Here is a 57408-nt window from a genome sequence, read left to right as displayed (position 1 = left end):
ACGCGGCTCCGTACTCCTCGCTCCGGCCGCTGCTCGGCACGGAGCTCTCGGCCGAACCCGCGGCCTACCTGTCGGCAGCCGGCGTCGAGCCGCCCGCCGGCGACGAGCTGCCGGACGGCGCGCTCGTCTGCGCCTGCAACAACGTCGCCGCGGGCACGATCCGCGGCGCGGTCGCCGGCGACGATCACGTGCCGGGCTGCACCGACCTCGGCGAGCTCAAGGCGTGCACCCGGGCCGGCACGCAGTGCGGCTCCTGCGTGCCGCTCGTGAAGAAGCTGCTCGAGTCGGAGCTCGTGAAGTCGGGCGTGACCCCGTCGCGCGCGCTGTGCGAGCACTTCGACCTGAGCCGGCAGGAGCTCTTCGAGTCGATCCGAGTGCTCGGGCTCACGTCGTTCGACGAGATCGTCGAGCGGCTCGGCACCGGCCGGGGGTGCGACGTCTGCAAACCGGTGATCGCGTCGATCCTCGCCACCCAGCACGGCTCGTACATCCTCGACGGCGGCCGCGGAGCACTGCAGGACACCAACGACCGGGCGATGGCGAACATGCAGAAGGACGGCACCTACTCGGTCGTCCCCCGCATCCCCGCCGGCGAGGTCACTCCTGAGAAGCTCGCGGTCATCGCCGAGGTGGCGATGGAGTTCGGCCTGTACACGAAGATCACCGGCGGCCAGCGCATCGACCTGTTCGGCGCACGGCTCGACCAGCTGCCCGACATCTGGCGCCGGCTCGTCGACGCCGGCTTCGAGTCGGGGCAGGCGTACGGCAAGGCACTGCGCAACGTGAAGAGCTGCGTCGGCTCGACCTGGTGCCGCTACGGCGTGCAGGATTCGGTGGCCATGGCGGTCCGCCTCGAACTGCGCTACCGCGGTCTCCGCTCCCCGCACAAGCTCAAGTTCGGCGTCTCGGGGTGCGCCCGCGAGTGCGCGGAGGCGCGCGGCAAGGACGTCGGCGTGATCGCGACCGACGCGGGCTGGAACCTCTACGTCGGCGGCAACGGCGGCTTCCAGCCGGCGCACGCGCAGCTGCTCGCGAGCGACCTCGACGACGAGACGCTCATCCGGTATATCGACCGGTACCTGATGTACTACATCCGCACCGCCGACCGCCTGCAGCGGACCGCCCGCTGGATGGAGGACCTCGAGGGCGGGATCGGCCACGTGCGCGAGGTCGTCGTCGACGACTCGCTCGGCCTCGCAGCAGAACTGGAAGCCGCGGTCGGCGCGCACGTCGAGCACTACGAGGACGAGTGGGCGGCGACCCTCGCCGACCCCGAGCGGCTCCGGCGCTTCCGCTCGTTCGTCAACGCCCCCGGCACCCCCGACCCGTCTATCGCCCGGGTACCGGAACGGGACCAGTTCCGCCCGGCGACCCCCGAGGAGCGCGCCGACGGGCGGGCGGTGCTCGTCTCGGGGGCGCGCATCCCCGTGCGGGAGGGCGCACGATGACCGGCCGGGTGACGCTCGTCGGCGGGGGCCCGGGCGCCGTCGACCTGCTGACGCTGCGCGCCGCGCGTGCGCTCGCCGACGCCGATGTCGTGCTCTACGACCGGCTGGCTCCGCACGACGAGCTCGCAGCTCTCGCGCCGGGGGCGCTGCTCGTCGATGTCGGGAAGCGCCCGGGCCACCACGCCGTGCCTCAGCACGAGATCGAGGCGATGCTCGTCGGCCACGCGGCATCCGGCGCCCACGTCGTCCGACTGAAGGGCGGCGATCCCTACGTGCTCGGCCGCGGCGGCGAGGAGGTGCTCGCCTGCCATGCCGCGGGCATCCCCGTCGACGTGGTGCCCGGCGTCACGAGTGCGATCTCGGTGCCGGCGGCCGCCGGCATCCCGCTCACGCACCGCGGGGTGAGCCACGCATTCACCGTCGTGTCGGGTCACGCCCCGCTCGCCGACGACGAGCTGCGCCACCTCGCAGGGCTCGGCGGCACGATCGTCGTCCTCATGGGCATCGGCACGCTGCCGTCGCTCGCGGCCGGCCTCGCGAGGCACGGACTCCCGGCACGGCATCCCGTCGCCGTCGTGGAACGCGGCTGCACCCCGGCGCAACGGACGACGCTCGGCACGCTCGGCGACATCGTGCAGGCGGCGGCACGGGCCCGGGTCGCCTCACCCGCCGTCGTGGTCGTCGGCGAGGTCGTGCGCCTCGCGCACGACGGCGACGCGAGCGCCGCCGAGCTCATGGAGCGCGCCGCCCGCTGGTCGGTGGTCGCATGACGGATGCCTCGGACTGCGCGCCGGGCTTCCGGCCCGACCAGCTCGCCGGATTCCGGATCGGCGTGACGAGCGACCGCCGCGCGGGCGACCTGATCGACGCCCTCGCACGACGGGGCGCCCAGGTGCTGCACGCACCGACGCTGCGCATGGCGAACGCGGTCTCCGACGATCCCGTGATCGCCGACACCAGGGCGATCATCGCCGCACGCCCCGACGTGCTGCTCGCCACGACCGCGTACGGGGTGCGGCGCTGGTTCGAGGTCGCCGATGCCGCTGGGCTCGGCGAGGACCTCGTCGAGGCGCTCTCCGCGACCGACATCCTCGTGCGCGGGCCGAAGGCGCGCGGCGGCATCCGCGCCGCGGGCCTCGGCGACGTGGGGATGAGCGCCGAGGAGACGACCGAGTCGCTCGTCGACGAGGTGCTCGAACGCTATCCGCCGGGTCTCACCGTCGCGGTGCAGCTGCACGGCTTCCTGCAGCCGTTCCAGCTCGAACGGCTGCACGAGGCGCACGCCCGCGTGCTCACGGTCGAGCCGTACCGCTGGGTGGAGACCGACGCCGACGACGACCGCGTCGACCGGCTCATCGACGCGGCCTGCTCGGGCGGGCTCGACTGCATCACCTTCACGAGCGCGCCGGCGGTGCACGCGCTCTTCGGCGCCGCTGAGGCGCGCGGGCGGTACGACGAGCTCGTCGACGCGATGTGCGGTCCCGTCGTCGCCGCGGCCGTCGGTCCCGTGACCGCCGCCCCGCTCGAGGATGCCGGCATCACCCCGATCACGCCGGAGCGCTACCGGATGGGCGCACTCATCCGCCTCGTGTGCGAGCACCTCGAGCAGTCGCGCGTCATCCGCCTCGACACCCGGCACGGGCCGCTCGAGCTCCGCGGCTCGATGCTCGACATCCACGATCGACGAGTGCCGCTCGCCCCCGTCGCGCTCGCGCTGCTGCGCGCGCTCGTCCTCGCCCACGGCGCGGTCGTCGCACGCGACCGCCTGGCATCCGGCCTGCCCGGCACGACCGACCCGCACGCGCTCGAGGTCGCGCTCAGCCGCCTGCGCCGCACCATCGGCGTTCCCGGACTCATCACGACCGTCGTCAAGCGCGGCTACCGGATCGACGTCTGATGACCGCCCTCACACGTCGCCGCCGCGCGGGTGAGCAGGTGGAGACGCAGCGTTCACGACCGCAGCGACCGGTCGAAACACCCGCTCACTAGCGTCGACGTCACGAACCCCGACCGCGACCGCAACGGAGGCCCCGATGACCGACACCGTGAGCACCGAACCGCACTCGACCCAGAGCCCGACCGCTGCGCAGCCCGCACCGGACCTCGTCACCCGGCCCGGCCGGTGGATCGACGGCTGGGACCCCGAGGATGCGGTGCAGTGGGCGTCGCAGGGGCGCAGCATCGCCCGCCGCAACCTGCGCTGGTCGATCTTCGCCGAGTTCCTCGGCTTCGTGGTGTGGCAGCTCTGGTCGATCGTCGCGGTCGCGCTGCCGGATGCGGGGTTCGTGCTCTCGACGAGCGAGGTGTTCTGGCTCATCTCGATTCCGAGCCTCGTCGGCGCGACCCTGCGCATCCCCTACTCGTTCCTCGTGCCGAGGTTCGGCGGACGCAACTGGACGATCGTCTCGGCCGGGCTGCTCCTCGTGCCGACGATCGCGCTCGCCGTCTGCGTCGTGAACCCGGCGACGCCGTTCCCCGTGCTCCTCGCCGCCGCGGCGCTCGCCGGGTTCGGCGGCGGCAACTTCGCGAGCTCCATGGCGAACATCACGTACTTCTACCCGCAGCGCGAGAAGGGCTGGGCGCTCGGCCTCAACGCCGCGGGCGGCAACCTCGGCGCCGCGGTCGCGCAGTTCGCCGTGCCCGTCATCATCACGATCGGCGCCGGCGCGACCCTGCAACTGCCGCTCGCCGGCTGGATCTGGGTGCCGCTCATCGTCGTGGCGATGATCGGCGCCTGGCGCCGCATGGACAACCTCTCGAACGCGAAGGCCGACCTCGCCGGCTCGGCGGCCGCCCTCAAGGAGCCGCACCTCTGGTTGCTCTCTTCGCTCTACATCGGCACGTTCGGTTCGTTCATCGGCTTCGCGAGCGTGTTCCCGAAGCTCATCGCGGACCAGTTCCCCGCGTTCTCGACCTTCGCGGTCGGCGGCGCGTCGGTCTCCCTCGCCTTCCTCGGGGCGCTCGTGGGGTCGCTCGCCCGTCCCTTCGGCGGCCGGCTCGCCGACCGGTTCGGCGGGGCCCGCATCACGATGTGCGCCTTCGCGGCCATGGGTGCCATCACCCTCGTCGTCGTCGTGGTCGTGCCCGCGGCCGGCTTCTGGCCGTTCCTCGGGCTGTTCCTCCTGCTGTTCGCCGCGGCCGGCATCGGCAACGGCTCGACGTATCGCATGGTGCCGGTCGTCTTCGCGCTCCGCGCCTCCGGCGACGACGCCGCCCGTCGCCGGAAGGCGGCGGCGGCGCTCGGCCTCATCTCGGCGATCGGCGCGTACGGCGGCTTCCTCATCCCGCAGGCCCTGAACCTCTCGTTCCAGACGACGGGCGGCTACTCGGCGGCGTTCCTCGGATTCGTCGCCGCCTACGCCGGGCTCCTCCTCCTGACCGCCCTCGTCTACGTGCGTCCGCTTCGTTCGCACCGGGTGTGAGGAACCCGCGATGCCGACAGCCGCCGCCGACACCCACTGCCCGTACTGCGCGCTGCAGTGCGCCATGACCCTCACCGCGGCGGATGCCTCGCGGTCGGCCGCGCCCCCGACGACCGAGCCGATCGCGCCGGTCATCGTCGCCGGCCGCGAATTCCCGACGAACCGCGGTGGCCTGTGCAAGAAGGGCTGGACCTCGCCCGAGCTGCTCCGCTCGCCCTCGCGACTGCTCGCCCCGCTCGTGCGCGGCGCCGACGGCGGGCTCCACGAGGCGAGCTGGGAGGAGGCACTCGATCTCGTCGCGACACGGCTCCGAGGCATCCGCGATCGGTACGGGGCCGACGCCGTGGGCGTCTTCGGCGGCGGCGGGCTGACGAACGAGAAGGCGTACCAGCTCGGCAAGTTCGCGAGGCTCGCGCTCGGCACGAGCCGCATCGACTACAACGGCCGGTACTGCATGTCGTCGGCCGCCGCAGCGGGCAACCGCGCATTCGGCGTCGACCGCGGCCTGCCGTTCCCGCTCGAGGACCTCGACGCGGCCGACACCGTGCTGCTGCTCGGCACGAACGTCGCCGCGACGATGCCGCCGTTCATCGGACACCTGGCGGGTGCGCAGGCCGCCGGCGGGCTCGTCGTGGTCGATCCCCGGCGCACCGCGACCGCGCGGCTGACCGATGACGGCCGCGGGGCGCACCTGCAGCCGGCTCCGGGCACCGACCTCGTGCTGCTGCTCGGACTCGCGCACATCGTGATCGCCGAGGGGCTCGCCGACACCCGCTACCTCGAGCGGCGGACCGCGGGCTACGACGCCGTGCGCCGCAGCGTCGCGAGCTGGTGGCCCGCGCGCGTGCAATCGGTCACGGGGGTTCCCGCCGCGATGCTGCGCGATCTCGCCCGCCGGCTCGCCGCGGGCGGTCGCACGTTCATCCTCACCGGGCGAGGCGTCGAACAGCACGTCGACGGCACCGACACCGCGACCGCCGCGATCAACCTCGCCCTGCTGCTCGGGCTGCCGGGACGACCGGGCAGCGGCTACGGCACGCTCACCGGGCAGGGCAACGGCCAGGGCGGCCGCGAGCACGGCCAGAAGTGCGACCAGCTGCCCGGCTATCGCAAGATCACCGACCCTGCGGCGCGCGAGCATGTCGCGCGGGTGTGGGGCGTCGAGCCCGACGAGATCCCGGGCCCGGGCGTGCCGGCGGTCGAGCTGCTGCAGTCGCTCGGGCGGGCCGGCGGCGTCCGGGCCCTGCTCGTGCACGGCTCGAACCCCGTCGTCTCTTCGCCGAACGCCGCAGCCGTGCGCGACGGGCTCGCGGCGCTCGACCTCCTCGTCGTGTGCGACTTCGTCCCGTCCGAGACGGCCGCGCTCGCCGACGTCGTGCTGCCCGTGCTGCAGTGGGCCGAGGAGGAGGGCACGATGACCTCGCTCGAGGGCAGGGTGCTCCGCCGGAGGCGCGCCCTCGACCCGCCCCCGGGCGTGCGCGACGAGCTCTGGGTGCTTGCGGAGCTCGCCCGCCTGCTGGGCCGCCGCACCGGCTTCGCCACGGAGCCCGAGACCGTCTTCGACGAACTGCGGCGCGCATCCGAGGGCGGCATCGCCGACTACTCGGGCATCGACTACGCGAGCCTCGACCGGGGCGAGCCGGCGTACTGGCCCTACCCGCGCGGCGGCACATCGACACCGCGCCTGTTCACCGAGCGCTTCGCGCACCCCGACGGCCTCGCCCGCCTCGTCGCGGTCGCCCCCCGCGCGGGCGCCCGGCCGGTGCCGGCACCCGACGAGCTCACGCTCGTCACGGGTCGGCTGCTCGAGCACTACCAGAGCGGTGCGCAGACGCGCCGGGTTCCCGAGCTGCTCACCGCGCAGCCCGTCCTCGTCGCGTCGCTGCACCCGGCCACCGCCCTGCGGCTCGGCGTCGCCGACGGCGAGATCGTCGCCATCGAGAACTCCCGCGGCCGCGTCCGATGCCGCGCCGCGATCACCACCGACGTCCGCGTCGAGTGCGTGTTCCTGCCGTTCCACTTCGGCGACGACCAGGCCGCGAACCTGCTCACCTCCGACGCCGTCGACCCGATCTCCGCGATGCCGGAGTTCAAGACCAATCACGTGCGGGTCACCCGCGTCGCACCGCGCGTCGGCGCGACGACCGCGCGGGACGATCGCCTCGAAGAGCACGGAGCCGTCGCATGAGCCCACCTCACCGCATCGTCCTCATCGGATACGGCCCGGTCGGCGCCCGCTTCGTCGACGAACTGCTCCCCGCCGTCGCCGAGGGCGTGCTCGAGCTCACGGTCATCGGCGGCGAAGACGTCGAGGCGTACAACCGGGTGCTGGTCGCCGAGTACGCCGTCGGCGCCACCGAGCTCGGTGCGATGACCATCGGCGACCGCGACGCCGCCGAAGCCGCCGGCGCCCGCGTGCTGCTCGGGGTCTCCGCACGCGCGATCCACCGCGATGCGAGGACGGTCGAGCTCTCGACGGGCGAGTTCGTGCCGTACGACCGGCTCGTGCTGGCGACGGGCGCCCGGGCCAACGTGCCGACGCTCGACGGCGTCGACCGGCCGCGACGCGACCTCACGTCGCTCGAGCGGCACGGCGCCGCGCTCGTCGGTCGTGACGGCGACCTGCCGGCCGGCGTCACGACGCTCCGCGACCTCGACGACGCCGAACGAGTGCTCGCCACGGTACGTGAGCGCAAGCGGATCATCGTGCTCGGCGCCGGCGTTCTCGGACTCGAGCTCGCGCTCGCGGCCGCGCACGCCGGAGCCGAGGTCTGCGTCGTGCACCACGGCCAGCACCCGATGCCGCGCAACCTCGATCGCGGAGGCGGACTCGTGCTCCGGGCAGCTCTCCGCCGAAGCGGGATCGCGGTCGTCGCGAACTCCCGCGCCGAGGCGATCGGATTCCGCGGAGCGGACGACGAGCGCCGATTCGACCGGCTGATCACCGCCGACGGCAAGGAGCTCCGCGGCGACCTCCTCGTGCTCTCGTGCGGTGTGAGCCCGCGCAACGAGCTCGCGACGCTCGCCGGCCTGCGCACCGCGGTCGGCATCGTCGTGCACCCGTCACTGCAGACGTGGACCGACCCGGCGATCCACGCGATCGGCGACTGCGCGCAGATCGCCGACTCGGCCGGGCACGGCTCCGACCGGATCGTCCCGGGCGCCCCCGCCGGCCTCATCGGCCCGGGATGGCGCCAGGCGGCCTGGCTCGCCGGTCGCTTCGTCGCGGCGGCGCGCTCGGCCCGATCGTCCGATCTGGCGCCGCTCGGGGCCGTCCCGGCCGCGCCGGGATCGCCGCCCATCGCCGCCGACGAGGCGCTCGCGCCGGAACGCGAACCCATCGTCATGCTGAAGGCCGAGCACCTCGACGTGGTCGCCGTGGGCGACGTGTCGGCCGACCCGTGGGACGACGACCGCGAACGCCCGCGTCGGCGGGTGGCCCAGTGGGCCGACCCGGAGCACGACCGATACGTCAAGATGGTCACCGAGGACGGCGTGCTCACGGCCTTCGCGAGCGTCGGGATGCCGCGCACCGCCGCCGAGCTCACGCTGCTGTTCGAACGACGGGCCGAACTGCCCGCCGACCGCTCGATGCTGCTGCGCCTCGACGGCCCCGACGACGACCCGAGCACCGGTTCGGCTGGGCTCGCCCCCGCCGCGACGGTGTGCTGGTGCAACGGGGTCACGGCCGGGCGCATCGCCGAGTCGGCCGCCTGCGGCAACGCCACCGTCGATGCGATCGGGCGCGACACCCGTGCCGGCACGGGCTGCGGTGGTTGTCGCGGCCGGATCGCGGAGCTGCTCGCCCGCGCGTTCGAGGCCGACGACGCACCGAGCCGGGCCGGCTGACGGCGGACCGAGCGGTCACCGGTGCGAGCGGCCCGGCCCACGCGCACCGTCGGCCCGAGCAGGTGCGGCGGAGCGCTGCCCGAGTCAGGCCCCGGGTAGGGTGTCGGGCCGGGTCTCGTCGAAGCGGGCGAGCACCAGGTCGACGAGCTCGGCCGGCGCCGACGCGTCGGGTGTGAGCAGCGCATCGGCGACGACGTCCGCGCCGGAGGTCAGGATCGCGTCGTAGAACTGCCCGGGCGCGAGCAGGTAGGGCCCGACGACCACGCGCCGGCCGCGGTGCAGCTCGCGGATCATCTCGATCGCGTCGCGCAGCCGCGGCAGCCCCGCGGCGATGAAACCGACCGTGACGGGCCGACCGAGTCGCAGCCCGAGCCGGCGGGCGGTCTCGAAGCACTCGCGCACCGCCCGCGGGTCGTTCGAGCCGGCGGCGGCGAGCACGACGACGTCGTCGTCGTCGAGCCCGGTCCGGTCGAGTCGCCTCGCGAGCACGTCGACGATGCGATCGTCGGGACCGAGCCCGGCGGCCAGCCCGGCGTGCGATCGCGAGTGGGCGATGCCGAGCTCGAGCCCCGTTCGCACGTGGAATCCGGCTGAGAGGACGAGCGGCACGATGACCGCGCCCTCATCGCGGTCGGCGACGAGCTCGATCGGCTCTCGAGCGCGGGCGTCGATGAAGGCGATCGACACGTCGAGTGCCGGGCGCGACGAGGCCACGGCGTCGACGAGCCGGATGATGGCCGCTCGGTTCGCCGACGTCGGCCGGCCGTGCGTCACCGCGACCAGTCGCAGGCTGCGGGTCGATGCCCGCATCGCGGGCGAACCCGCACTCGTGACGGCCATGTTCGAACCCCGCCTCCCGCGGGGATCAGGGCACCCGCGGCTTCGACGGTAGGAAGGCGGTGTTACGCGGACGCGTTCCGGGTGTTTCGAACGGGTGAAGAACGGCTCACGCGTCGCTGTCGGCGCCATCGCCTCCGGCGAGCAGCTCGGGTCGGACCCGGCGGGTGCGCTCGAGCTGCTGCTCGTGACGCCAGGCGGCGACCGCGCCGTGGTTGCCCGATCGCAGCACCGGCGGCACCTCGAGTCCTCGCCACTCGGCGGGCTTGGTGTAGCTCGGGTACTCGAGGAGCCCGTTCTCGTGCGACTCCTCGACGAGCGACTCGGGGTTGCCGACGACGCCGGGCACGAGACGGCCCGCCGCCTCGATCATCGCCATCACCGCGACCTCGCCGCCGTTGAGCACGTAGTCGCCGAGCGAGATGAGCCGCACCCGCATGCGCGTCGAATAGTGGTCGACGACGCGTTGGTCGATGCCCTCGTACCGCCCGCACGCGAAGACGACGTGCGGCTCGGCCGCGAGCTCGCGAGCGAGCTGCTGCGTGAACGGCTCGCCCGCAGGCGACGGCACGACGAGCAGCGCATCGGACTCGCCCTCGCCGACGATCGCGTCGAGTGCCTCGCCCCACGGCTCGGGCTTCATGACCATGCCCGCGCCGCCGCCGTACGGCGTGTCGTCGACGGTGCGGTGCCGGTCGTGCGTGTGGTCTCGCAGGTCGTGCGCGGTGATCTCGAGCAGGCCCGACTCCCGCGCACGACCGAGCAGCGAGAGATCGAGCACCGAGAAGAACTCGGGGAAGATCGTGACGATGTCGACGCGCACGGACCCGCTCCTACGCGCGGGGCTCGTCGCCGGCGGCGGGCTCGTCGCCGGGCAGCTCGGCGCCGGCGTCGGCCGACTCGTCGGCCGAGGCATCCTGCTGCCCCGTCTCGGGGATCTCCTCGAAGAGCCCGGCCGGCGGGGTCACCGTGAGCGTGCCGGCCTCGAGGTCGACCTCGGGCACGATCGCGGAGACGAACGGCACCATGACCTCGACGCCCGCGGTCTTGACGATGAGCAGGTCCTGCGCGGGGAGGTGGTCGACATGGACGACCTCGCCGATGCGCTCGCCGTCGCGGACGACCGCGAGCCCGACGAGCTGGTGGTCGTACCACGCGTCGGGCTCGGCCGCCTCGTCGTCGGCGTGCTCGACCCAGAGGATCGCCTTGATGAGGGTCTCGGCCGCGGTGCGGTCGTCGACACCCTCGAAGAATCCGACGGGGTGCCCGTTGTACCAGCGGAGCTCGCGCAGCACGAGGCGCTTGCCGTGCCAGGGCGATTCCTTCGGCACCTGCAGCGAGAACTCGGCCCCGGGCGTGAAACGTCGCTCGGGGTCGTCGGTGTAGAGCTCGAGCTTGATCGCGCCCTTCAGGCCGTGCGCCTTCGTGAGGCGACCGACCCGGAGCTGCGACTTCGGTGCTTCGGCCACGTCAGTCGTCGGTGTCGACGACGTCGACCCGCACGCGGCGGCCGTCGGCGAGCGCCGTGACGAGCGTGCGGAGGGCCTTTGCGGTGCGACCGGCCCGGCCGATGACACGGCCGAGGTCCTCGGGGTTCACGTGAACCTCGAGGACCTCGCCGCGTGCGCTCGACGCGGAGACGACCTTCACATCGTCAGGGTGATCGACGATCCCCTTGACGAGGTGTTCGAGCGCGGACTGGAGCAAGGCCTTACGCCTCGTCCGTCGCGGTCTCCGCAGCCTCGGCCTCGGCCTCGGCGGGCTCCTCGGCCTTGGGGGCCGGCTTCTCGGCCTTGGGCTTCAGCACCGGCTTCTTCTTCTCGTCGGCGACGAACTCGGCCTTGGCGTCCTTCGTCTGCACCTTCGAGACGGCGTTCTCGTCGCCCTTGAACTTGCCCCAGTCGCCCGTGAGCTTGAGGATGGCGAGCACCTGCTCGGTCGGCTGCGCGCCGACGCCGAGCCAGTACTGCGCGCGGTCGGAGTCGACCTCGATGAACGAGGGCTGCTCGGTGGGGTGGTACTTGCCGATCTCCTCGATCACACGACCGTCGCGCTTGGTGCGCGAGTCGGCGACGACGATGCGGTAGTACGGCGCACGGATCTTGCCGAGACGCTTGAGACGGATCTTGACAGCCACGATTCTCCTGAATGTGTAGAAAGGTTGAACCGATCGCCTGGAGCGTGGGGTGCACACCCGGCGGAAGCTCGAAATGGTCGGACCGCGGCCTGATAGAGGGTCGGGCGGCGATCCAACCCCCTATTCTGCCAGATCGGGGCGGATGCCGCGAACCGGCGCCGCACGGTCGGCGGAGCCGATCCCGCGACGTGTCAGCGGAGCCCGGCCATCCACGCCTCGATGCCCGCGGCGTCGATCGGGAGCCCGCGCGAGAGCACCTCGCCGCCGTCGGCGGTCACGACGACGTCGTCCTCGAGCCGCACGCCGAGCCCGCGGAGCTCGGGCGGGACCGTCTCGTCGAAGGCGTGGAAGTAGAGCCCGGGTTCGACGGTGAGCGCCATGCCCGGCCGCATCTTCGCGCCCTGGTACGCCGCGTGGCTCGCGGCCGAGCAGTCGTGCACGTCGATGCCGAGGTGGTGGCCGACGCCGCACACGATGTATCGGCGATGCTGCTGCCCCTCTGGCGAGAGCGCCTCGTCCACCGAGACCGGCAGGAGGCCCCAGTCGGCGAGCCCCCGGGCGAGCACCTCCATGCACGCCGTGTGGAAGTCGGCCCAGTCACGACCCGGCCCGACGGCTGCGAGCCCCGCGCGGTGGGAGGCCTCGACGAGGTCGTGCACCTCGCGCTGGGCGGTCGAGAACGAGCCCGACGCGGGCAGCGTGCGGGTGACGTCGGCCGTGTAGCCCGACCGGCGCTCGACGCCGAGGTCGAGCAGCAGCAGCGCCTCGGGGTCGACGTCGCCCTCGGCGCGCACCCAGTGCAGGACGGGCGCGTGGGCGCCGGATCCGACGATCGAGGCGTACCCCGTGCCCGCACCGAAGGTGCGCGCGTACCGGTCGAACGTGCCCTGCAGCCATCGCTCGCCACCGCGGCGCACCGCGGCCGGGATCTCGAACGCGGTGGCCGCGAAGCCGTCGACCGTGGTGTCGACCGCGGCGCGCAGCTCGGCGAGCTCCCAGTCGTCCTTCACCATGCGGAGTTCGGCCAGTACGCGCGCGAGCTCGCCCGACCGCGGGTGAGCGGCGATCGCGGCACCCGGACCCGTCGTCGGAGGCGTGCCGGCGAGGAGGGCGCCGCTCGGCAGGTCGAGCTCCTCGATGCGCCGCGTGCGCACGCCGAGCACGTCGGCGTACTCGGCGAGGCCGGCGATCGGGCCGACCCACAGCTCACCCCGCAGCGGGTCGGCGAAGAAGCCCTCGTCGCCCGGGCGGAAGGGCGACGGCAGGTAGAGCGTCGCATCGTGGCCGCCGCCCGCCGGTTCGAGCACGAGCACGGCGTCCTCCACCCCCGCACCGACGAGCCAGAGGAAGTCGCTGTCGGCGCGGAACTCGTGCGCGTTGTCGTTGACGCGCATCGGCGCCCGGCCGGCCGCGATCGCGATCACCAGTCCCCCGGCGGCCGCCGAGAGCCGCTCGCGGTGCCGTGCTGCGGCGGCGGGCGCGCCGGAGGGGATGACGGGCGTGCGGTCGGCGTCGGCCCAGCCGCGCTGCATGAACTCGCGGAATCCGGGCGACCCGGCAAGGCGCGGCATCCGCGGATCGGGCTCGGGCGCCTGCGGCATCGAGCGCGCGGGCCCGGGCGCCGCGCCGGCCTCCGTGCGATCGACGGGGTTGATCGTGGCGGCGCCTTCGTCGGCGTGCATGTCCGCTCCTTCTGCGCTGCTTCGCGCGCTCGCATCGAGGTGATGTATTACGCATCACATAGTAGGCTTGGTGCATGTCCGATGTCATCGCCGCCATGCGGATCCTCGATGCCGCCGCGCTCCGCGCGCGCATCGACATGCCCCGCGCCGTCCGAGCCCTGCAGGCCGCGCTTCGCGCCGGGTTCGATCCCGACGACGACCCGCCCCGATCGATCGTCGACGTGCGGCACGGGCAGCTCCTGCTCATGCCTGCCGACCTCGGCCGCTACGCGGGCCAGAAGCTCGCGACCGTCGCTCCCTCGAATCCCGCCCGAGGGCTCGAGCGCATCCAGGCGGTCTACGTCGTGCTCGACGCCGAGAGCCTCACCCCCGTCGCGCTCCTCGACGGCACCGAGCTCACGAGCCTGCGCACGCCCGCGATGTCGGCGGCGATGCTCGACCTCGTCGCCGAGCCCGACGCGACGAGCCTCGTGGTGTTCGGCACCGGTCCGCAGGGCATCCGCCACGTCGAGGCGATGCGCGCGATCCGGCCGATCGAACGCGTGCGCTTCATCGGCCGCGATCGGGCGAAGGCGCTGCGCGCGGTGGCCGAGTGCGCGGCATCCGGGCTCGACATCGCCGTCGGCGACGCCGGCGACGTGGCCGAGGCCGACCTCGTCGTCTGCGCGACGACCGCACGCGAGCCGCTCTTCGACGCCGACCTCGTGCGCGACCGCGCCGCACTCGTCGCCGTCGGCTCGCACGAGCGAGGCGTGCGCGAGCTGCCCGGCGAGCTGCTCGGTCGGGCGCAGGTGATCGTCGAGACCGACCGGGTCGCCCGCACCGAGGCGGGCGACGTCATCATGGCGTTCGACGAGGGGCACCTCTCCCCCGCCGATATCGTGCCGATGGCACGCATCGCGACCGGCGTCGTGGAGGTCGCGCACGACCGGCCCCGCGTCGTCAAGACGTGCGGCATGGGATGGCAGGACCTTGCGGTCGCACAGGCCGCGCTCGACGGAGACGGAGGCGCGTGATGCGGTGGACCACCGAGGACTGGCACACGGCGGGCGAGCCGTTCCGCATCGTCGAGGGCGTCGCGACCGAGGGCGCGACGGTCGCCGAACGACGCGTGCACGCCATGGCCGGCGAACCCGACCGGGTGCGCCGGTTCCTCTGCCTCGAGCCGCGCGGCCACGACGACATGTACGGCGGGTTCGTCACGCCGCCCGACGATGACGGCGCCGACTTCGGCGTGCTGTTCTGGCACAAGGACGGGTTCTCGACCGCATGCGGGCACGGCACGATGGCGCTCGGCGCGTGGGCCGTCGCGACGGGGCGGGTCTCCGCGCCCGACGACGGCGAGGCGATCGTCACCATCGACGTGCCGAGCGGGCGGGTGCAGGCGCGCGTGCACCGCTCCGCGGGCGTCACCACCGGGGTCGTGTTCCGCAACGTCGCCTCCCGCGTGCTCGCACGAGGCATCCCGCTCACGACGAGCCGCGGCGACGTCGAGGTCGACCTCGTCTTCGGCGGCGCCGTCTACGCGACGCTGCCGGCCGCATCGCTCGGCCTCGAGGTCGCGCCCGCGCACACGACCGAGCTCATCCGCCTCGGCCGCGAGATCAAGTGGGCCCTGAACGACCACCCGGCCGCGCAGCTCGACGACGACCGGCTCTCGGGCGTCTACGGCACGATCCTCGTCGACGACCTGGGCCGCACCGACGAAGGCCCGTGGCAGCGCAACGTCACGGTCTTCGCCGACGGCGAGGTCGACCGCAGCCCGTGCGGTTCGGGCACCGCCTCGCGGGTCGCATTCCTCGCGGAGACGGGTGCGCTCGCCGACGGCGAGACGCTCACGCACGACTCGATCATCGGCACGCGGTTCCTCGCGCGGGTGGCCGCTCGCACCGAGGGCGGGGTCGTCCCCGAGGTCACCGGGCAGGCGTACCGGGTCGGCCGCTGCGAGTTCGAGCTCGACCCCGCCGACCCGCTCGCCGACGGCTTCAGCCTGCGCTGACGCCTTCCCGCACCCATCAGGCGGCGCGAGTCGTTGGAAACAGCCCTTCCTCACGCGTCGAAGGACCGTTTCCAGCGACTGCACGGGCTCCAGCGGCGGTCGACGTGCAGGCCCGGTCAGTGCGAGCCCGTGAGGCTTCCCCACTCGGCGGACCGGCCCGCCGCGCTGCGGCGCTGCGGCACGCCCCACGGGTTTTCGTCGCGGAGCGGTGCCGGCAGCAGCGCCTGCGGCGCGTTCTGGTAGGCGACGCCGCGGAGGAACCGCGTGATCGCCGCGGTCCCGACGCTCGTCGCGTCGCTCGTCGTCGCCGGGTACGGGCCGCCGTGCTGCATCGCGCTCGTCACCGACACCCCCGTCGGCCATCCGCCGAAGAGCACCCGGCCGCTCGTCTCGGCGAGGGCGTCGACGAGGTCGGCGAGCCCGCCGCCGGAGAGCTCGGCGTCGCTCGCGTGCAGCGTCGAGGTGAGGTTGCCCGGGAACAGCTCGCGCTGCACGTCGGGCAGCTCGCCGGCGTCGTCGTAGCGCACGATGATCGAGAGCGGGCCGAACGACTCCTCGAGCAGCTCGTCGCGGTGCGCGCGCAGGGTGTCGAGGTCGACCTCGACCACCGTCGGCGTCGCGAAGCGCTGCTCGGCGTCGTCGACGCGGACGGCGCCCTCGGCGAGCACGGCGACACCGGGCGCGCCGAGGACGGCACTCCGGCGCTCCTCGAACGCCCGGCCGATGCCGGGGTTCAGCAGCCGATGCTCGGACACCGAGGCGGCGGTGTCGCCGACCGCACCGAGCTCGGCCTCGCGCGGCACGAAGAGGAATCCGGGCTTCGTGCAGAGCTGGCCCGCCGAGCCCGAGACCGACGTGAGGAAGCCCTGCAGCAACTCGGGGTCGCCCGCGACGGCGCCCGCCGTCGCATAGACCGGGTTCACGCTGCCGAGCTCGCCGTAGAACGGGATCGGACGCGGGCGCGACGCCGCGATGTCGGCGAGGAGGCGCCCGACGTGCGTGGACCCGGTGAAGGCACCGGCGCGGATGCGGTCGTCCTTCAGGAGCTCGACGCCGGCCTGCTGCCCCGCCACGACCTGGAAGACGCCGTCGGGCATGCCGGCGGTCGCGAGTGCCTCGGCGACGATCTCGCCCGTGCGGCGGGAGAGCTCGGGGTGACCCGAGTGCGCCTTCACGATGAGCGGGCAGCCGGCCGCGAGGGCTGCGGCCGAGTCGCCGCCGGCCACCGAGAAGGCGAACGGGAAGTTCGATGCGGCGAAGTTCAGCACGGGGCCGACCGGCTCGAGCACGCGCCGCACGTCGGGGCGCGGGCCGATGACGTAGGCGGGATCGGCGTCGTCGATGCGGGCGTCGAGGTAGCCGCCGTCGACGATCACCTCGGCGAAGAGTCGCAGCTGGTTCGTGGTGCGACGCACCTCGCCGGTGAGCCGGGCCTCGGTCAGGCCGGTCTCGCGCATCGCGATGGCGATGAGCTCGGGGCCGGCCGCATCGAGCGCGTCGGCGACCGCGACGAGCGCCGCGGCCCTGGCGCGCGGGTCGGTCTCGGCGAAGGGGCGGGCGGCGCGGGCCGCGCGGGCGGCGACGGCGTCGGTGTCGACGTCGGAAGCGGTGGTCATCAGGAGGTCCTCCAGGTGGTCGGGTTCGTCAGAAGACGAAGCCCTCGGGGAAGGGGTCGTCGTCGTCGAGGAAGTACTGTCCGAGGCCGGTGACCCACGCCCGGCCCGTGATCGTCGGCACCACGGCCGGGACGCCGCCCACCTCGGTCTCGCGGATCAGGCGCCCCGTGAACTCGGTGCCGATGAACGACTCGTTGACGAAATCGGTGTCGAGCGCGAGCTCGCCGCGGGCGAAGAGCTCGGCCATGCGCGCGCTCGTGCCGGTGCCGCACGGCGACCGGTCGAACCACCCCGGGTGGATCGCCATCGCGTGTCGCGAGCGCACGGCGTCTGAGCCGGGCGCGATGAACTCGACGTGGTGCACGTGGTTCGCCCCAGCGATCACGGGATGCTGCGGCGGCGCCTGCGTGTTGATCGCATCCATGATCGCGAGGCCGGCGCGCAGGATGTCGCCCTGCCTGGCGCGATCGAACGGCAGCCCGACCGCGTCGAGATCGACGAGGGCGTAGAAGTTGCCGCCGAAGGCGACCGAGTAGGGCACCTCGCCGTAGCCGGGCACCTCGATCGAGGCATCCAGCCGGTCGACGAAGCTCGGGACGTTCTCGATCGTGACGTGCTTCGCGCGGCCGCCCTCGACCGCGACGCGCGCGATCACGAGTCCCGCGGGCACGTCGAGACGGACCTCGGTGACCGGCTCCGTCACCTCGACCATGCCGGTCTCGACGAGCACGGTCGCGACGCCGATCGTGCCGTGCCCGCACATGGGCAGGAACCCGCTCGCCTCGATGAAGACGACCCCCCAGTCGGCGTCGTCGCGCGCAGGCGGCTGCAGCAGCGCGCCCGACATCGACGCGTGGCCGCGGGGCTCGTTCATGAGCAGGCCCCGCAGCCCGTCGAGGTGCTCCATCGCGTAGAGCCGGCGATCGTTCATGGTCGCGCCGGGGATCCGGCCGACGCCGCCCGTGACGACACGGGTCGGCATGCCCTCGGTGTGGGAGTCGACGGCGGAGAGGACCCGGCGCGCACGCATCAGGCGACCGCCGCCCGCCGCGCCGCGAGCGCCGCGAGCGCCCGCTCGGTGTCGGCGGTGACCTGGGCGCGCTGCTCGGCCGACAGCGGGCCGCGCGGCGGGCGGGTCGGGCCGCCGTACGAGTTGCCGCAGATGTCCATCGACAGCTTGATGGCCTGCACGAACTCGGTGCGCGAGTCCCAGCGGAACACGGCGACGAGCTGCTCGTAGAGCGCCTTCGCCTCGTGCCACTTGCCCTCGGCGCAGAGGTTGTAGAGCTCGACGGCCTCGCGCGGGAAGGCGTTCGGGTAGCCGGCGAACCAGCCGACGGCACCGTTCACCATGAGTTCGAAGAGCACGTCGTCGGCACCGGCGATGACGTCGATGTCGCACTGCTCCTTGATCTCGTAGACGCGGCGCACGTCGCCCGAGAACTCCTTGATGGCGACGACCTCGGGGATCTCGGCGAGCTTCGCGACGAGCGACGGCACGAGGTCGACCTTGGTGTCGAAGGGGTTGTTGTAGGCCATGATCGGCAGGCCGACCTTCGCGACCTCCTGGTAGTGCGCGATGACCTCGCCCTCGTTGGCCCGGTAGATCGTGGGCGGCAGCAGCAGCACGCCGTCGGCGCCGTCCTCCTTCGCGTACTCGGCCCAGAGGCGCGCCTGGTGGCTGCCGACGCCGTGCACGCCGGCGATCACGATGCCGCGCCCGTCGACCGCCTCGACGGCGACCTGGATGACCTTGCGGCGCTCCTCGTCGGTGAGCGACGAGTACTCGCCGAGCGAGCCGTTGGGCCCGACGCCGCGGCAGCCGTTCGCCATGAGGAAGTCGACGTGCTCGGCGAACCTGTCGTAGTCGACGGCCAGCCCGGCGGGCGCCTGCGCGTCCTCCTTGAAGGCGAGCGTGGTGGCGACGACGACGCCGCCCAGGTCCATGTTGTTCGTGGTCATCTGCTTTCCATTCTGATCGTTCTCGCCCCTGAGGGCGACGGGGTTGGTGAAGTCCGCGGGTGATGCCGGAGGTGGTGGTCAGTCGCGCATCGAACGCCGGTTCGTCTCGGGCATCGTGAGCACGACGAGGAGCGCGAGCACCGTGACCGCGACGACGTACCAGGCCGGCGCCACGGTCGAGCCGGTGAGCCCGATGAGCCACGTGGCGATGAGCGGTGCGGTGCCGCCGAAGATCGTGAACGCGAGGTTGTAGCTGATCGAGGCTCCCGTGTACCGCACCCGCGCGGGGAAGAGCTCGACGAAGGCCGCACCCGCCGGGCCGAAGAAGAGCCCGAGCGCGAGACCGAGCAGGCCCTGGCTCACGACCGCGGCGCCGAGCGTGCCGACGCCGACGAGCAGGTACGCGGGCACGGCGACGAGCGCGCCGAAGAGGCCGGCGATCAGCAGCATTCGGCGTCGGCCGATGCGGTCGGAGCAGTACGCCGCGACTGGCACGGTGAAGAAGGTGATGAGCAGGGCGATGCTGTTCGAGATGAGCGCGGCCGACGAGTCGAGGCCGATGGTCACGGTCATGTACGAGTAGAAGTAGCCGGTGAGCGAGTAGTAGCCGAGGCTCGCGACGGCGGCGATGCTGAAGCAGACGACCATGTTGCGCCACTGCTCGCGGAACACCGTGCGGATCGGCGCCGACTCGACCTGGCGGCTCTCGCGCATCTCGAGGAAGGCGGGCGACTCGTCGACGCGGGAGCGGATGTAAAGGCCGACGACGGCGAGGGGCGCGCCGAGCAGGAACGGCACGCGCCAGCCCCAGGTCTCGTACGCCTCGGGCGAGAGCACGGTCGTGAGCGCGAGCACCAGCAGGGCGGCGATGACGGGCGGCAGGTTCGACCACGTGTACACGAGGCCGACGTTGAGCCCGCGGCGCGCGGTCGGCGAGTGCTCGGCGACGAACGAGTTCGAGCCGATCGTCTCGCCTGCGGCGGAGAGGCCCTGCACCATGCGCAGCAGGATGAGCAGCACGGGCGCGGCGACCCCGATGACGGCGTAGGTCGGCAGCAGGCCGATGAGCGTCGTGGAGACGCCCATGACGAGGATGACGCCGGCGAGCACGCGCTTGCGGCCGAACCGGTCGCCGAGGTGGCCGAGCAGGAACGCGCCGATCGGGCGGGCGACGAAGCCGACCGCGTAGATCGCGAAGACGGCCATGAGGGCCGCAGCCGGGTCGGAGTCGGGGAAGAAGAGCGACGCGATCACCGGAGCCGCGTACGCGTAGACCGCGAAGTCGAACCACTCGACGAAATGCCCGATTGCCGAGGAGCGCATGACCTTGCGGACGCGGCGCGCCTCGTCGTCGCCGGGCGGGGCGATGCGTTCTCCGGTTGCGGTGGCGGTCATTGGCGGCTCCCTTGTCGCGATACGTGCTATGTAATATATCACACACTACTCCTAGGAACGGGTGGCTGCCGAGCGCATCGTCGAGCCTCAGCCGGCGTCGGCCGACGCGGCGGGTGCTTCATCGGCGCAGGCGGCGAGCTCGCCGATCCGCACCGACGAGAGGACCGGTCGCCGGTCGAGGCCGAGCGGCCGGCCGAGCAGGGCCTCCACGCTGCGTCCGCAGGTCCGCCCCTGGCAGGCGCCGAGTCCTGCGCGCGTGGCGAGGCGGATGCCTCGGCTCGAGCCCGCCGCCCCGGCCGCCGCGGTCAAGCGGGCGACGGTGACCGACTCGCACCGGCACATGATCGTCTCGTCGTCGAGCCAGGCGGTCCACCCCGGTGCGATGTCGTGCGTCGCGAGGCGCGCGGCGAACGCGTGCATGCGCCGGCGCGCCGCGAGCGGCCCTCGCATCCTCGCGTCGGCCGGGTCTCCCCCGGCGGCGGCGAAGCCCGCGACGGCACCTTCGGCGAGTGCGGCGTCGGCGCCCCCGATGCCGGTGACCTCGCCGGCCGCGAAGACCCCCGCGACGCTCGTGCCCTGACGTGCGTCGACCACGACGAACCGGTCGGGCGAGATCGCGCAGCCGGCCTGGATCGCGGCCTCGATCCGCGGCGTGAACCCGTGCCCGAGCGCGACCGCGTCGCACTCGACGTGGCGTTCCGTGCCGGCGATCGGGCGCCAACGGGCGTCGACGCGCTGGATCGTGACTCCCTCGACGGCGCGCTCGCCGTGGATCCGGGTCACGGCCTGCCCGATCCGGTAGGGCGTGCGGTGGCGTGCGAGCGAGAGCGCGTACTCCCCCAGTTCCCCCGCCTTGCCCGCGACCCCGGCGAACTGCCACGGGGCCCGACCCCAACCGCGTGCGATCGCACGGGCGCCGGCCGCCTCGACGACCTCGACGACCTCGCCGCCGACCTGCGCGAGGCTCGCCGCGACCGGCAGCAGGAACGGGCCAGCACCTGCGACCACCGTGCGCCCGCCGAGCGCGACCCCGTCGCGTTTGGCCAGCGCCTGGGCGGCACCGGCGGTCGTGACGCCAGGCAGGGTCCAGCCCGGAACCGGGAGGGCACGGTCGTGCGCGCCCGTCGCGATCACGAGGGCATCGGCGTCGATCACGAGCGGTTCGCGATCGACGGCGTCCACCGGGCCGTGCAGCGCGTGCACGCGCACCCCGTGCTCGGTGTCGACGCGCCAGACGCTCGTCGAGGCGTGCACCGTCGCCCGCTCGAGCGCGCCGCGCAACCGCTCGAACCTCGCCCACTGATGCTGGAGGCGACGATCGGTGAGCGTGTCGTGGTGGCGCCAGAACTGCCCGCCGACCCGCTCGCCCTCGTCGATCACGACGACGTCGGCCCCGTGGGCGAGCGCGGCCTGCGCGGCGGCGAGGCCGGCCGGCCCCGCCCCGAGGATGACGACCCGTCGCTTCATCGCACCTCCCGCTCGATCGCATCGCCGTCGCACGCCGTGCGCTGGCAGGCGCGCACGCTCCCGACCCCGTTCACGGTCACGACGCAGTCCTGGCAGACGCCGATGCCGCAGAACACGCCGCGCTCCTCCCCGTCGGCGGTGCGCCAGCTCCGGCGCCCGGAGGCGAGCAGCACCCCGGCGATCGTCTGGCCCTCGCGCCCGAGGACCTCGTCGCCGTCGAAGCTGATGCGGATGGTCATGCGGCCTCCTCCCGCAGTGCGGCCCTCGTGGGCAGGAACGGCGCCGGGTCGATCGGCGCGGGCACGCCGAGGACGGCGTGCGCGACGAGGTCGCCGGTCGTCGGCGCGAGCCCGATGCCCGCGCCCTCGTGGCCGGCCGCGTGGAAGAGCCCGGCGACCTCGCCGTCGGCGCCGATCGCCGGCAGGTGGTCGGGGGCGTACGGGCGGAAGCCGTGGTAGCTGCGCAGCAGCATCGTGTCGGCGAGGAACGGGAACAGCCGAGCCGCCTTCGCCGCGATCTCGGCGAGCGCCGGCAGCGTGTTCGACTCCGAGAACCCGACGCGTTCGCGGCTCGAGCCGATCAGCACGGTGCCCGCCGGGGTCGACTCGACGACGGTCGAGGTCTGCAGGGCAGCATCCGCGGAGCCGACCGCGCCGACGTAGTCGGCGTCGTAGACCTTGTGGAAGACGCGCTGCGGCATCGGCACCGTCACGAGGATGAGGCCGCGGCGCGGCCGGATGTCGAGCCGGGCGCCGAAGCGTGCCGCGACCTCGCCCGCCCACGGCCCCGCGCAGTTCACGACGGCGTCGCCCTCGATCGGGCCTTCCGGCGTCTCGACGCCGATGGCCCGGCCCGCGCGCACCCGGGCTCCGGTCGCCTCCGTCACGCGGACGGTCGCCCCGAGGCGCACGGCCCGGGCGAGCATCGCCTGGGTCGCGAGGCTCGGCTGCACCTGCGCGTCGTCGGGGTAGTGGATGCCTCGCACGACCTCCGGCGACAGGTGGGGCTCGAGCGCGCGCAGCGCCGAGGCATCCACCTCGTTCGCCGTGATGCCGATGCCGCGCTGGGACGCGGCGAACGCGCCGAGCGCTGCCTCGCCGCCTGGGAATGCGACGACGACGCCGCCCTTCGCCTCGAACTCGGTCGCCGGCTGTCCCGGCCCGCGGTCGGCGTCGAGCCGCTCGGCGAGTGCACGCCAGGCGCGATTCGCGACGATCGCGAGCTCGGCCTCGGCGCCCGGGCCCTTGTCGGAGACGAGGATGTTGCCCTCGCACCGGCTCGAGGTCTCCCCCGCGACGCCGGCCCGATCGACGACGACCACCTCGGCACCCGCCTCGGCGAGCGCGAGTGCACTGGCCGCGCCGATCGCCCCGGCGCCGATCACGATGACGCGCACCGCGCCACCCCTTTCCCTGTCGTTTCGATGCGGCGTGCGCTCACGCGCCGAGGTACGCCTCGACCACGCGCGGATCGGCGGCGAGCTCGGCGGCGGGACCCGACAGGGTCACCGCACCGGTCTCGACGACGTACGCGCGATGCGCGATCTTGAGGGCCGCACGGGCGTTCTGCTCGACGAGCAGCACGGTCGTGCCCTGGGCGTTCACCTGCTGGATGATCTCCATCACCTGCTTCACGATGAGCGGTGCGAGCCCCATGGAGGGCTCGTCGAGCAGCAGCAGCTTCGGCCCGCCGATGAGCGCCCGGCCGATCGCGACCATCTGCTGCTCGCCGCCCGAGAGCGTTCCGCCCTGCTGCCTGCGCCGCTCGGCGAGGCGCGGCATGAGGCCGTACACCTCGTCGAGCCTGGTCTGGATCGCCCGTTTGTCGCGCACGGTGTAGCCGCCGAGCAGCAGGTTCTCGTGCACGGTCATCGTCGAGAAGATGCGCCGCCCCTCAGGCACGTGGAGGAGCCCCGCCGAGACGATGTTCCACGGCTTCGCGGTCGTCAGGTCGAGGCCGTTCCAGCGCACCTCTCCCGACTTCGGCCGTACGAGGCCGGAGAGCATGTTCATCGTCGTCGACTTGCCCGCGCCGTTGTTGCCGAGCAGGCACACGATCTCGCCCTCCTCGACCGCGAAGCTCAGCCCTCGCAGGGCATGCACCCGGCCGTAGTAGACGTCGGCCTCGTTCACCTCGAGCACGCTCACGATCGGCCTCCGTCCGCACGGGCGGTGCTCGTGGCGCCGCCCTCATCCTCGTCGACGCCGAGGTAGGCCTCGATGACGACCGGGTCGTTCTTGATCTCCTCGGGCGTGCCGTCGGCGATCTCCTTGCCGTAGTTCAGCACGACGATGCGCTCGGCGAGCTCCATGACGAGGCCCATGTCGTGCTCGATCAGGACGACCGCCACCCCCATGTCTCGGATCTTGCGGATCAGCTCCATGAGCGACTGCTTCTCGTTGAAGTTGAGGCCCGCGGCGGGCTCGTCGAGCAGCAGCAGCTTCGGGCTCGTCGCGAGCGCGCGGGCGATCTCGACCCGACGCTGCTCGCCGTAGGGCAGCTGCGTCACGTAGAGGTTCTCGTCCTCGGCGAAGCCGACGAAGTCGAGCCAGCCGCGCGCCTCGCGGGCGCACGCCTCCTCCGCCCTGCGGTATCCGGGCGTGTGCAGCAGCGTCGACCAGAACCCCTCGCGCAGGTTCGCGTGCATCGCCGTCTTCACGTTGTCGAGCACGCTGAGCTCCCGGAAGAGCCGCAGGTTCTGGAACGTGCGGGCCATGCCCCACTTCGTGACCCTCGACGGGAGCACCCGGTAGAAGCCGAAGCTCTGGAGCAGATGGGTGAGGCCGAGCCGCCGCCAGAACCCTGGCACCTCGCGAACGATGCGATTGCCGTCGAACTCGACCGAGCCCGACGTCGGCAGGTAGAACGCGGAGATGCAGTTGAACGCGCTCGTCTTGCCGGCGCCGTTCGGGCCGATCACCGCGAGGATCTCACCGGTCCGGACCTCGAAGCTGAGGCCGTCGACGGCCTTCACGCCGCCGAACTGCAGTCGCAGGTCGCGGACCTCCAGGAGCGCGCTCACGGCTGCCTCCCCTCCTCGGCGTCGGTCGCCGGCAGGCCGTCGACCGACTCCATCACGCTCGGCGGCACGGTCGGCTCGCCGTGGTCGACCGCCGACACGGCGGAGGTGAAGGGCGGCGGCTGCGGCTTCTGCCGCTTCAGCCACGGCAGCACCGCGGTCGCCGGCCAGAGCCCGGCCGGTCGGAACAGCATCACGACGACGAGCAGCACGCCGAAGATCAGGAACCGCCACTCGGCGAAGTCGCGCAGGAGCTCGGGGGCGAGCGAGACGAACAGCGCGCCGATGATGACGCCGGGCGTCGAGCCCATTCCGCCGAGCACGACCGCCATGAGGATGAGGGCCGAGTACAGGAACTGGAAGCTGTTCGGGCTGATCGCCGACAGGTGCGTCGCCATGAGCTGTCCGGCCATGCCGGCCCACACGGCGCCGATGATGTACGCCGAGATCTTCGCGATGTAGGTGTTGATGCCCATCGCCTCGGCGGCGTCCTCGTCGTCGCGCACGGCCTTCCAGGCGCGGCCCATCTTGCCCTTGCCGAGGCGGCCCGCCCCGATCACGCCGACGACCACGACGACGAGCGCGACGAAGTAGTAGAACACCACGTAGCCGGGGAACTCGATGCCGCCGATCGAGAAGCCGTCGTCGAAGCTCCAGCCGCCGAACTCCCACGACGGGATGCCGTGGATGCCGCTCGGGCCGCCCGTGATGTCGAGGTTGTTCGCCGTGATCCGGATGATCTCGCCGAAGCCGAGCGTCACGATCGCGAGGTAGTCGCTGCGCAGGCGCAGCGTGGGGGCGCCGATGATGATTCCCGCGATGATGCACGCGCAGATCGTGGCGATGAGCGAGAGCCACATCGGGAAGCCGAGCACCGTCGTGAAGATGCCCGAGACGTAGGCGCCCACGGCGAAGAAGGCGATGTACCCGAGGTCGAGCAGTCCCGCGAAGCCCACGACCACGTTGAGGCCCATGCAGAGCATGACGTAGATGAGGGCGCTCGTCGCGATCGACATCGTGTACCGCGACGCGTCCATGAACGGGAGCACGAGGAGCAGCACGACGGCGAGGCCGCCGAGCGCCCGGAGGAAGCCGGTCTGCGAGGTGAACACGCCGCGCGGGGCGCGCGGACGATCGAAGAGCGGCGACGGCGCGCGCAGCGGCGCGTGCTTGAGCGCCTGGTCGAGTCGGCCGGCCATGTCACATCCTCTCGACGACGCGGGCGCCGAGGAGCCCGGTGGGTTTGAAGGTGAGGAACAGGATGAGGAACGCGAACGAGAACACGTCGCGCCACTCGCCGCCGAACCACGCCGCGCCGAACGATTCGAGGAGGCCGAGCAGCAGCCCGCCGAGCATGGCGCCGTAGAGGTTGCCGATGCCGCCGATGACCGCGGCGGTGAACGCCTTGAGCCCGATGATGAAGCCCATCAGGAAGTCGATCGAGCCGTAGTACGCACCCGCCATGACGCCGGCCGCGCCCGCGAGGGCGGAGCCGATGAAGAAGACGGTCGCGATGACCCGGTTGACGTTGACCCCCATGAGCTGGGCGCCCTGGGGGTCGAGGGCGATCGCACGCATCGCTCGGCCCTGGCTCGTGCGCTCGACGATGTGCGCGAGCACGAGCATGAGCACGGCCGCGATGACGACGAGCACGAGCTGCGAGGCCGTGATGCGCATGCCGAGCACGTCGAACCCGGTCGAGGCGAGCCGGATCGGGAACGCCTCGGGGTTGGGCCCGAACAGCTGGCGCACGCCGTACTCGAGCGTGAACGACACGCCGATCGCGGTGATGAGCACGGCGAGCCGCGGGCTGTTGCGGAGCGGCCGGTAGGCGATCCGCTCGATGCCGACGCCGATGAGGCCCGTCGTCACCATCGAGAGCAGCATGATGACGAGCAGCAGCGGGATCGAGGTCTCGTTCGAGATGCCGAACGCCGAGAGGGTGAAGAACCCGACGAAGGCGCCGAGCATGTAGATGTCGCCGTGCGCGAAGTTCAGCAGCTTGATGATCCCGTAGACCATGCTGTAGCCGAGCGCGACGAGTGCGTAGAACGAGCCGACGATGAGCCCGTTCCAGATGAGTTGCATCACGACAGCGGTGTCCTTTCCGCCGGGGGCCTGGGGGTTCGAGGCGGGGCGGGGGCTCGCGCCCCCGCCCCGGCGGCTCAACCCTGCAGGTCGTCCTTCAGCACGAAGGCACCGGTGGCCGGGTCGATCGCGACGATCACGAAGCCGCCGCCCGAGAGGGTGTGGTCGTCGGTGAAGGTCAGGGGGCCGGCGAAGGTGTCGAAGTCCTCGAGCCCCTCGAGGCCTGCGACGACCTCGTCGAAGTCGGTCGACCCGGCGTCCTCCATGGCCTGCGCGATGACGCGGACGGCGTCGTACGACTGCGTCGAGTACGGACCGGGGGCCGCACCCGCGAGCTCCGTGTAGTCGGCGATCCACTCGTCGGCACCCTCGATCATGTCGGGCGTCTGGGTGAAGGTCCCCACGACGTTGTCGGTGTAGCCGTCGCCCGCGATCTCGGCGAACTTGGCGTCGACCGAGCCGTCGCCGACGAGGAACACGCCGTCGAAGCCGGCGTCCTTCGCCTGGCGGGCGATCAGGCCGCCCTCCTGGTAGTAGCCGGTCCAGTAGACGAGGGCGGGCTGCTCGTTGGCGAGCTGCGTGGCGACCGCCGAGTAGTCGTTCTCGCCCGGCGTGATGGTCGCCTCGAACGCGACGTCGAGGCCGGCGTCGGTCGCCTGCTCGACGAAGGATGCCGCGAGGTCGGCGGAGTATGCGGTCGCGTCGTCGATCGCGGCGACCGAGGAGGCGCCGATCTTCTCCGAGTAGGCGACGGCGGCCTGAGCCTGCTGGGTGCCGGTGCCGTTGATGAGGAAGACGCCGGGGAGCTGCTGCTCGACGAGCTCGTTCGAGTTCGCCGCGGGGATGACCATGGGGATGCCCGCCTCGTCGAAGATCGGCAGCGTGGGCAGCGTCGCGCCCGAGCAGTAGCCGCCGACCGAGGCGGCGATGCCGTCGGTGACGAGCTTGTTCGCACCGGCGACGGCGGTGGTCGCGTCGCAGGCGTCGTCTTCGACGACGAGCTCGAGGTCGCGGCCGAGCACGCCTCCGTCGGCGTTGAGCTCGTCCACGGCGAGCTGGGCGCCGTTCTGCATGTACTCGCCGAAGGCCGACTCGCTGCCCGAGAACGGCGCCAGCATGCCGAGCTTGATCGGGCCGTCGTCGGAGCCGCCGTCATCGCCCCCACCACCAAGGCCGCCGGAGCAACCGGCGGTGGCGATCACGAGGCTCGCCGCGGCGGCGAACTGCAGGAGGCGCGTACGGCGCCGTGGAGCGTGGGACATGGGGACTCTCCTCTGTCTGCGTCATTGCATGACCTCGGGCTCGCGTCGCTGGTGCCACGCCGCCGTGCGGTACGTGACATATTACTCATGATCGACCATCGCGCAAACCACGACGCCGAACGGCCTCCCGGCAGCCTCGCCGACCGCGAGGCATCCCACGGCCCGGTAATCGGTCGTCGCCAGTGCGACTACTCGTCGCGACCGCTCCAGAGCCCCGCGACATGCCCGATGTGGCGGCGCATGAGCTGCTCGGCCGCCTCGCCGTCGCCGTCGACGAGCAGCCGCACGAGCTCGGCGTGCTCGAGCGACGACGCCGCGAGCGCGTCGGTCTCGGCGAGGTCCACGAGCCCGACGAGACGAGTCTGCTGCCGCAGCTCGCGCACGAGGCGCACGAGGTGCCGGTTGCCCGTGAGCTCGAGCAGCGTCAGGTGGAACGTGGTGTCGGCCTCGAGGTAGTCCTCGAAGCGCCCTTCGCGCCCGGCGCTCACGATCTCGTCGGCGAGCGCCTGGAGTTCGCCGACCGTGCCGGCGGGCACCTTGCCGGCGATCGCGCGCATGGGCGGGGCCTCGAGCAGCACCCGCACCTCGCGGAGCTCGCGGAGCTCGTCGTCGGAGACCTCGGTCACCCGGAAGCCGCGATTGCGGATGGGACTCAGGAATCCCCGCCGTGCGAGATTCAGCATCGCCTCGCGCACGGGCGTGGCGCTCACGCCGAACTCGTTCGCGAGGGTCGGTACCGTGAGCACCGTGCCGGGCGCGAACTCGCCCGCGACGATGCGCGACGACAGGGTGCGCTCGACCTGCTCGCGAAGGCTCTGCACCTCGAGCAGCCGGATCGGCTCCGGACTCATCGCGCACCGCGCACGTGATACATCATGTGCCACATCGTATGCCAATCGACGCCTCGTGCCACCGAACCGAGCGCCCTCGGCGATCGGCGCGTCACGCGGCGTCGCACCCCGCCCCGACCGTCTCGACCGTGTCATGATTGCCGCACGGGGCGGGTCGGGCGACCCGCCCGAGGAGGGCCGTCCATGTCGATCGAGTTCGCCCGGTCGCCGCGCTCGACCGTCGGTCTCGAGTGGGAGATCGCGATCGTCGATCGCAGCACGGGCGAGCTCGCCTCTGTCGGCGATCGCGTGCTCGCCATGCTCGACGCGATCAGCCCCGGCGGGCAGCACCCGTTCATCACCTCGGAGCTGCTGACGAACACGGTCGAGCTCGTCTCGAGCGTGCACGCGACGGTGGCCGCCGCGGTCGCCGACCTCGAGCACCAGCTCGCCGAGGTGCGGACCGTCGTCGAGCAGCTCGGCGACTACGAGCTCATCTGCGCCGGATCGCACCCGTACAGCCAGTGGTACGACCAGCATCTCACCGACAAGCCGCGCTACCACAAGCTCATCGAGCGCACCCGGTGGTGGGGTCGCAACATGATGATCTGGGGCGTGCACGTGCACGTCGGCGTCGAGGATCGCGACAAGGCGCTACCCCTGCTCGACGGCCTGCTCACCTACCTGCCGCACCTGCAGGCGCTCAGCGCCTCGAGCCCGTACTGGGCCGGGGTCGAGACCGGCTACGCGTCGAACCGGGCGCTCATGTTCCAGCAGCTGCCGACCGCGGGGCTCCCCTACCGGCTCGACGACTGGGCCGCGTACGAGCGCTTCGTCGACGACCTGCAGCGCACGGGCGTCATCGAGGACCACAGCGAGGTCCGCTGGGACATCCGGCCGTCGCCGCGCTGGGGCACGATCGAGGTGCGCGTGTGCGACGGCGTCTCGACCGCCCGCGAGCTCGGCGCGATCGGCGCCCTCGTGCAGTGCCTCGTCGAATGGATGTCGACCCGGCTCGACCACGGCGAGCCGCTCGAGGTGCTGCAGCCCTGGTACACCAGGGAGAACAAGTGGCGGGCCGCCCGCTACGGGCTCGAGGCCGTGGTCATCACGGATGCCTCGGGCTCGGAGCGCCCCGTCTCCGCCGATCTCGTCGAACTCGTCGAGACCCTCGCCCCCGTCGCAGCGCGCCTCGGCTGCGCGAACGAACTCGCGGAGGTCGCGCACATGGTCGCGGCGGGGGCCAGCGCGCAGCGGCAGGTGCACGTCGCCGAGGCATCCGGGGGCGACCTGCGAGCCGTCGTCGCCCACCTCGCACGGGAGCTGCGCGAGGGCATGGACGGCCGCTGACGCCCGTGCGGGCGCCGGTCGGCGCCTGCCGGCCGCGCAGCCGGCGCTGGGCGGCGCCTATCGGCCGCCGAGCAGCTTCTGCATCGCAGCGAGGTCCTGCTCGCTCGGCCCGTCGGGCTTCGCGCCGCCGAGCCCGAAGCCCGAACCCGCGGGCGCGCCCTGGCCGGCGGGCGTGACGCCCTGTGCGATCGCCGCGTTCTCGGCGGCGCGCTTCGCGGGGTTGCCCGAACGCGAGCCGCCCGACTTCTTCTTGTTCTTGGCCGCCTGCCGCTTGCCGCCGCCGTAGCCGCCGGCACCCGGGATCGGCCCCATGCCGGGAATCTGCGGCACACCGCCGCGCGCGACGGTCTTCATCATCTTCGCGGCCTGTTCGAACCGCTGCACGAGCTGGTTCACGTCCGTCACGGTCATGCCGGAGCCCTTCGCGATGCGCAGGCGTCGCGAGCCGTTCAGGAGCTTCGTGTTCTGCCGCTCGGCCGGGGTCATCGACTGGATGATCGCCTCGGTGCGCACGATCTCGCGCTCGTCGAAGTTCTCGAGCTGCTGCTTCATGCCGCCCGCGCCCGGCAGCATGCCGAGCATCTTCTTGATCGAGCCGGCGCCGCGCAGCTGCTGCATCTGCGCGAGGAAGTCCTCGAGGGTGAACTGCTCCTTCGCGAGCTTCTCGGCGACCTTCATCGCCTCCTCCTCGTCGAAGGCCTGCTGGGCCTGCTCGATGAGGGTGAGGATGTCGCCGAGGTCGAGGATGCGGCTCGCCATGCGGTCGGGGTGGAACGGCTCGAAGTCGTCGAGCCCCTCGCCCGTCGACGCGAAGATGATCGGGCGCCCGGTGATCGACGCGACCGAGAGCGCGGCACCGCCGCGCGCGTCGCCGTCGAGCTTCGAGAGCACGACGCCCGTGAAGTCGACGCCCTCCTGGAAGGCCTTGGCGGTCGCGACCGCGTCTTGGCCGATCATCGCGTCGATGACGAAGAGCACCTCGTCGGGATCGGTCGCCTTGCGGATGTTCGACGCCTGCTTCATCATCTCGGCGTCGACGCCGAGACGGCCGGCGGTGTCGATGATGACGACGTCGTGGAGGGCGCGACGCGCCTCGGCGACACCGTCTCTCGCGACCTTCACCGGGTCGCCGACGCCGTTGCCCGGCTCGGGTGCGTACACCGGCACGCCCGCCTGCGACCCGACGACCTGGAGCTGGTTCACGGCGTTCGGGCGCTGCAGGTCGCTCGCGACGAGCAGCGGCGTGTGCCCCTCCTTCGCGAGGTGCTTCGCGAGCTTTCCCGCGAGGGTCGTCTTTCCGGCGCCCTGGAGGCCCGCGAGCATGATCACGGTCGGCGGGGTCTTCGCGAACTGCAGGCGGCGCTGCTGGCCGCCGAGGATCGCCACGAGCTCTTCGTTGACGATCTGCACGACCTGCTGGGCCGGGTTGAGCGCCTTGTTGACCTCGTCGCCGAGCGCGCGCTCGCGCACGTGCGCGGTGAACTGCTTGACCACGTCGAGCGAGACGTCGGCGTCGAGCAGCGCGCGACGGATCTCGCGAACGGTGCCGTCGACGTCGGACGCGGACAGCTTGCCCTTGGTGCGGAGGTTCTTGAAGGTCTCGGCGAGGCGGTCAGACAGGTTTCCGAAGGTAGCCATGGTGCCTTCGATTCTAAGCGAGTCCGGATGCCTCCCCGCTGCGCGGGCCGACGCGGCTCCTCCGGCCGGGCGTTCGGCCCTCGAGCGGGGCGCTCAGCCCTCGAAGCGGACGTCGACGATCTCGCGCTCGAGGTCGATCGCGGCGATGAGTCGCTCGTCGGTGTCGTCGGGCGCGAGGGCGTACTCGAACTCGGCGAACGCGTCGCCGGGTTCGTCGGCGTCGGGCCGCAGGTCGACGCGCACGAGGCTGAGCGAACGCAGCGCGTCGACCTGGCGGTCGCCGGACTCGCGGCCGATCGCCGCCTCGATCTCGTCAGCCTGCTCGAGCTCGGGGTCGAGCATCGTGTCGAGGAATCGCACGATCGGCGAGGAGCGGGTGTCGAGCTGGCTGACGAACGCCTGCCGCAGCTCGTCGTCGACGAGCTCGAGCTCGCCGACGATCGCCGACGCGACGTCGAGCGCCGCCGTCGACACCAGGTCGGCGTCGGCGTCGAGGACGACCTCGACGCGCTGGTCGGCGTACTCGAACGTCTCCGACCAGTAGTCGCCGACGAGTCCGAAGTAGTCGTGTTCGATCGACATGGGGCTCTCCTCCCGAGTCCTTGCGCTATCCGACGAGCTTCTGGGCGAAGACGTGCGGCGTGAAGCCGGTGAGGTCGCCGATGCCCTCGCCCTGCCCGATGAGCTTGATCGGCAGGCCGGTCTTCTCCTGCACGGCGAGCACGAAGCCGCCCTTCGCCGATCCGTCGAGCTTCGTGAGCACGAGCCCCGTCACTCCCCCGTGCTCGATGAACGCCTCGGCCTGGGCGAGACCGTTCTGCCCGGTCGTCGCATCGAGCACGAGCAGCACCTCGCTGATGGGGGCCTGCTTCTCGACGACGCGCTTGATCTTGCCGAGCTCGTCCATGAGCCCGCCCTTCGTGTGCAGCCGGCCGGCCGTGTCGATGATGACGATCTCGGTGCCGTCCTGCTTGGCCTTGTCGACGGTCTGGAACGCGACCGAGGCCGGGTCCTGGCCCTCGCGTTCGGGCCGCACGATGCCGACGCCCGCGCGATCGGCCCAGGTGGCGAGCTGATCGACCGCTGCGGCGCGGAACGTGTCGGCGGCGCCGACCACGACGGAGCGGTCGTACGTGCGCAGGAAGCGTGCGAACTTGCCGATCGTCGTGGTCTTGCCGACGCCGTTGACGCCGACCACGAGCACGACCGCAGGGCGCTCGGTGAGTTTCAGCGTCGGGTCGTACTTCGCCAACCGCTCTTCGACGATCTCGCGCAGCATCCGCTGCACGTCCTTCGGGTCGGTCGTCTTGAACCGCTCGACCTGCGCCCTGATCTGGTCGACGATCTCCTCGGTGACCGCGGGACCGAAGTCGGCGGTGATGAGCGCCGCCTCGAGGTCGTCCCACGTGTCCTCGTCGATCGTCTTCGCCCCGAAGATGCCACGCAGGGCGTTGCCGAGCGACCATGAAGCGCGTTCTGCCATGGCTCCAGCCTACGGGGGCGGATGCCTCGGCGACTGCCGTGCCCCGGAGCGCGGGGGCGTGAGCCGCTACCCGGCGGGCCGGGACCGCGCAAGGGGTTGCCACGACGGACGGGCCACGGGAGTCTCGGGGCATCGGAAGGATGCAGATGACCTCGGTGGGATTCCATGCCTCGCACGAGCAGCTGCCGCCCGGGCGGTTGCTCGACGCCGTCAAGCGCGCAGAGGAGGCCGGCTTCGGGGCGGCGATGTGCAGCGATCACCTCGAGCCGTGGAGCGTCCGACAGGGGCAGTCCGGGTACGCCTGGAGCTGGCTCGGCGCGGCGCTCGAGGCCACGCGCTTCTCCATCGGCGTCGTGACGGCTCCAGGACAGCGGTACCACCCGGCCGTCGCGGCCCAGAAGATCGCCACCCTCGCCGAGATGTACCCGGGTCGATTCTGGGCGGCGCTCGGCAGCGGCGAGGCGCTCAACGAGCACGTCACCGGCGACCCGTGGCCGGCGAAGGACGATCGCGACGCGCGGCTCGTCGAAGCCGTCGACGTCATGCGGCGCCTGCTCGCCGGCGAGGAGGTGACCGCGAACGGGCGGATCCGCGTCGATCGCGCGCGGGTGTGGAGCCTGCCGGTGGTGCCGGCGCCGCTCCTCGCCGCCGCGGTGAGCGCCGACACGGCGCGCGCGGCCGCCGGCTGGGCCGAGGGCGTGATCACGGTCGACCAGCCGCGGGACGCGCTCCGCGAGTTCATCGACGCCTATCGGGGCGCGGGCGGTCGCGGGCCGGTCGGCGTGCAGGTGCACCTGAGCTGGGCTCGCACCGACGGGGAGGCGCTGGCGATCGCCCACGACCAGTGGCGGCAGGGGCTCGTGCCGGCGCACCTCTCGTGGGAGCTCGATCGGCCCGAGGACTTCGACGCCCGCACCGCCGACGCGACGCCCGAGGAGGTCGCCGCCACGCTGCTCGTCTCGGCCGACCCGGCGCGCCACCTCGCGCACCTGGCGCGCATCGCCGAGCTCGGCGTCGACCGGATCTACCTGCACCACGTCGGCACGGAGCAGGAGGCGTTCATCGACACCTTCGGCGAGCGCGTCGTTCCCGACCTCGAGGCGGTCTCAGCATGAGGATCACGGATCGCAGCGACCTCTGGTGGAAGACCGCGGTCGTCTACTGCCTCGACGTCGAGACCTTCATGGACTGGAACGACGACGGGTTCGGCGACTTCGAGGGGCTCGCCCACCGACTCGACCACCTCGCCGAGCTCGGCGTGACCTGCATCTGGCTCATGCCGTTCCAACCGACCCCCGACCGCGACGACGGGTACGACATCACCGACTTCCTCGGCGTCGACCCGCGGCTGGGCTCGCTCGGCGACGTCGCCGAGTTCACGCGCACCGCCCGCGACCGGGGCATGCGCGTGATCGTCGATCTCGTGATGAACCACACGTCGGCGAGGCATCCCTGGTTCAGGTCGGCCAGGCGGAGCCGGAGGTCGCCGTACCGCGACTGGTACGTCTGGCAGGACGACCCGCCGAAGGCGCCGAACGCGGTCTTCCCGGGCGAGGAGGACTCGATCTGGGAGTTCGACGAGCGCGCCGGCCAGTACTTCCTGCACAGCTTCTACCGGCACCAGCCCGACCTGAACATCGCGAACCCCGCGGTGCGCGACGAGATCGCCAAGACCGTCGGCTTCTGGCTCGAGCTCGGCGTCTCCGGCTTCCGGGTCGACGCGGTGCCGTTCCTCATCGAGCCGCCAGACGGCGTCGACGTCGGCGACCCGCACGAGTTCCTCCGCGATCTCCGGCGATTCCTGCAGCGGCGCTCGAGCGAGGCGGTCCTGCTCGGCGAGGTCAATCTGCCCTACTCCGAGCAGCTCGAGTACTTCGGGCGGGTCGGCGACGCGGCCGAGCTCACGATGCAGTTCGACTTCCTCGGCATGCAGGCCCTCTACCTCTCGCTGGCCCGAGAGGACGCCCGCCCGCTCGCGGCATCGCTCGCGAAGCGGCCGAGCATCGAGCCCGAGGCGCAGTGGGCGAACTTCGTGCGGAACCACGACGAGCTCACCCTCGACAAGCTCTCGGACGCCGAGCGCGACGAGGTCTTCGAGGCGTTCGCGCCCGAGGAGTGGATGCGCGTCTACGGTCGGGGGATCGTCCGACGCCTCCCGCCGATGCTCGACGGGGACCCGCGCCGGATCAGGCTCGTCTACAGCCTGCTCTTCTCGTTGCCCGGAACACCCGTGCTGTTCTACGGCGAGGAGATCGGCATGGGCGAGAACGGCGCGCAGAAGGGTCGGCAGGCCGTGCGCACCCCCATGCAGTGGACCGACGAGCGCAACGGCGGATTCTCGCGGGCGACGCCCTCACGGCTCGCCGCGGCACCTCCGGCCGACGGCTACGCGCCGGAGCACGTGAACGTCGAGGCGCAGATGCACGACCCCGACTCGCTGCTCGCCTTCATCAAGCAGCTCGCGACCAGGTACCGGAGCTCCCCCGAGATCGGCTGGGGCGTGCTCGACGTGCTGTCGACGGGTCTCGACGAGGTGCTCGCGCACCGCATCACGGCCGATGTCGGCCGCTTCGTCGCCGTCCACAACTTCGCCCCGACGCCGACGGTCGTGCCGCTCGAGCTCGGCAGGGTCGCGCCCGACGCCGTGCTGAGCGACCTGTTCGCGCCCGACACCTACCCGCTCGACGAGCGCGGGCGAATCGAGGTCCACCTCGACGCGTACGGCTATCGCTGGTTCCGCATCGTGGAGCCCGACGACCGCCGGCTCACGTGAGCGGCCCCATCGGCCGGGCCCGGGGCCGACCGCCTCAGCTCGCCTGCTGCTCGCGCTCCTCTCGCACGCGCTGCCCGACCACGGCCGAGACGCCGTCCTGGCGCATCGAGACGCCGTAGAGGGCGTCGGCGATCTCCATCGTGCGCTTCTGGTGGGTGATCACGATGAGCTGGCTCGAGTCGCGCAGGTCCTCGAAGGTCGTCAGCAGGCGCCCGAGGTTCGCGTCGTCGAGCGCGGCCTCGACCTCGTCCATGATGTAGAACGGGCTGGGGCGGGCCTTGAAGATCGCCATGAGCAGCGCGACGGCCGCGAGCGAGCGCTCGCCGCCGGAGAGCAGCGAGAGCCGCTCGATCTTCTTGCCGGCGGGCTTGACGCTGACCTCGATGCCGGTCGTGAGCATGTCGTCGGGGTTCGTGAGCGAGATGCTGCCCGCGCCGCCCGGGAAGAGCACGGGGAAGACCTCGGCGAACGCGGCCTTCGTGTCGTCGAAGGCGCTGCGGAAGATCGACTCCATCTTGCCGTCGATCTCCTCGATGATCGTCAGCAGGTCCTTGCGCGTGTTCGCGAGGTCCGTCAGCTGCTCGCTCAAGAACTGGTGGCGCTGCTCGAGCGCGGCGAACTCCTCGAGCGCGAGCGGGTTGACCCGGCCGAGCTGGGCGTACTTGCGCTCGGCGGCGGCGAGCCGTCGCTGCTGCTCCTCACGACGGAACGGCACGGCCTCGCCGTCCTCCGTCTCGGCGGGCACCGGCTGCTCGGGACCGTACTCGTCGATGAGCACGGTCTCGTCGAGCCCGAGCTCCGACTCGGCGCGCTCGACGAGCCCCGTCACGTGCAGCTTCTTCTCGTAGATGCGCAGCTCGAGGCCGTGCACGTCCTCGGTGACCGCGTGCAGCCGCTCGCGCACGACCGACTCCTCACGCCGAACCGCCTGCAACTCCTCGTTGCGGCTCGCACGCTCGGCCTCGGCGCGGCCGAGGGCGACGCGAGCCTCGGCGACCGACGCGTCGACTGACGCGAGCGCGGGCGGCAGCGCCTCGGCGACGCGTCGGGCGGCGTCGAGCTGCGCGCGGCGGATGACGGCGCGCCGCGCCGCCTCGTCGGCGGCGCGCCGTTCCTGGTCGAACTGGGCCTCCATCGCCCGGATCCGCGCTTCCTCGGCGCGGACCCGCTCCTTCGCGGTCTCGAGCCTGAGCTTCGCCTCGACCTCGGCCTCGCGGGCGGCCTCGACCGACGCGAGCGCCCCGTCGCGCGCTGCGACGTCGAGCACGGGACGCGGCACGGCGCGTGCCGCCTCGAGGGCGGCCTTCGCCTCGTCGGCGGCGCGTTCGGCGTCCGCGACCCGTTCTTCGGCATTCGCCGACGCCTGCTGCAGTCGCTCGGACTCGGCCTCGGCGGCCTCGGCCTGAACGCGCGCGCGGTTGAGGCGCTCGGTGCGCTGGGCGAGCTGCGCGTCGAACTCGCGCAGCGCCGCGAGAGCGCGCTTCGACTGCTCCTTGGACTGCTCGACGAGCCGGCGCTGCTCGGCGAGTTCGGTGCGGCTGCGCTCGATCTCGCCGCGCACCTCCTCGAGGCGGGCGGCGGCGCGGTCGCGCTCGGCGATGAGTTCGATGCGGCTCTGCTTGCGCCCGGAGCCGCCGCGCACGACGTATCGGCCGATGACGGTGCCCTCGCGCGTGATCACGGTCGCGGGCCGGTCGAGCCCCCCGAGCGCGGGTTCGGCGGCGCGAGCCGAGTCGCGGTCGTCGGCGATGAACACCTCGGCGAGGAGGCCGCGCACGCCGGCGGGCGCGGTGACGACCGACGCGGCCGGCGTGAGCCCGGCGAGGACCGGCGTCGCCGCGGCCTCGACCCCGGGCTCGGCGACGGCGAGCGCCACCCGGCCGAGTTCGCCCGCCTCGGCGCGGTCGAGCGCCCGGTACGCGGCATCACGGTCGTCGACGAGCACGGCGTCGGCGAGCGACCCGAGCGCGGCGGCGATCGCTGCCTCGAAGCCGGGCTCGACCTGCATCGACTCGGCGAGGAGTCCGCGCACGCCGTCGACGCCCGCGGCGACGAGCGCGGCCGAGCCGTCCTTCTGGTCGAGGGCGAGCGAGAGCGCCTGGGTGCGGGCGCTGAGCGCCCCCTGCTCGCGCTCGCGGCCGTGCAGCTCCTCGCGGATGCGCTCGATCTCGGCCTCCGCCTCGAAGACCGCGGCCTGGGCCAGCTCGTAGGCCTCGTCGAGGTCGGTCTCGGCCGACTCCTCGACACTCGCAGCAGCCTCGGCCTCGGCGAGCGCGGTGGTCGCCGCCGCACGTCGGCCGGCCGACGCCTCGAGCGCATTCGCGTGCCGCAGCACCTCGCCGCGCACGGCGGCGAGTTTCGAGGCGGCCGAGTCGGCCTGCCCCGACAGCTTCGAGAGTTCGAGGTCGTAGGCCGACACCTCGGCCGACTGCCGGGCGATCTCCTGGTCGACGGCGTCGAGCTCGGCGCGGGTGCGCATGGTCGTCTCGTGCGCCTCGTCGAGGGCGGATGCCGCGGCGCCGATGCCGTCGCGCAGGCCCTCGAGCTCGGCGACGGCGGCGTCGATCATCTCGCGGGTCACGCTCGGCGAGGCATCCGCCTCTTCCGAGGCGCCCTCGAGGAGCGCGATGCGCTGACGGGCGAGCGAATCGAGCGAGCGGAGCCTCGCCTGGGCCTGCTCGAGGGCGAAGCTCGTCGAACGGGCACGGTCGACGGAGTCGCCGCCCTGCGCCTGCTCGAGCGCCGTCACCTTCGCCTGATGCTGCTCGAGCCGTTCCTGCAGCACGAGTCGCTCGGCGTGCCGCTCGTGCTCGCTCTTGCCGTGCTCCTCGAGTGCGCGTCGCAGCCCGACGACCTCATCGGCGAGCAGGCGCGCCTTCGCGTCGCGCACGACCGCGGCGATCGTGGCCGCCTCGCGGGCGACCTCGGCCTGCCGGCCGAGCGGCTTCAGCTGCCGACGGATCTCGCCCGCGAGATCGGAGAGGCGAGTGAGGTTCGTCTGCATCGCGTCGAGCTTGCGGAGGGTCTTCTCCTTGCGACGACGGTGCTTGAGGATGCCGGCGGCCTCCTCGATGAAGCCGCGGCGGTCCTCGGGAGTGGCGCGCAGCACCTGGTCGAGCTGTCCCTGGCCGACGATGACGTGCATCTCGCGACCGAGGCCCGAGTCGCTGAGGAGCTCCTGCACATCGAGCAACCGGCACTGGTCGCCGTTGATGGCGTACTCGCTCGTGCCGTTGCGGAACAGGGTGCGCGAGATCGTCACCTCGGTGTACTCGATCGGCAGCGCACCGTCGGTGTTGTCGATCGTGAGGCTCACTTCGGCGCGTCCGAGCGGTCCACGGGTCGAGGTGCCGGCGAAGATGACGTCCTCCATCTTGCCGCCGCGGAGGGTCTTCGCGCCCTGCTCGCCCATGACCCAGGCGAGCGCGTCGACGACGTTCGACTTTCCCGATCCGTTCGGGCCGACGATGCAGGTGACGCCGGGTTCGAAGGCGAAGGTCGTCGGCTGTGCGAAGGACTTGAAGCCCTTGAGCGTCAGACTCTTCAGGTACACGCTCCACCCTCTCCTCGCCGCACGAACGCTGCCGACTACGGTATCCGAGGTTCGGGGCCGATCCGCGCACGCGCGCCGCGCTTCGGTGATCGGCCCTTGCCGCCGCCGGGCGGGGTCGATAGTCTGGGCGGCTGCCCGGTCGGCGGCCCGATGCGTCGGAACCCGCACGAGAGGAGCAGCCGATGCCGGTCGAGATCCGCGAGGTGGCCCTCCCCGCGACGCTCGGCGCACCAGAGGCCATCGAGTTCGAACGCGTCGTCGAGTTCATGACCGCCATCGAGGTCGAACGCTGGGGCGACGACCGGTTCGCATTCACCGCCCCGGAGCTCCTCGCCATGTACCGCGACGAGTACCTGCCGCGACGGCTCTTCGCCGCGTGGGACGGCGAGCGTTGCGTGGGTCGCGTGGTGACGTTCTGGGAGGCCGACCCGGCCGCGACGGTGGGCAATCTCATCGTCGAGGTGCACCCGGCGTACCGACGGGCCGGCATCGGTTCGCGGCTGATCGAACGCGCGGAGGCCGTGATCCGCGGGCTCGGACGCCAGGCGTTCGCCGGCTTCGACGACTTCCCGATCACCGTGACCCAGCGAGCCGGCGAGCGGTTGCGAGCCCCCCAGGGCGATGCCTCGATCCCGGCCGACCTGCCGAGCGTGCGGTTCGCGACCCGGCACGGGTACACGCTGCGACAGCTCGAGCGGCAGAGCGGACTCACGGTCGCGGGGCGTCTCGAGGAGTTCCGCGCCGCGTCCGAGGAGCGCGAGGCCGAGGCATCCGGCTATCGGCTCGTCGGCTGGGTCGACCGAACGCCCGACGAGCTCGTCGACAGCTATGCGGCGGCCCGCGCGCGCATGGCGCTGGACGTGCCTGCGGGCGGCCTGACGATCGACGAGGAGGAGTGGGACGCGGCCCGCGTTCGCGCCCACGAGGATCGCTCGCTCGACGGCGGGCGCTCCCTGCTCGTGCAGGCGGCGGTCGCCCCCGACGGCACCGTCGCCGGGTACACCGAGCTGCTGCTGCCGCCCGGGAAGACGGTCGCCTATCAATCGGACACGCTGGTCGTCGCGGCGCACCGCGGTCACGGGCTGGGCATGCGCGTGAAACTCGCGAACCTCGTGCTGCTCGGCGAGTTCGCCCCCGAACGCACCGATGTCTACACGTGGAACGCCGACGAGAACGAGCACATGCTCGCGATCAACATCGCGCTGGGCTTCGGACTCCGCGGGATCTCCGCCGAGTGGCAGCGCGGGTGAGCGGGAGGGAACTCCACCGCGTTCCCATGTCTCGCCGGAGCATCGTCGAGTCGTGCTCGCACGCATCCTCTACGAGGGCGCAGGGCCCGCCTGACCCGGTGCACCGCGCGCCGCGGATGATCCGGTCGATCAGTCGCCGGTTCGCGCACCGTACCGTGCCACGATGGTCAGCATCGCCTCGTGCACCACGCGACGCATCTCGGCGTCGCTCAGCGACCAGCCGCCGTGGATCAGTCGCGGCCAGAAGACGACGGTCGAGATCATGCCGAGGAACTGCGCGGAGGCGGTGTCCGGGTCGTCGACGACCGCGGTGCCCTCGGCGTGCGCGGTGACGAAGCAGCGCCGCACCGCCGCGAACAGCGGCAGCGTGCCGAAGTCGAAGACCCGTTCCCGGAGTTCGGGGAAGCGCGACGACTCGGCGATCACCGCGCGGATCAGGTCCGTCATCCCGGGCCGGTTCAGGAGCTCGACGTAGGCGAGGCCCAAGCCGGTCAGGCTTGCGCTGAAGTCGCCCGACGGCAGTTCCTCGACAGCGCCCTCCGTCGAGCCGGCCGCGGAGAGCACCATCGCCTCGAAGAGCTCGGCCTTGGTCGGGAACTGCTTGAACAGCGTCGCCTTGGAGACCCCGGCCCGCTCGGCGACGCGTGCCAGTGACGTTCGGTCGTAGCCGTGCTCGAGGAACAGCTCGTTGGCGGCGTCGAGAATCGTCGCCCGGTTGGTCGCGGCGACCCGACGGTGGTAGCTCGAAAGCTCGCGTGACATGCCGCCATCATAGAGGTGAGCCCGTTGACTCACCACTCGAGAAGGGCTACCTTCGGAGGTGAGCCCACCGACTCACCTCTCACGAAGGAGCTGCACATGGCCAAGCTCATCTACTCGATGATCACCTCGCTCGACGGGTACGCCGAAGCCGCCGAGGGCGATCTCGGCAGAGGTGCGGAAGACGAGGAGGTGCACACCTTCATCGGCGACGCGTTCCGCGACATCGGCACCTTCCTCTACGGCCGGCGGATGTACGAGACCATGGTCTTCTGGGAGACCGTGCGCGACGAGCCCGAGGTGCCGCCGCACATCCTCCAGTACGCGAACGACTGGCGGGCCGCGGAGAAGGTCGTCTACTCGACGACACTGGAGTCCGTTTCGAGCGCGAGGACCCGCATCGAGCGAAGCTTCGACCCGGAGGCGGTCCGGCGGCTCAAGGCCGAGTCCGACCACGACCTCTCGGTGGACGGCCCCCACCTCGCGGCCCAGGCGATCAGGGCCGGCCTGGTCGACGAATACCACCTCTTCATCACCACGAGCGTGGTCGGCGGGGGCACGCGGTTCTTCCCCGACGACGTGCGCCTCGACCTCGAGCTCGTCGAGCAGCGCTCCTTCCCGTCCGGATTGATCTCCGCTCGCTATCGAACGCGACGTTGACGTCTCGCACGACGCTGGGTGCTGAAGCCGGGCTCAGCGCCGGCGCTGGCACTTCGGGCAGTAATGGCTGGAGCGATTCATGAAGGCCTCACGACGGATCGGCCCCCCGCACCGTGGGCACGGCTCTCCCCCACGTCCGTAGGCGTTGAGCGAGTGCGCGAAGTAGCCCGACGCGCCGTTGACGTTCACGTACTGCGCGTCGAAGCTCGTGCCGCCCTCGACGAGGGCGCGCCCGAGCACGTCGCGCACGGCGGCGAGCAGCTCGGTCGTGCGGCGCCGGCTGAGCGACGAGGCGAGCTGCTCGGGGTGCAGTCGCACCGCCCAGAGCGACTCGTCGGCGTAGATGTTGCCGATGCCGCTGACGACGCCCTGGTCGAGGAGCACGCGTTTGATGCCGCTGGCGCGACGTGCGAGCCGTGCGGCGAACAGGTCGTCGGAGAACGCCGGGTCGAGCGGGTCGCGGGCGATGTGCGACACCTGGCTCGGGATCGAGCGCGCCCACTCCCCCGTGACCGACGCCGAGAACCCGGCGATCTCGCCGTCGTCGGTCGGCCCCATGCGGTCGACGGCGAGCGAGCCGAAGATGCGCTGGTCGACGAAGTCGATTCGGAGTTCGCCGTGCTCGGGGTGCTCGACGTTCAGTCGTACGCGGGCGTGCCGGTCGTCGCCCGGGTGATCGGGCGTGCGCAGCAGCATCTGCCCGCTCATGCCGAGGTGGCCGACGATCGCGCGGGCACCCGCCCGATCGCCCGCGGCGGTCTCGTCGTCGAGCGGCAGCCAGAGGAACTTGCCGCGACGCACGGCCGCGCTGACTCGCGCGCCCGCCAGCAGGCGCTCGAAGTCGCCGACGGCCGGATCGTGGCGCTTCAGCGAACGCCGGTCGAGCACCTCGACGGCGGTGATGACGGCGCCGGTCACCGCGGGCGCGAGCCCTGCGCGGACGACCTCGACCTCGGGAAGCTCGGGCAATTCAGTTCGCGCCGTTGAGCAGGGTCCACGCCTCGAGCGCCGCGGCCATCTCGGCCTGCTTCTTGCTCGATCCCTCGCCCGACGCCTGCACGAGCTCGCCGACCGTCACGGTCGCGACGAAGTGCTTGTTGTGGTCGGGGCCGGATTCGGCCACCGAGTACGCGGGTGCAGGGGCGCTGCGCCGCGCCGCGATCTCCTGCAGGCTCGTCTTCGGGTCCATCGCCGCGCCGAATCGCTCGGGGTCCTGCATGAGCGGCGTGATGAGGCGCAGCACGAGACCGGTCGCGACGTCGCCGCCGGCGTCGAGGTAGACGGCGCCGATGATCGCCTCGACCGTGTCGGCGAGGATCGACGGCTTGTCGGCTCCCCCGGTGAGGGTCTCGCCGCGGCCGAGCCGGATGTACCGACCGACGCCGATCGCACGACCGACCTCGGCCAGTGCGACACTCGACACCAGGCTGGCGCGGCGCTTCGCGAGCTCGCCCTCGTCGAGGTCGGGATGGTCGCGGAAGAGCTTCACCGTGACGGCCTGCCCGAGGATCGAGTCGCCGAGGAACTCGAGGCGCTCGTTCGTCGGGATGCCGCCGTTCTCGTACGCGAACGACCGGTGCGTGAGCGCGAGTTGGAGCAGGGCGGGATCGATCTCGATCTGCAGCGTCTGCTGCAGTTCGTCGAGCGTGCGATTCTCGCTACCCGTGCGCTCCGTTCGCGTCACGACCGGTCGTCGGTGCGTCTCGGGCCGACTAGACGTCGGCGACCTTGCGGCCCTTGTACTCGAGGAAGAGCGGGGTGCCCGCCGAGTCCTCGACGACCTTCGCGCGGTGCGGAAGGCTGTAGGTGACCTTGCCGTTCTCGACGGTCTTGACGAGCGTGGGGACCTCGGCCTTCCACTGCGAACGGCGCGCGTGGGTGTTGGCGCGTGACTGCTTCCGCTTGGGAACCGCCATGACTATCTCTCTTCTCTCTGCTGATCGGCGCCGGATGACGCATCCGGACCGTTGTCTTCGGAAGCCTGGAACCCCGCGAGCGCGGCCCAGCGAGGATCGCTGTGCTCAGGGGTGACGAGTTCCGGATGATCGGCCAGTCGGAGCCCGGTCTCTGGGTCGAGACCCGGGCAATCCGGTCGGCACACCGGCTGGAACGGCAGTGCCAGCACCACCGCATCTCGGATGAGTGGTTCAAGATCCACGTGGTCGTCTTGAACCTCATACTCGATTGCTTCCCCGCCATGATACCCGAAGAGTTCTTGGAACTCGACTCGGACGGGCAGCGCGATGTCGGTCAGGCAGCGACCGCACTCGCCCTCGGCGGTCGCGTCGACCTCGGCGGTGACGAGGATGCCCTCGTGCACCGACTCCAGCCGGACGTCGAGCTCGACCTCCGAACCGGCGGCGACGGCGACGAGCCCCTCGCCGAACTGCTCGGGCGCGGGCACGGTGATGAACGCTTCGCGCATCTCGCCGGGACGGTTGACGAGGTCGCGCACGTTCACGCTGAAAGGGGACTGCTTGATGGCCACGATCGACGATTCTACGCGCCGGTGGCAGTGCGTTCGCCGAACGCCGGGCGGACCCGGTCGACGAGCGAACGCGGCACGAGCACCGCGCGGTAACGTCCCGCGAGCGGTTCGCCGACCGCGAGCGCGGCACGCGCCGTCGACAGCGCCCCTGCCAGACGTGCGACGGATGCCTCGTCGGCGTGCCGCCCGGGACCGTATCGCTCGAGTTCGACGGCGTCGCGCAGCACGAGGAGCGCCGCGGCCGCCGCGGGCTCACGGAAGCCCTCGCGCTCGGCGAGCGCCACTGCGGCGCCGCGCGGGGTGGCGGTCGCATCGAGTCGCACCCCCAGGTCGCGTGCGCTCGCGACGAGCTCGTCCCACGCGGCATCCGCGGGTCGTTCGCCGCGCCGGATCCGGCGCAACCGGCCTGAGCGCTGAGCGGCGCGCAGCACGGCCGGCGCGATGAGGACCACGACCGCGAGGAGCACGACGATGCCGCCGCGCCACCACCACCCGTCGACGCCGACCGAACCGCCGGCCGACGCACCGAGGCCGCGGTCGGGATCGAGCTCGGGTCGCCCGCTCGGCGCGCCGCTCGACGCACCCGGCGTCGGGGTGGGGGTCTCCGCCGCTTCGCCGGCACCGGGGCGCGAGTAGTCCGGCACGCTGCCCCGGCCGGGCGTGGGTTCGAACGGCACCCAGCCGACGCCCTCGAAGTACAGCTCGGGCCAGGCGTGCAGGTCGTGCGAGTCGACCTCGATGCGCTGCACACCGCCCACCCGCTCCTGGGTCGCGGTGCCCTGCGTGTAGCCGACCGAGATGCGCGACGGGATCCCCGCCTCGCGGGCGAGCACCGCCATCGTCGAGGCGAAGTGCACGCAGTACCCCGACTTGTTCTCCAGGAACTTCGCGATCACCTCGAATCCGCCGCCGTCGTAGCCCTCTTCGACCGGCGCCTCGGTCGAGTACTCGAACCGGTCGGAGCGCAGGTACGACTGGATCGCGACGGCGGCGTCGTACGGGGTCGCCTCGGCGGCCGTCACCGTGTCGGCGGTCTCGGAGATGATCGACGGCACATCGTCGGGCAGTGCGAGGTACGGGGCGAGGTCGTCGCCCCCGGTGGGGCGGGCCGAGCGCAACTGCGCGGGCGTGGGCTGCCGGTCGAGCCAGGTCGCCCGGTACCGCTGACCGCCGGTGTCCGTGTCGACGCTGCGCACGGTGAGCGCGCCCGGATCCCAGAACCAGGAGCCGCTCAGCCCCTCGACGCTGCGCGTCGGGTACGGCAGCGGGAGCCAGGTGGTGCGCACCTCGTCGACGACGATGTCGATCGGGTGCTCCTTCGCCTCCACCTCGCCGTCGAGGCCATCGGGCAACGGCAGCGCGTCCACCGTGTTGTCGGCATCGACGGGCGACTCGGTGACGCCCCACGCGGCGCCCTCGAACCGGTCGAGCGTGAGCAGGGTGAAGTAGGGGCGGTCGTTGTCGCGGGCGAAGTAGTGGAAGGCGGGTCGCGGCTCGGGCCTGCGCAGGTCGCGCCCGAGATCGATGAACGGGGTCACCCCGCGACCGAAGATCGCGCCCTGGGATCCGGTGCCGAGCAGCAGGCTCGTCGAGATGCTCGGCGTGGAGGCGGCGAGGACGGTCGCGACGAGGATGCCGACGGTCGTCAGGCCGAGCGTCGTGGCGAGGCCCGAGGCGGCGGGCACGCGCGCCGGCGGCACCACCGTCGCGGCTCGCTCGTCGTCGTCGCCGCCCGCGAGGTTCGCGCGCCGACGGACCCGCACGTCGACGCGGAGCAGCAGCAGGTAGGCCGCCGCCGAGAAGACGAGTGCCCACACCTCGGCGCCGGACTCGATGATGAAGCCGGGGATGAGGATGGGCACCAGTGCCGGCGCCGCGGCGAGCGCCGGCATGCGCACGGTCTGCACGAGCACGTCGACGCAGATGGCGAGCACCCCGACGCCGAGCGCGAGGACGAACGACAGGGCGGGCACGGCGATCGCCGGCACCGCCTGCTGCTGGATCGTGCGCTGCGCGCCGTCGAAGAGGTCGCCGAACAGCGGGAAGGTGTCAGCGGTCGGCACGATGAGCGCGAAGCTCGTCCCCCCGCCGAAGACGAGGGTGAGCAGCAGCAGCAGGATCACGAGTTCGCCGAGCGGTACGAGCGAGCCGGGCACGCGGAGGGCGCGCAGCCCGGAACCGCCGAACATCGTGCCGGCCGCGATGAAGGCGCAGAGCCACCACCAGCCGCTGCCGGAGATGAGGGGGCCGAGCGCCATCGAGGCGACCGCGACGAGCAGGAACGATGCTGCCGTCAGCGCGAGGCGCTGCGCGCGGCTCAGCGGGCGGTCATCGGGATGCATCGCGCTCGCCCCCGTCTCCCGGCGCCCCGACGTCGGCACGCAGTGCGATGCCCGCCCACGCGTCGCCGATCGAGGCGGGCCGACGCACTCGGACGACGCGCCAGTCGGCCTCCTCGAGCGCCTCGACGACGCGATGCGACACCGTCTCCGCGACGAACGCGATCGCGGGCTCGATCGTCTGCCGGAGCCCCACGAGCCCCGCGGCGTCGCGCTCGTCGGGCTCGACGAGCACCGCGAACCCCGGCATCCTGGCCTCCCGGGCGCGCGCTTCGCCGCGGTCTCCCCCACCTCGCGGCGCACGGTCGGCTGCGTCGTCGCGATTCGCGACCTCGAGGCGCGCGAGGTCTTCGAGCAGCAGCCGGTCGCCGCCGGGCATGTGGTACGGGCCGCTCGAGTTCGCCGTCGCGATCGACCCGCGTGCCGGGTCGGCGACCGGATCGCAGCGCACTCGGAATCCCCGCTCGAGCAGGTGGACGCCGATCGAGGCCACGACCTCGACGCCGAGTTCGAAGCCGGCGTGCCCGTGCTCTGCGTTCCCGTGGGCGAACGCGCCGGTGCGCGGCCGGCCGGCGAGGGTGGTGTCGACCAGGATGCGGACCTCGGGATCCCCCCGCTGCTCCTCCTCGCGCACCATGAGCTCGCCGCGACGGGCGGTCGCCGCCCAGTTGACGCGGCGCATCGGATCGCCGTAGCGGTACTCCCGTGCGATGAGCTCGTCGGAGTTCGGGTGCGTGCGCCGCTGCAGGCCGTGCAGCACCCCGTCGACACTGGCGGCCGAACCGAGCGCCCGCTCGAGCGGCGTCACCCGGGGGGTGACGACGACCTCGTGGCGTGCTCCGGCGTCGCGATCGATGCGCGCGAGGGCGAACGGGTCGAAGACGCCGACGCGGAGCGGGCCGATGCCGTACACGCCACGCCGCGGGAGGCGGAGCCGGTACTCCAGGTGCACCGTGTCGTCGCCCGACGGCAGCACGCCCTCGTACGGACCGATCGCGGGCAGCACCGCCTCGGGCGGCGCATCGAGCCCCTCGGGAACGCGATCGCGCCAGTGGGCGCCGTCGAAGGTGCGCCGTGCACGGTTCCGCACCGTGATCGCCACGCTCGCGCCCGACCCGGCGCTGACCACGGGCGGGGTGAACGTGCGCGTGACGCCGAGCTTCGGCGCGCGCAGCGCCACGAAGAGGGCCGCGACGCCGGGCATGGCGATGCCGACGAACGCGAGCAGCATGATGTCGCGCAGGTCGAACCACAGCGAGACCGCGAGCAGCACGACGCCGACGAAGAGCAGCGCACCGCCACGCCGGGTCAGCCGCGGCCAGGCGGCGAAGCGAGGAGGGCGCAGGCGCTGCATCTCAGTTCCTTCGTGCGCTGCCGACCGGAACCGGCGTCTCCCCCACGATGCGTCGGACGATGGCGTCGATGAGCGGACCCGCGTCGCGGTCGTGCGCGCCGAGGGCGCGACTCGTCGGCACCAGCCGGTGCGCGAGCACCGGAACGGCGAGCGCGTCGATGTCGTCGGGCAGCACGAAGTCGCGGCCGTGCATCGCGGCATGCGCCTTCGCCGCCCGCACGAGCTGCAGCGTTGCGCGCGGGCTGGCACCCAGCCGGAGCTGACGATCGTCACGGGTCGCACGGGCGAGATCGACCGCGTACTCCTTGACCGGCTGCGACGTGAAGACGTGCTGCACCGCCTCGATCATCGATCGCAGCTCCTCGAGCGAGACGACGGCGGAGAGGTCATCGAGCGGGCTCTTCGTCTCGCGCGTCGAGAGCATCGCGAGCTCGTCGGCCGATGCCGGGTAGCCCATCGAGATGCGGGCCATGAAGCGGTCGCGCTGGGCCTCGGGCAGCGGATACGTGCCCTCCATCTCGACCGGGTTCTGCGTGGCGACGACGGTGAACGGCGCATCGAGCCGATACGTCGTGCCGTCGGCCGTGACCTGGCGCTCCTCCATGCACTCGAGCAGCGCCGACTGCGTCTTCGGGCTCGCGCGGTTGATCTCGTCGCCGATGACGAGGTTCGCGAACACCGGCCCCCGCTTGAACTCGAACCGACGGCTCGACTGGTCGAACACCGAGACCCCGGTCACGTCGCTCGGCAGCAGGTCGGGAGTGAACTGGATGCGGCTGACGGTCGCGTCGACCGAGCGGGCGAGCGCCTTGGCGAGCATGGTCTTGCCGACGCCGGGCACGTCTTCGATGAGGAGGTGCCCTTCGGCCAGCAGCACGGTGAGCGACGCGGTCACGGCGTCGCGCTTGCCGGCGATCACGGTCTCGACGTTCGCGACGATCCCGGCGGCGAGTGCGCCCACCTCGTCGATGCCCATGATCGAGGAGCCGGCCCCGGGCCCGCCCGTCACCGCGACCGCCTCGCTCATGGCGTCATCGCCGTCTCGAGGTAGTCGGCGACGACCGTCGGCACGTAGGGCGCGACATCGCCCCCGAGCGCCGCCACCTGCCTGACGAGCGAGCTCGACACGTGCGCATTCGCCGGGTCGGGCAGCAGGAACACGGTCTCGACGCCGGCGAGGTGCCGGTTCACGATCGCCATCGGCGTCTCGTAGGCCACGTCGACCTGCGAGCGGATGCCCTTCACGAGCACGGTCGCGCCGACGTCGGTGCAGTAGTCGACGAGCAGCCCCATGCTCCACGAGGCGACGACGATGCGCCCCTGGATGCCCGCGTCGGCGATCGACTGCTCGATGAGCGAGACGCGCTGGGCGATGGGCAGCAGCGCCGACTTGTCGGGGTTGTGCACCACGACCACGTGCAGCTCGTCGTAGAGGCCCGCCGCCCGGGCGATCACGTCGAGGTGGCCGCGCGTGACGGGGTCGAACGATCCTGGGACGACGGCGATCCGCTGCATACGCAACAGCGTAGTGTCTCTGCGGAGCCCCGCGGCGTCGGGCCGAGAGTCTCAGCCCTTGCTCAGGTACCCGCTCGCCTCGTCGTCGAGCCGGCGCCGCACGGCGGCCGCGAGCGCCCGATGGTCGGCGAGCCCGGGGTCGGACCCGAGCAGCAGCTCGGCCTCGGCGCGGGCGTCGGCGATGACGTCGCCGTCGCGCACGACGCGGAGGAGCTTCAGCGACGAGCGACCGCCCGACTGCGTGGCGCCCAGCACGTCGCCCTCGCGTCGCAGCTCGAGGTCGACGCGGGCGAGTTCGAAGCCGTCGAGCGTCGCGGCGACCGCCTCGACGCGCTGCAGGGCGAGCGAGCCGGGCACCGCCTGCGTGACGAGCAGGCAGAGCCCCGGGACCGCCCCGCGGCCGACCCGGCCGCGGAGCTGGTGGAGCTGGGAGACGCCGAAGCGGTCGGCGTCGACGACGACCATGACACTCGCGTTCGGCACGTCGACGCCGACCTCGATGACGGTGGTCGAGACGAGCACGTCGAGCTCGCCCGCCGCGAAGGCGCGCATCGTGCGGTCTTTCTCGTCGGCGCTCATCCGCCCGTGCAGCGGGGCGACCCGCAGGTCGGCGAAGCGCGGGTTCGCCTCGAGCTCCGCGAGGACCGAGGCGACGGATGCGACCGGTCCGGCGGTCTCGCCCTCGCCGTCCGCCTCGACGGGCTCGCCGTCGTCTTCGGCGACGCGAGCCTCGATGGCCGGGCACACGACGAATCCCTGGCGCCCGAGGGCGACCTCCTCGGCGAGCCGCTCCCATACCCGCGGCCGCCAGGCGGGACGGATCGCGAGCGGCACGACCTGCGATTCGATGCCGGCGCGGCCCGCGGGCAGCTCGGCGATCGTCGAGACGTCGAGGTCGCCGAACACCGTCATCGCCACCGTGCGCGGGATCGGCGTCGCGGTGAGCACGAGCACGTGCGGCGGTTCGGCGCCCTTGAGGCGCAGCGCCTCGCGCTGCTCGACGCCGAAGCGGTGCTGCTCGTCGACGACGACGAGCCCGAGGTCGGCGAACGACACCCGATCGCCGATGAGCGCGTGCGTGCCGACGACGAGTCGCGACTGGCCGGCGGCGGCCCGCAGCAGCGCCCGCTTGCGTTCGGCGGCCGGCAGCTGCCCGGTGATCAGGGTCGGGATCAGCTCCGCGGCGAGCTCGGGGCCCAGCATCTTCACGATCGAACGCAGATGCTGCGCGGCGAGCACCTCCGTCGGCGCGAGCAGTGCCGACTGCCCGCCCGAATCGGCGACGGCGAGCATCGCCCGCAACGCGACGAGCGTCTTGCCCGAGCCGACCTCGCCCTGCACGAGTCGGTTCATCGGCACGGGTTCGCCGAGGTCGCGCGCGATCTCGTCGCCGACCTGCACCTGGTCGCCCGTGAGCGCGAACGGCAGCGCAGCGTCGAATCGCTCGAGCAGTCCGCCGGCGGTCGGGCGCCGGGCCAGGGCCCGCGTCGTGCGGAGCGCGGCACGCCGTTCGAGGAGCGCCGTCTGCAGCACGAAGGCCTCGGTGAACCGGAGCGTGCGCCGGGCGGCCTTCCACTCCGACTCGTGCTCGGGCCGGTGCACGCGTTCGAGCGCCTCGCGGTGCGCGAGGAGCCCCCGCCCCTCGCGCACCGACGACGGGAGGGGATCGTCGACGGCGCCCAGCCCGTCGAGCAGCACGCCGATCGCCTTGGCGAGCTGCCAGCTCGCGAGCGTCGAGGTCGCGGGATAGATCGGGATGGGCGACTCGGCCCAGCGCTTCGCGGCCGCGTCGCCGACGTCGACGGGTGCGAGGTCGTCGAAGAGCTCGTAGTCGGGATGCGCGAGCTGCCGGTTGCCCTTGTAGTCGCCCACCTTGCCCGCGAAGATGCCCCGCCGGCCCGGACGCAGGTCGTTCTCGCGCCAGCGCTGGTTGAAGAAGGTGAGCGTCAGCACCCCGGTGCCGTCGGAGATCTTCGCCTCGACGATCGAGCCGCGACGCTGGCGCATCTCGCGCACGCGCACCTCGAGCACCTCGGCGACGATCGTCACGTTCTCGTCGAGCGGGAGCGAGGCGAGCGCCGTGAGCTCACCGCGGAGCGCGTAGCGCCGCGGGTAGTGGGCGAGCATCTCGCCGACCGTCGTGTAGCCGAAGGCGCGCTCGACCGCCTGTGCCGTGCGACCGCCGAGGGCGCCCGACAGCTTCGAGTCGAGGGTGAGGCTGCCGGGCACGGCCGGAGCCCCGCCCTCGGTCTCAGCAGGTCGCGCCGTCATGCCTCGATCGTAGGCTCCGCCTCCGTCAGCGCCGCGAGCTCGGCCTTGACGTAGGGATCGTCGGGCCGCTCCGCCGCGAGCGCGCGCTGCAGCTCGAGCGCCTCGTCGTGCCTGCCGAGGCTGCGCAGGCAGCGACCGACCGACCAGCGCGCGACATGGCGCTGCTCGGGGGTGCCGTACGCGTCGGCCGCCTCGACGGCCTGCTCGAAGTGCATGAGCGCACCGGTCAGCCGACCCGAGTCGTGCAGGGTCCAGCCGAGGTTGTTGTGCAGCGCGACGCCCCAGCGCAGCACCCGCGGGTCGCGCGAGCCGTCGAGCACGTCGAAGCCCTCCGTCGCCCACTCCTCCTCGTGACCGGCGTCGTTCAGGGCGAGCATGTGCAGCGCGTCGAGCACGAGGAACGGCGATCCGGCGACGGCGGCCTCGCGGACGCCGCGGGTCAGGTCGGGCACGGCGTCGGCAGGGCGATGATGGGATGCCGCGAGCCGGCCCCGCTCGATCGCCACCCTCGCTCGCAGCTCGGCCGCGTACGCCTCGGGTTCACCGGCCACGGGGCCGAGGGCGGCGACCTCGTCGAGCAGTGCGAGCGCCTCGTCGCCGCGGCCGAGAATGCCGAGCGCTCGGGCGAGCTGCGTGGTCATGACCGCGCGGGTGTGCGCCGGGCTCCCCTCGTCGGCCGCGGCCGCGCGGAAGCGCTCGGCGCTCGCCTCGGGATCGGAGAAGTCCCAGAGGCGGTCGAGCAGCTGCTGCTCGCCCCCTCGATGCCGGGACGGTTCGGCGGGTACGCGGTCGGTCGAGCCGGTCTCTTCATCAATCGGGGCAGGCACACTCCCATCATGGCAGTGCCGGGCCGACATCGCCGTGCCGGAAGGTCATGCGTCGCCGGCCTCGTGGCACCGCCGCGCCGCCGCCGATAGGCTGCCGGAGTCATGACCCGAATCATCGCCGGATCCGCCGGTTCGCTCACGTTGCAGGTGCCCCGCTCGGGCACCCGCCCGACGAGCGACCGCGTGCGCGAGGCGATCTTCTCGGCGCTCGAATCGCGCGACGCGATCGACGGCGCGCGCGTGCTCGACCTGTACGCCGGATCCGGAGCCCTCGGGCTCGAGTCGGCGAGCCGCGGCGCGGGCGAGGTCGTGCTCGTCGAGCGCGCGTCGGCCGCGGCCGAGATCTGCCGGCGCAATGCCGACGCGGTGCGTCGCGCGGCCCGGGGCGCCGGCGCCCGCGTGCGGGTGGTGCAACGAGCCGTCGCCGCCTACCTCGAGGGCGCGGCTGCGGGATTCGATCTCGTCTTCATCGACCCCCCGTACGACCTCGGCGAACCCGCCTTGGCGAGAGACTTGGAACTGCTCGCGCCGTTGCTCGCAGAGGACGCGATCGTGGTGGTCGAGCGCAGCAGCCGCTCGCCCGAGCCGACCTGGCCCGCGGGCATCGAAGCCTCCCGCCGGCGCGATTACGGCGAGACGACCCTGTGGTGGGCCGACGCCGTTCAGCCCGCCGCGCCGTCCCAGCCCGAGTAGGGGTCCCAGCCGTCGGCGTCGACCGGGCCGCCGTCGAGCAGGATGGCACCGGGGGCGTCGACCACCCGACCGATCGCCTGGAACGGCGCCGGCAGTGCGGCGCCCGGCGGGAAGGTCGCGAGCAGGCCGTGGTCCTCCGCGCCCGCGAGCGCGAGGCGCACGTCGGGGCCGAGCGCCTTCCGCTCGAAGTCGAGACCCACCCCGCTCGCCTCGGCGAGCCGGCGGGCGTCCCGCGCGAGCCCGTCGGAGACGTCGAGCATCGCGGTCGCGCCGGCGATGGCCGCGTCGCGGCCCGCCCCGACGGGTGGGCTCGGAGCAAGCTGCGCCGCGATGAGCTCCCCGTGCCGGTCGCGCAGCGCGGCGGTGCGCCCGGGGTCGGGCCGGCCCGAGGCATCCACCCCCTCGGCGAAGAGCAGTGCGAGCCCGCGTGCCGCGGCACCGCGCGCGCCTGCGTGCGCGACGACGTCGCCGACCCGCGCGCCCGAGCGTGTGACCGGCGCGCGGCCCTCGAGGTCGCCGAACGCCGTCACGGAGATCGTGAGCACCTTCGAGGCCGACAGATCGCCGCCGACGACCCCGCAGCCCGGGGCGAGCGTCGCGAGGCCCTCCCGCAGTCCGTCGGCGATGCCTTCGAGCACGCTCACCGACAGGTCGTTCGGGGCGGCGATCGCGACGACGAGCGCCGTGGGCCGGGCGCCCATCGCGGCGATGTCGGTGAGGTTCGTCGCAGCGGCCTTCCAGCCGAGCTCGAAGGGCCTCGACCACGCGAGCCTGAAGTCGGGGCCGTGCACCATGAGGTCGCACGTGACGACGAACCGCCCGTCGGCCGCGGCGACGACCGCCGCATCGTCGCCGGCGCCGAGGAGCGCCGAGTCGCCGGGGTCGAGCCGCGGAAGGATCCGCGCCAGCACGGCCTGTTCGCCGAGTTCGCCGATCGGGCGGTCGTCGTTGGTCGCGGAGGCGGTCGAGTCGGGCATCCGTCCAGCGTAACGAGCGCCGGACTCGCGTATGGTGTGTAATGGGTCCTTACGAACCCTGCCTCGCTGACGTACGGTGGGTTCGGTACGAGACCCGAATGCGGTGAGTCCACCCCGCTCACCGCCCCTGCAATGGAGCACGCGTGAGCCGTCGGAGCGAGAGAGCAGCACGAACAGCGGGCCGCCGCCGTCGCCGCCGGGTGATCATCGGACTGTCCGCCGCCGCGACCGTCGTCGCGCTCGTCGGCGGCGCCGGCGTCGCCTGGGCCGGCGGCCAGTTCGATCGTTGGCTGCACCCCGAGATCCCCTGCACCGAGCCGGTGGAGCTGACCGTCGCGGCGGACCCGGCGATCGCATCGACCGTCGAGGCGATCGCGGCCGACTACGACGCAGCCGAGGACTCGTGCTCGCGCACCGAGGTGGTCGCGCAGGCTTCGGCCGACACGGCCGCCATGCTCGCCTCGGGCAACGCCTCCGACGTCGACGCCTGGATCCCCGACTCCCCCGTCTGGCTCGTGCGGATGTCGAGCACCGCCCGGTCGCTCGGCCGCCCGGTGCCGGATCTCGCCCTCGAGCGATCGATCGCCTCGAGCCCGGTCGTGTTCGCCGCACGCGCGGACCGGCCCGACGCGGTCGACGGGGAGGACCTCAGCTGGAACGGCCTGCTCAACGACGCGTTCTCGGCGCTGCTGCCCGACCCCGAGGCCTCGTCGGCCAGCCTCAGCGCACTGCAGGCGATGGAACGCCGGGTCGACATCGGGACGACCCGCCAGTTCCAGCAGGCGATGATCGAGCTCAACGACACGATGCCGTCCTCGATCGACGACGCGTTCGCCGCCCTCGACGGCGCCGCCGACGGCACCGTCGTGATCGCGAGCGAGCAGCAGATCGCCCGCCACAACCGGGAGGGCGGCTCGACCCCGCTCGTCGCCCTCTACCCCGCCGACGGCACGCTCGCGCTCAGCTACCCGTTCCTCCGGGTGCTCGACGAATCGGAGCTCGCGAAGAACCTGCCCGCCGCCGACGCCGAGACCGACGAGAGCGCCGACGCCAGAGCCCGGGCGTTGCACGCGCGCGAGCTCGACGCGCTGAAGCTCGCCCTCTGGTCGGCGAAGGACGCGTTCGCCGCCGACGGGTTCCGCGACGGTACCGGCTCGGGCGAGCTCGAACAGGAGGGCGTGCTCGTCGACGCCGTGCCGGTCGACTCGGCCGCCGCCGGCGCGCAGGTCGCGATCCTGCGCACCTGGGGCGTGCTGAGCCTTCGCTCCCGCATCCTCGGCGTCATCGACGTCTCCGGTTCGATGGAGGAGCCGACGGTCACGGGCCTCCGCCGCATCGACCTGCTCACCCAGGCCGCCGCCAAGACGCTCTCGCAGTTCTCGGGCGACGTCGACCTCGGGATGTGGATCTTCTCGACCGCGCGCGCGGGCGATCGCGACTGGGAGCCGCTCGTCCCGATCGACAGTCTCGGCACCGACGACCATCGGGCGCGCATCAACAGCGCGATCGCGTCCCTCCCGGGCCGGCTCGGCGGGGCGACCGGGCTCTACGACACGGTGCTCGCGGCCGTCGCGCAGGTGCGCTCGACCTACGACGCCGATCGCGTGAACTCCGTGCTGCTGCTCACCGACGGCCGCAACGAGGACGAGCACGGCATCTCGCTCGAGACGCTGCTCGAGAAGCTGAAGCAGCTCGACGACCCGTCGAAGCCCGTGCCCGTGGTCATGGTCGGCATCGGTCCCGACACCGACGTGAAGGCCATGCGAGCGATCGCGAAGGCGACGGGCGGCGCCGCCTATTCGGCCGCGAAGCCGCAGGACCTGAGCACCGTGCTCACCGACGCCCTCTCGCAGCGGGCCTGCCGTCCGAACTGCTGAGTCATGCACGTCGAACCCATCGAATGTTGCCGTTCCGACCGGGTGTTGCCGTGCGATGGGCGACGCTCGGCTCGAACGGCCACGCTCGCGACCGCCGTCGGGCGCCCGGCGACGGGCGCCCGGCGACGGGCGACGGGCGACCGCCGTCGGGCGCGGTGGGCCGCGCGCGGCTAACCTGAAGGGGATGGACCACCCGAACGCGCGTCTGCGTCGCGCCCGCCTGCCCCTCGTCGCCGCCTGCGCCGCCGCGCTCGCGATCTCGCTCACCGGCTGCAGCCAGCCCGTGCCGATCGACCCCGCCGACGAGGCGAGCTCGCCCGACTGCGCGGCCGTCGTCGTACGCCTGCCCGACGTGCTCGCGAAGGGCACCGGCGAGGAGCAGGCCGAGCGCGAGACGAACGCCCAGGGCACGGGCGCTTGGGGCTCCCCCGCCTCGGTGCTGCTGCGCTGCGGCGTCGAGCCTCCCGGGCCGACGACCGACCGTTGCGTCACCGTCAACGGCGTCGACTGGATCATCGACGAGACCGACGCCCCGAACTACCGCTTCACCACCTACGGGCGCACCCCGGCGGTCGAGGTGCTCGTGGA

At 72.4% G+C, this 57408-nt stretch carries 50 protein-coding genes and 1 pseudogene (2 of these 51 running past the window's edge); 16 read left to right on the top strand and 35 right to left on the bottom strand.

What is annotated here, in order from left to right:
• From nirB to LR269_RS10585, 6 genes and pseudogenes are all read left to right on the top strand, one after another.
• On the top strand, nt 1–1448 hold the 3' portion of the coding sequence (gene nirB / locus LR269_RS10610) for a nitrite reductase large subunit NirB (RefSeq protein ID WP_231430760.1). The gene continues 1153 nt to the left of window position 1, outside the view; 1448 of the gene's 2601 nt are visible here — the last part of the coding sequence; its start codon lies beyond the left edge, outside the window; it ends in the stop codon at nt 1446–1448.
• A pseudogene (cobA, locus tag LR269_RS10605) lies at nt 1418–2218 on the top strand (uroporphyrinogen-III C-methyltransferase); the annotation flags it as partial. The gene nirB and the pseudogene cobA, both read left to right, overlap by 31 nt.
• Nucleotides 2215–3345: a uroporphyrinogen-III synthase gene (locus LR269_RS10600; RefSeq protein WP_231430758.1), complete on the top strand. Its 1131-nt coding sequence runs from the start codon at nt 2215–2217 to the stop codon at nt 3343–3345. The pseudogene cobA and the gene LR269_RS10600, both read left to right, overlap by 4 nt.
• A 136-nt stretch (nt 3346–3481) precedes the next feature.
• Nucleotides 3482–4870, top strand: a complete 1389-nt coding sequence (locus tag LR269_RS10595) for an MFS transporter (protein ID WP_231430757.1) — start codon at nt 3482–3484, stop codon at nt 4868–4870.
• Between the two features lie 10 nt (nt 4871–4880).
• The gene (locus LR269_RS10590) at nt 4881–7058 is read left to right on the top strand and encodes a molybdopterin oxidoreductase family protein (protein ID WP_231430756.1); all 2178 of its coding nucleotides are present in this window, start codon (nt 4881–4883) and stop codon (nt 7056–7058) included.
• Nucleotides 7055–8719, top strand: coding sequence for an FAD-dependent oxidoreductase (locus LR269_RS10585; protein WP_231430755.1), 1665 nt, complete (start codon nt 7055–7057; stop codon nt 8717–8719). The genes LR269_RS10590 and LR269_RS10585 overlap by 4 nt, the downstream gene beginning before the upstream one ends.
• A gap of 84 nt (nt 8720–8803) precedes the next feature.
• Here the strand turns inward: LR269_RS10585 and LR269_RS10580 are convergent, their stop codons facing one another.
• The 6 genes from LR269_RS10580 to LR269_RS10555 form a co-directional block, all read right to left on the bottom strand.
• A complete protein-coding gene (locus LR269_RS10580; protein ID WP_231430754.1) occupies nt 8804–9559 on the bottom strand; it encodes a sirohydrochlorin chelatase in 756 nt (251 codons plus the stop codon).
• Nucleotides 9560–9665: 106 nt separating this feature from the next.
• Nucleotides 9666–10379 carry a tRNA (guanosine(37)-N1)-methyltransferase TrmD gene (gene trmD / locus LR269_RS10575; RefSeq protein ID WP_231430753.1) on the bottom strand — a complete coding sequence of 238 codons (714 nt, stop codon included), beginning with the start codon at nt 10377–10379 and terminating at the stop codon, nt 9666–9668.
• A gap of 10 nt (nt 10380–10389) precedes the next feature.
• Nucleotides 10390–11025 carry a ribosome maturation factor RimM gene (rimM, locus tag LR269_RS10570; RefSeq protein WP_231430752.1) on the bottom strand — a complete coding sequence of 212 codons (636 nt, stop codon included), beginning with the start codon at nt 11023–11025 and terminating at the stop codon, nt 10390–10392.
• Between the two features lies 1 nt (nt 11026).
• The gene (locus tag LR269_RS10565; RefSeq protein ID WP_056651189.1) at nt 11027–11263 is read right to left on the bottom strand and encodes an RNA-binding protein; all 237 of its coding nucleotides are present in this window, start codon (nt 11261–11263) and stop codon (nt 11027–11029) included.
• Between the two features lie 4 nt (nt 11264–11267).
• Nucleotides 11268–11693, bottom strand: coding sequence for a 30S ribosomal protein S16 (gene rpsP, locus LR269_RS10560; RefSeq protein WP_231430751.1), 426 nt, complete (start codon nt 11691–11693; stop codon nt 11268–11270).
• Between the two features lie 191 nt (nt 11694–11884).
• On the bottom strand, nt 11885–13375 hold the full coding sequence (locus LR269_RS10555; RefSeq protein ID WP_231430750.1) for an aminopeptidase P family protein: 1491 nt from the start codon (nt 13373–13375) through the stop codon (nt 11885–11887).
• Between the two features lie 74 nt (nt 13376–13449).
• On the opposite strand from LR269_RS10555, the gene LR269_RS10550 reads away from it, so the two are divergent.
• Both LR269_RS10550 and LR269_RS10545 read left to right on the top strand, forming a co-directional pair.
• Nucleotides 13450–14391 (top strand): ornithine cyclodeaminase family protein, encoded by a 942-nt coding sequence (locus tag LR269_RS10550; RefSeq protein ID WP_231430749.1) that lies wholly within the window; start codon nt 13450–13452, stop codon nt 14389–14391.
• Entirely contained in the window at nt 14391–15374 is a 984-nt protein-coding gene (locus LR269_RS10545) for a proline racemase family protein (RefSeq protein WP_231430748.1), read from the top strand. The genes LR269_RS10550 and LR269_RS10545 overlap by 1 nt, the downstream gene beginning before the upstream one ends.
• Before the next feature lie 116 nt (nt 15375–15490).
• Here LR269_RS10545 and LR269_RS10540 read toward each other — a convergent pair whose 3' ends face one another.
• The 13 genes from LR269_RS10540 to LR269_RS10480 all read right to left on the bottom strand — a co-directional run bounded on the left by LR269_RS10540 (nt 15491) and on the right by LR269_RS10480 (nt 29034).
• On the bottom strand, nt 15491–16990 hold the full coding sequence (locus LR269_RS10540; protein WP_231430747.1) for an aldehyde dehydrogenase (NADP(+)): 1500 nt from the start codon (nt 16988–16990) through the stop codon (nt 15491–15493).
• A 28-nt stretch (nt 16991–17018) separates the two neighbouring features.
• Nucleotides 17019–18020, bottom strand: coding sequence for a proline racemase family protein (locus LR269_RS10535; protein WP_231430746.1), 1002 nt, complete (start codon nt 18018–18020; stop codon nt 17019–17021).
• Nucleotides 18020–18952, bottom strand: a complete 933-nt coding sequence (locus LR269_RS10530; protein ID WP_231430745.1) for a dihydrodipicolinate synthase family protein — start codon at nt 18950–18952, stop codon at nt 18020–18022. Before LR269_RS10530 ends, LR269_RS10535 begins: the two co-directional genes overlap by 1 nt.
• Nucleotides 18953–19030: 78 nt before the next feature.
• Complete coding sequence (locus LR269_RS10525) at nt 19031–20347, bottom strand: MFS transporter (RefSeq protein WP_231430744.1); 1317 nt, start codon at nt 20345–20347, stop codon at nt 19031–19033.
• An 87-nt stretch (nt 20348–20434) separates the two neighbouring features.
• Complete coding sequence (locus tag LR269_RS10520) at nt 20435–21814, bottom strand: FAD-dependent oxidoreductase (protein ID WP_231430743.1); 1380 nt, start codon at nt 21812–21814, stop codon at nt 20435–20437.
• A complete protein-coding gene (locus LR269_RS10515; RefSeq protein WP_231430742.1) occupies nt 21811–22053 on the bottom strand; it encodes a (2Fe-2S)-binding protein in 243 nt (80 codons plus the stop codon). The genes LR269_RS10520 and LR269_RS10515 overlap by 4 nt, the downstream gene beginning before the upstream one ends.
• Entirely contained in the window at nt 22050–23210 is a 1161-nt protein-coding gene (locus tag LR269_RS10510; protein ID WP_231430741.1) for an FAD-dependent oxidoreductase, read from the bottom strand. Before LR269_RS10510 ends, LR269_RS10515 begins: the two co-directional genes overlap by 4 nt.
• Nucleotides 23211–23250: 40 nt before the next feature.
• Nucleotides 23251–23961 carry an ABC transporter ATP-binding protein gene (locus tag LR269_RS10505; protein WP_275506841.1) on the bottom strand — a complete coding sequence of 237 codons (711 nt, stop codon included), beginning with the start codon at nt 23959–23961 and terminating at the stop codon, nt 23251–23253.
• Nucleotides 23958–24836 carry an ABC transporter ATP-binding protein gene (locus LR269_RS10500; RefSeq protein WP_231430740.1) on the bottom strand — a complete coding sequence of 293 codons (879 nt, stop codon included), beginning with the start codon at nt 24834–24836 and terminating at the stop codon, nt 23958–23960. The genes LR269_RS10505 and LR269_RS10500 overlap by 4 nt, the downstream gene beginning before the upstream one ends.
• Nucleotides 24833–26032, bottom strand: coding sequence for a branched-chain amino acid ABC transporter permease (locus tag LR269_RS10495; RefSeq protein WP_231430739.1), 1200 nt, complete (start codon nt 26030–26032; stop codon nt 24833–24835). The genes LR269_RS10500 and LR269_RS10495 overlap by 4 nt, the downstream gene beginning before the upstream one ends.
• A gap of 1 nt (nt 26033) precedes the next feature.
• Nucleotides 26034–26921, bottom strand: a complete 888-nt coding sequence (locus LR269_RS10490) for a branched-chain amino acid ABC transporter permease (protein ID WP_231432314.1) — start codon at nt 26919–26921, stop codon at nt 26034–26036.
• Nucleotides 26922–26998: 77 nt separating this feature from the next.
• Nucleotides 26999–28183 carry a branched-chain amino acid ABC transporter substrate-binding protein gene (locus tag LR269_RS10485; protein ID WP_231430738.1) on the bottom strand — a complete coding sequence of 395 codons (1185 nt, stop codon included), beginning with the start codon at nt 28181–28183 and terminating at the stop codon, nt 26999–27001.
• A 188-nt stretch (nt 28184–28371) separates the two neighbouring features.
• Nucleotides 28372–29034 (bottom strand): GntR family transcriptional regulator, encoded by a 663-nt coding sequence (locus LR269_RS10480; RefSeq protein ID WP_231430737.1) that lies wholly within the window; start codon nt 29032–29034, stop codon nt 28372–28374.
• 183 nt (nt 29035–29217) lie between these two features.
• Between LR269_RS10480 and LR269_RS10475 the strand changes: the two genes are divergently transcribed.
• Nucleotides 29218–30363 (top strand): glutamate--cysteine ligase, encoded by a 1146-nt coding sequence (locus LR269_RS10475; RefSeq protein ID WP_231430736.1) that lies wholly within the window; start codon nt 29218–29220, stop codon nt 30361–30363.
• 57 nt (nt 30364–30420) lie between these two features.
• Here LR269_RS10475 and ffh read toward each other — a convergent pair whose 3' ends face one another.
• The 3 genes from ffh to ftsY all read right to left on the bottom strand — a co-directional run bounded on the left by ffh (nt 30421) and on the right by ftsY (nt 33484).
• Nucleotides 30421–32001, bottom strand: coding sequence for a signal recognition particle protein (gene ffh / locus LR269_RS10470; RefSeq protein WP_231430735.1), 1581 nt, complete (start codon nt 31999–32001; stop codon nt 30421–30423).
• 93 nt (nt 32002–32094) lie between these two features.
• Nucleotides 32095–32583, bottom strand: a complete 489-nt coding sequence (locus tag LR269_RS10465) for a DUF2004 domain-containing protein (protein ID WP_231430734.1) — start codon at nt 32581–32583, stop codon at nt 32095–32097.
• 25 nt (nt 32584–32608) lie between these two features.
• Entirely contained in the window at nt 32609–33484 is an 876-nt protein-coding gene (gene ftsY, locus LR269_RS10460; RefSeq protein ID WP_231430733.1) for a signal recognition particle-docking protein FtsY, read from the bottom strand.
• A 146-nt stretch (nt 33485–33630) separates the two neighbouring features.
• Between ftsY and LR269_RS10455 the strand changes: the two genes are divergently transcribed.
• Together LR269_RS10455 and LR269_RS10450 are read left to right on the top strand one after the other, a co-directional pair.
• Nucleotides 33631–34599: a TIGR03885 family FMN-dependent LLM class oxidoreductase gene (locus LR269_RS10455; RefSeq protein ID WP_231430732.1), complete on the top strand. Its 969-nt coding sequence runs from the start codon at nt 33631–33633 to the stop codon at nt 34597–34599.
• Nucleotides 34596–36257, top strand: a complete 1662-nt coding sequence (locus LR269_RS10450) for an alpha-amylase family protein (RefSeq protein ID WP_231430731.1) — start codon at nt 34596–34598, stop codon at nt 36255–36257. Before LR269_RS10455 ends, LR269_RS10450 begins: the two co-directional genes overlap by 4 nt.
• Nucleotides 36258–36291: 34 nt before the next feature.
• On the opposite strand, the gene smc is transcribed toward LR269_RS10450, so the two are convergent.
• Nucleotides 36292–39810, bottom strand: coding sequence for a chromosome segregation protein SMC (gene smc / locus LR269_RS10445; RefSeq protein ID WP_231430730.1), 3519 nt, complete (start codon nt 39808–39810; stop codon nt 36292–36294).
• A 182-nt stretch (nt 39811–39992) separates the two neighbouring features.
• On the opposite strand from smc, the gene LR269_RS10440 reads away from it, so the two are divergent.
• Nucleotides 39993–41060: a GNAT family N-acetyltransferase gene (locus LR269_RS10440; protein ID WP_231430729.1), complete on the top strand. Its 1068-nt coding sequence runs from the start codon at nt 39993–39995 to the stop codon at nt 41058–41060.
• A gap of 129 nt (nt 41061–41189) precedes the next feature.
• Here the strand turns inward: LR269_RS10440 and LR269_RS10435 are convergent, their stop codons facing one another.
• Nucleotides 41190–41822 (bottom strand): TetR/AcrR family transcriptional regulator, encoded by a 633-nt coding sequence (locus tag LR269_RS10435; protein ID WP_231430728.1) that lies wholly within the window; start codon nt 41820–41822, stop codon nt 41190–41192.
• Nucleotides 41823–41918: 96 nt separating this feature from the next.
• Between LR269_RS10435 and LR269_RS10430 the strand changes: the two genes are divergently transcribed.
• The gene (locus LR269_RS10430) at nt 41919–42479 is read left to right on the top strand and encodes a dihydrofolate reductase family protein (RefSeq protein WP_231430727.1); all 561 of its coding nucleotides are present in this window, start codon (nt 41919–41921) and stop codon (nt 42477–42479) included.
• A gap of 33 nt (nt 42480–42512) precedes the next feature.
• On the opposite strand, the gene mutM is transcribed toward LR269_RS10430, so the two are convergent.
• The 10 genes from mutM to LR269_RS10380 all read right to left on the bottom strand — a co-directional run bounded on the left by mutM (nt 42513) and on the right by LR269_RS10380 (nt 53273).
• On the bottom strand, nt 42513–43448 hold the full coding sequence (gene mutM, locus LR269_RS10425; RefSeq protein WP_231430726.1) for a bifunctional DNA-formamidopyrimidine glycosylase/DNA-(apurinic or apyrimidinic site) lyase: 936 nt from the start codon (nt 43446–43448) through the stop codon (nt 42513–42515).
• Nucleotide 43449: 1 nt separating this feature from the next.
• Nucleotides 43450–44115 carry a ribonuclease III gene (gene rnc, locus LR269_RS10420; RefSeq protein ID WP_231432313.1) on the bottom strand — a complete coding sequence of 222 codons (666 nt, stop codon included), beginning with the start codon at nt 44113–44115 and terminating at the stop codon, nt 43450–43452.
• Nucleotides 44116–44191: 76 nt separating this feature from the next.
• Nucleotides 44192–44395 carry a 50S ribosomal protein L32 gene (rpmF, locus tag LR269_RS10415; protein WP_106564619.1) on the bottom strand — a complete coding sequence of 68 codons (204 nt, stop codon included), beginning with the start codon at nt 44393–44395 and terminating at the stop codon, nt 44192–44194.
• Nucleotides 44396–44397: 2 nt separating this feature from the next.
• Nucleotides 44398–44967, bottom strand: a complete 570-nt coding sequence (locus LR269_RS10410) for a DUF177 domain-containing protein (protein ID WP_231430725.1) — start codon at nt 44965–44967, stop codon at nt 44398–44400.
• 11 nt (nt 44968–44978) lie between these two features.
• A complete protein-coding gene (locus LR269_RS10405; protein WP_231430724.1) occupies nt 44979–47309 on the bottom strand; it encodes a DUF3488 and transglutaminase-like domain-containing protein in 2331 nt (776 codons plus the stop codon).
• Nucleotides 47296–48660, bottom strand: coding sequence for a DUF58 domain-containing protein (locus LR269_RS10400; RefSeq protein ID WP_231430723.1), 1365 nt, complete (start codon nt 48658–48660; stop codon nt 47296–47298). The genes LR269_RS10405 and LR269_RS10400 overlap by 14 nt, the downstream gene beginning before the upstream one ends.
• 1 nt (nt 48661) lies before the next feature.
• Entirely contained in the window at nt 48662–49636 is a 975-nt protein-coding gene (locus LR269_RS10395; protein ID WP_231432311.1) for a MoxR family ATPase, read from the bottom strand.
• Nucleotides 49637–49683: 47 nt separating this feature from the next.
• A complete protein-coding gene (coaD, locus tag LR269_RS10390) occupies nt 49684–50175 on the bottom strand; it encodes a pantetheine-phosphate adenylyltransferase (RefSeq protein ID WP_231430722.1) in 492 nt (163 codons plus the stop codon).
• 51 nt (nt 50176–50226) lie between these two features.
• Entirely contained in the window at nt 50227–52446 is a 2220-nt protein-coding gene (locus LR269_RS10385; protein WP_231430721.1) for an ATP-dependent DNA helicase RecG, read from the bottom strand.
• A complete protein-coding gene (locus LR269_RS10380; RefSeq protein WP_231430720.1) occupies nt 52443–53273 on the bottom strand; it encodes a tetratricopeptide repeat protein in 831 nt (276 codons plus the stop codon). The genes LR269_RS10385 and LR269_RS10380 overlap by 4 nt, the downstream gene beginning before the upstream one ends.
• Nucleotides 53274–53375: 102 nt before the next feature.
• Between LR269_RS10380 and rsmD the strand changes: the two genes are divergently transcribed.
• The gene (gene rsmD / locus LR269_RS10375; RefSeq protein ID WP_231430719.1) at nt 53376–53966 is read left to right on the top strand and encodes a 16S rRNA (guanine(966)-N(2))-methyltransferase RsmD; all 591 of its coding nucleotides are present in this window, start codon (nt 53376–53378) and stop codon (nt 53964–53966) included.
• Here the strand turns inward: rsmD and thiL are convergent.
• The gene (gene thiL, locus LR269_RS10370; protein WP_231430718.1) at nt 53936–54943 is read right to left on the bottom strand and encodes a thiamine-phosphate kinase; all 1008 of its coding nucleotides are present in this window, start codon (nt 54941–54943) and stop codon (nt 53936–53938) included. The two genes, rsmD and thiL, sit on opposite strands and share 31 nt — an antisense overlap.
• Before the next feature lie 200 nt (nt 54944–55143).
• Here thiL and LR269_RS10365 point away from each other — a divergent pair, with 200 nt between their 5' ends.
• Complete coding sequence (locus LR269_RS10365; RefSeq protein ID WP_231430717.1) at nt 55144–56820, top strand: substrate-binding and VWA domain-containing protein; 1677 nt, start codon at nt 55144–55146, stop codon at nt 56818–56820.
• Nucleotides 56821–57004: 184 nt separating this feature from the next.
• Nucleotides 57005–57408, top strand: partial view of a DUF3515 domain-containing protein gene (locus tag LR269_RS10360; protein WP_231430716.1) — the 5' portion only. 124 nt of this gene lie beyond the right edge of the window; 404 of the gene's 528 nt are visible here — the first part of the coding sequence; the start codon lies at nt 57005–57007; its stop codon lies off the right edge, out of view.

The organism is Agromyces sp. S2-1-8, assembly GCF_021129215.1.
In the GTDB taxonomy this organism is placed as follows: Bacteria; Actinomycetota; Actinomycetes; order Actinomycetales; family Microbacteriaceae; genus Agromyces; species Agromyces chromiiresistens.
Note: the sequence above shows the minus strand (reverse complement) of the source record. Positions and strands in the feature narration are given on the sequence as shown.

What these genes read in the sequence shown, in the direction of transcription:
- LR269_RS10600 (WP_231430758.1), top strand. Translation starts at nt 2,215, where the DNA reads ATGACGGATGCCTCGGACTGCGCGCCGGGCTTCCGGCCCGACCAGCTC.
- LR269_RS10595 (WP_231430757.1), top strand. Translation starts at nt 3,482, where the DNA reads ATGACCGACACCGTGAGCACCGAACCGCACTCGACCCAGAGCCCGACC.
- LR269_RS10590 (WP_231430756.1), top strand. Translation starts at nt 4,881, where the DNA reads ATGCCGACAGCCGCCGCCGACACCCACTGCCCGTACTGCGCGCTGCAG.
- LR269_RS10585 (WP_231430755.1), top strand. Translation starts at nt 7,055, where the DNA reads ATGAGCCCACCTCACCGCATCGTCCTCATCGGATACGGCCCGGTCGGC.
- LR269_RS10580 (WP_231430754.1), bottom strand. Translation starts at nt 9,559, where the DNA reads ATGGCCGTCACGAGTGCGGGTTCGCCCGCGATGCGGGCATCGACCCGC.
- LR269_RS10555 (WP_231430750.1), bottom strand. Translation starts at nt 13,375, where the DNA reads ATGCACGCCGACGAAGGCGCCGCCACGATCAACCCCGTCGATCGCACG.
- LR269_RS10550 (WP_231430749.1), top strand. Translation starts at nt 13,450, where the DNA reads ATGTCCGATGTCATCGCCGCCATGCGGATCCTCGATGCCGCCGCGCTC.
- LR269_RS10545 (WP_231430748.1), top strand. Translation starts at nt 14,391, where the DNA reads ATGCGGTGGACCACCGAGGACTGGCACACGGCGGGCGAGCCGTTCCGC.
- LR269_RS10540 (WP_231430747.1), bottom strand. Translation starts at nt 16,990, where the DNA reads ATGACCACCGCTTCCGACGTCGACACCGACGCCGTCGCCGCCCGCGCG.
- LR269_RS10535 (WP_231430746.1), bottom strand. Translation starts at nt 18,020, where the DNA reads ATGCGTGCGCGCCGGGTCCTCTCCGCCGTCGACTCCCACACCGAGGGC.
- LR269_RS10530 (WP_231430745.1), bottom strand. Translation starts at nt 18,952, where the DNA reads ATGACCACGAACAACATGGACCTGGGCGGCGTCGTCGTCGCCACCACG.
- LR269_RS10525 (WP_231430744.1), bottom strand. Translation starts at nt 20,347, where the DNA reads ATGACCGCCACCGCAACCGGAGAACGCATCGCCCCGCCCGGCGACGAC.
- LR269_RS10520 (WP_231430743.1), bottom strand. Translation starts at nt 21,814, where the DNA reads ATGAAGCGACGGGTCGTCATCCTCGGGGCGGGGCCGGCCGGCCTCGCC.
- LR269_RS10515 (WP_231430742.1), bottom strand. Translation starts at nt 22,053, where the DNA reads ATGACCATCCGCATCAGCTTCGACGGCGACGAGGTCCTCGGGCGCGAG.
- LR269_RS10495 (WP_231430739.1), bottom strand. Translation starts at nt 26,032, where the DNA reads ATGGCCGGCCGACTCGACCAGGCGCTCAAGCACGCGCCGCTGCGCGCG.
- LR269_RS10490 (WP_231432314.1), bottom strand. Translation starts at nt 26,921, where the DNA reads ATGCAACTCATCTGGAACGGGCTCATCGTCGGCTCGTTCTACGCACTC.
- LR269_RS10485 (WP_231430738.1), bottom strand. Translation starts at nt 28,183, where the DNA reads ATGTCCCACGCTCCACGGCGCCGTACGCGCCTCCTGCAGTTCGCCGCC.
- LR269_RS10480 (WP_231430737.1), bottom strand. Translation starts at nt 29,034, where the DNA reads ATGAGTCCGGAGCCGATCCGGCTGCTCGAGGTGCAGAGCCTTCGCGAG.
- LR269_RS10475 (WP_231430736.1), top strand. Translation starts at nt 29,218, where the DNA reads ATGTCGATCGAGTTCGCCCGGTCGCCGCGCTCGACCGTCGGTCTCGAG.
- ffh (WP_231430735.1), bottom strand. Translation starts at nt 32,001, where the DNA reads ATGGCTACCTTCGGAAACCTGTCTGACCGCCTCGCCGAGACCTTCAAG.
- LR269_RS10465 (WP_231430734.1), bottom strand. Translation starts at nt 32,583, where the DNA reads ATGTCGATCGAACACGACTACTTCGGACTCGTCGGCGACTACTGGTCG.
- ftsY (WP_231430733.1), bottom strand. Translation starts at nt 33,484, where the DNA reads ATGGCAGAACGCGCTTCATGGTCGCTCGGCAACGCCCTGCGTGGCATC.
- LR269_RS10455 (WP_231430732.1), top strand. Translation starts at nt 33,631, where the DNA reads ATGACCTCGGTGGGATTCCATGCCTCGCACGAGCAGCTGCCGCCCGGG.
- LR269_RS10450 (WP_231430731.1), top strand. Translation starts at nt 34,596, where the DNA reads ATGAGGATCACGGATCGCAGCGACCTCTGGTGGAAGACCGCGGTCGTC.
- LR269_RS10440 (WP_231430729.1), top strand. Translation starts at nt 39,993, where the DNA reads ATGCCGGTCGAGATCCGCGAGGTGGCCCTCCCCGCGACGCTCGGCGCA.
- LR269_RS10435 (WP_231430728.1), bottom strand. Translation starts at nt 41,822, where the DNA reads ATGTCACGCGAGCTTTCGAGCTACCACCGTCGGGTCGCCGCGACCAAC.
- LR269_RS10430 (WP_231430727.1), top strand. Translation starts at nt 41,919, where the DNA reads ATGGCCAAGCTCATCTACTCGATGATCACCTCGCTCGACGGGTACGCC.
- rpmF (WP_106564619.1), bottom strand. Translation starts at nt 44,395, where the DNA reads ATGGCGGTTCCCAAGCGGAAGCAGTCACGCGCCAACACCCACGCGCGC.
- LR269_RS10405 (WP_231430724.1), bottom strand. Translation starts at nt 47,309, where the DNA reads ATGCATCCCGATGACCGCCCGCTGAGCCGCGCGCAGCGCCTCGCGCTG.
- LR269_RS10400 (WP_231430723.1), bottom strand. Translation starts at nt 48,660, where the DNA reads ATGCAGCGCCTGCGCCCTCCTCGCTTCGCCGCCTGGCCGCGGCTGACC.
- LR269_RS10395 (WP_231432311.1), bottom strand. Translation starts at nt 49,636, where the DNA reads ATGGGCATCGACGAGGTGGGCGCACTCGCCGCCGGGATCGTCGCGAAC.
- coaD (WP_231430722.1), bottom strand. Translation starts at nt 50,175, where the DNA reads ATGCAGCGGATCGCCGTCGTCCCAGGATCGTTCGACCCCGTCACGCGC.
- LR269_RS10385 (WP_231430721.1), bottom strand. Translation starts at nt 52,446, where the DNA reads ATGACGGCGCGACCTGCTGAGACCGAGGGCGGGGCTCCGGCCGTGCCC.
- rsmD (WP_231430719.1), top strand. Translation starts at nt 53,376, where the DNA reads ATGACCCGAATCATCGCCGGATCCGCCGGTTCGCTCACGTTGCAGGTG.
- thiL (WP_231430718.1), bottom strand. Translation starts at nt 54,943, where the DNA reads ATGCCCGACTCGACCGCCTCCGCGACCAACGACGACCGCCCGATCGGC.